The 54421-nt window shown below is 43.6% G+C and carries 47 protein-coding genes and 1 tRNA gene (1 of these 48 only partly in view); 12 read left to right on the top strand and 36 right to left on the bottom strand.

Features of this window, described 5'->3' with window-relative positions; genetic code table 11:
• Positions 1 to 4902, bottom strand: a 4902-nt coding sequence (locus R7E29_RS07500) for a retention module-containing protein (protein ID WP_318082546.1), incomplete at its 3' end; no start/stop codon positions are given.
• A gap of 861 nt (positions 4903 to 5763) precedes the next feature.
• On the opposite strand from R7E29_RS07500, the gene R7E29_RS07495 reads away from it, so the two are divergent.
• On the top strand, positions 5764 to 6015 hold the full coding sequence (locus tag R7E29_RS07495; protein WP_005376619.1) for a YgjV family protein: 252 nt from the start codon (positions 5764 to 5766) through the stop codon (positions 6013 to 6015).
• A gap of 88 nt (positions 6016 to 6103) precedes the next feature.
• On the opposite strand, the gene R7E29_RS07490 is transcribed toward R7E29_RS07495, so the two are convergent.
• Together R7E29_RS07490 and R7E29_RS07485 are read right to left on the bottom strand one after the other, a co-directional pair.
• Positions 6104 to 6385: a DUF2218 domain-containing protein gene (locus R7E29_RS07490; RefSeq protein WP_005376622.1), complete on the bottom strand. Its 282-nt coding sequence runs from the start codon at positions 6383 to 6385 to the stop codon at positions 6104 to 6106.
• Between the two features lie 41 nt (positions 6386 to 6426).
• The gene (locus R7E29_RS07485) at positions 6427 to 8433 is read right to left on the bottom strand and encodes a TonB-dependent siderophore receptor (protein WP_054576049.1); all 2007 of its coding nucleotides are present in this window, start codon (positions 8431 to 8433) and stop codon (positions 6427 to 6429) included.
• A gap of 116 nt (positions 8434 to 8549) precedes the next feature.
• On the opposite strand from R7E29_RS07485, the gene R7E29_RS07480 reads away from it, so the two are divergent.
• Together R7E29_RS07480 and cueR are read left to right on the top strand one after the other, a co-directional pair.
• A complete protein-coding gene (locus R7E29_RS07480; RefSeq protein WP_054576050.1) occupies positions 8550 to 9518 on the top strand; it encodes a helix-turn-helix domain-containing protein in 969 nt (322 codons plus the stop codon).
• An 87-nt stretch (positions 9519 to 9605) separates the two neighbouring features.
• A complete protein-coding gene (cueR, locus tag R7E29_RS07475) occupies positions 9606 to 9992 on the top strand; it encodes a Cu(I)-responsive transcriptional regulator (RefSeq protein WP_005376627.1) in 387 nt (128 codons plus the stop codon).
• A gap of 42 nt (positions 9993 to 10034) precedes the next feature.
• On the opposite strand, the gene vctC is transcribed toward cueR, so the two are convergent.
• The 14 genes from vctC to rbsD all read right to left on the bottom strand — a co-directional run bounded on the left by vctC (position 10035) and on the right by rbsD (position 22742).
• Positions 10035 to 10790 carry an iron chelate ABC transporter ATP-binding protein VctC gene (gene vctC / locus R7E29_RS07470; protein WP_017635379.1) on the bottom strand — a complete coding sequence of 252 codons (756 nt, stop codon included), beginning with the start codon at positions 10788 to 10790 and terminating at the stop codon, positions 10035 to 10037.
• Positions 10791 to 10792: 2 nt separating this feature from the next.
• On the bottom strand, positions 10793 to 11743 hold the full coding sequence (gene vctG / locus R7E29_RS07465; RefSeq protein WP_005376631.1) for an iron chelate uptake ABC transporter permease subunit VctG: 951 nt from the start codon (positions 11741 to 11743) through the stop codon (positions 10793 to 10795).
• Positions 11736 to 12671 carry an iron chelate uptake ABC transporter permease subunit VctD gene (gene vctD, locus R7E29_RS07460; RefSeq protein ID WP_017820306.1) on the bottom strand — a complete coding sequence of 312 codons (936 nt, stop codon included), beginning with the start codon at positions 12669 to 12671 and terminating at the stop codon, positions 11736 to 11738. The genes vctG and vctD overlap by 8 nt, the downstream gene beginning before the upstream one ends.
• 22 nt (positions 12672 to 12693) lie before the next feature.
• Positions 12694 to 13602: a siderophore ABC transporter substrate-binding protein gene (locus R7E29_RS07455; protein WP_005376635.1), complete on the bottom strand. Its 909-nt coding sequence runs from the start codon at positions 13600 to 13602 to the stop codon at positions 12694 to 12696.
• A gap of 163 nt (positions 13603 to 13765) precedes the next feature.
• Positions 13766 to 14446 (bottom strand): Crp/Fnr family transcriptional regulator, encoded by a 681-nt coding sequence (locus tag R7E29_RS07450; RefSeq protein ID WP_054576051.1) that lies wholly within the window; start codon positions 14444 to 14446, stop codon positions 13766 to 13768.
• Positions 14447 to 14580: 134 nt separating this feature from the next.
• Positions 14581 to 15312: a nucleoside phosphorylase gene (locus R7E29_RS07445; RefSeq protein ID WP_017635382.1), complete on the bottom strand. Its 732-nt coding sequence runs from the start codon at positions 15310 to 15312 to the stop codon at positions 14581 to 14583.
• A gap of 10 nt (positions 15313 to 15322) precedes the next feature.
• Positions 15323 to 16054, bottom strand: coding sequence for a nicotinamide riboside transporter PnuC (gene pnuC, locus R7E29_RS07440; RefSeq protein ID WP_318082542.1), 732 nt, complete (start codon positions 16052 to 16054; stop codon positions 15323 to 15325).
• A gap of 160 nt (positions 16055 to 16214) precedes the next feature.
• Complete coding sequence (locus R7E29_RS07435; RefSeq protein WP_005499106.1) at positions 16215 to 16433, bottom strand: hypothetical protein; 219 nt, start codon at positions 16431 to 16433, stop codon at positions 16215 to 16217.
• A gap of 231 nt (positions 16434 to 16664) precedes the next feature.
• Positions 16665 to 17672 carry a substrate-binding domain-containing protein gene (locus R7E29_RS07430; RefSeq protein ID WP_053304493.1) on the bottom strand — a complete coding sequence of 336 codons (1008 nt, stop codon included), beginning with the start codon at positions 17670 to 17672 and terminating at the stop codon, positions 16665 to 16667.
• 35 nt (positions 17673 to 17707) lie between these two features.
• Positions 17708 to 18625 (bottom strand): ribokinase, encoded by a 918-nt coding sequence (rbsK, locus tag R7E29_RS07425; protein ID WP_053304494.1) that lies wholly within the window; start codon positions 18623 to 18625, stop codon positions 17708 to 17710.
• A 222-nt stretch (positions 18626 to 18847) separates the two neighbouring features.
• A complete protein-coding gene (gene rbsB, locus R7E29_RS07420) occupies positions 18848 to 19726 on the bottom strand; it encodes a ribose ABC transporter substrate-binding protein RbsB (protein WP_005373143.1) in 879 nt (292 codons plus the stop codon).
• An 87-nt stretch (positions 19727 to 19813) separates the two neighbouring features.
• Positions 19814 to 20797, bottom strand: a complete 984-nt coding sequence (gene rbsC / locus R7E29_RS07415) for a ribose ABC transporter permease (protein ID WP_005382618.1) — start codon at positions 20795 to 20797, stop codon at positions 19814 to 19816.
• A complete protein-coding gene (gene rbsA / locus R7E29_RS07410) occupies positions 20794 to 22299 on the bottom strand; it encodes a ribose ABC transporter ATP-binding protein RbsA (RefSeq protein WP_053304495.1) in 1506 nt (501 codons plus the stop codon). Before rbsA ends, rbsC begins: the two co-directional genes overlap by 4 nt.
• 23 nt (positions 22300 to 22322) lie before the next feature.
• Positions 22323 to 22742 carry a D-ribose pyranase gene (gene rbsD / locus R7E29_RS07405; protein WP_005382620.1) on the bottom strand — a complete coding sequence of 140 codons (420 nt, stop codon included), beginning with the start codon at positions 22740 to 22742 and terminating at the stop codon, positions 22323 to 22325.
• A gap of 473 nt (positions 22743 to 23215) precedes the next feature.
• Between rbsD and R7E29_RS07400 the strand changes: the two genes are divergently transcribed.
• Complete coding sequence (locus R7E29_RS07400) at positions 23216 to 25576, top strand: EAL domain-containing protein (protein WP_054574642.1); 2361 nt, start codon at positions 23216 to 23218, stop codon at positions 25574 to 25576.
• Between the two features lie 139 nt (positions 25577 to 25715).
• Here R7E29_RS07400 and R7E29_RS07395 read toward each other — a convergent pair whose 3' ends face one another.
• The gene (locus tag R7E29_RS07395) at positions 25716 to 26291 is read right to left on the bottom strand and encodes an imm11 family protein (RefSeq protein ID WP_033906464.1); all 576 of its coding nucleotides are present in this window, start codon (positions 26289 to 26291) and stop codon (positions 25716 to 25718) included.
• A gap of 883 nt (positions 26292 to 27174) precedes the next feature.
• Between R7E29_RS07395 and R7E29_RS07390 the strand changes: the two genes are divergently transcribed.
• The 3 genes from R7E29_RS07390 to R7E29_RS07380 all read left to right on the top strand — a co-directional run bounded on the left by R7E29_RS07390 (position 27175) and on the right by R7E29_RS07380 (position 29011).
• Complete coding sequence (locus R7E29_RS07390; RefSeq protein ID WP_017633652.1) at positions 27175 to 27816, top strand: murein L,D-transpeptidase catalytic domain family protein; 642 nt, start codon at positions 27175 to 27177, stop codon at positions 27814 to 27816.
• 326 nt (positions 27817 to 28142) lie between these two features.
• The gene (locus R7E29_RS07385) at positions 28143 to 28601 is read left to right on the top strand and encodes a hypothetical protein (protein WP_017633653.1); all 459 of its coding nucleotides are present in this window, start codon (positions 28143 to 28145) and stop codon (positions 28599 to 28601) included.
• 86 nt (positions 28602 to 28687) lie between these two features.
• Positions 28688 to 29011: a hypothetical protein gene (locus R7E29_RS07380; RefSeq protein ID WP_042522561.1), complete on the top strand. Its 324-nt coding sequence runs from the start codon at positions 28688 to 28690 to the stop codon at positions 29009 to 29011.
• A 125-nt stretch (positions 29012 to 29136) separates the two neighbouring features.
• Here R7E29_RS07380 and R7E29_RS07375 read toward each other — a convergent pair whose 3' ends face one another.
• The 3 genes from R7E29_RS07375 to R7E29_RS07365 form a co-directional block, all read right to left on the bottom strand.
• Positions 29137 to 29817 (bottom strand): DedA family protein, encoded by a 681-nt coding sequence (locus R7E29_RS07375; protein ID WP_047101379.1) that lies wholly within the window; start codon positions 29815 to 29817, stop codon positions 29137 to 29139.
• Positions 29818 to 29867: 50 nt separating this feature from the next.
• On the bottom strand, positions 29868 to 30305 hold the full coding sequence (locus R7E29_RS07370) for a hypothetical protein (protein WP_230856625.1): 438 nt from the start codon (positions 30303 to 30305) through the stop codon (positions 29868 to 29870).
• Positions 30306 to 30392: 87 nt separating this feature from the next.
• Positions 30393 to 30911, bottom strand: a complete 519-nt coding sequence (locus R7E29_RS07365) for a DUF4136 domain-containing protein (RefSeq protein WP_054576054.1) — start codon at positions 30909 to 30911, stop codon at positions 30393 to 30395.
• A 371-nt stretch (positions 30912 to 31282) separates the two neighbouring features.
• Here R7E29_RS07365 and R7E29_RS07360 point away from each other — a divergent pair.
• A tRNA-Gly gene (locus R7E29_RS07360) sits at positions 31283 to 31357 on the top strand.
• Between the two features lie 16 nt (positions 31358 to 31373).
• Here R7E29_RS07360 and R7E29_RS07355 read toward each other — a convergent pair.
• Positions 31374 to 32231 (bottom strand): sterol desaturase family protein, encoded by an 858-nt coding sequence (locus R7E29_RS07355; protein ID WP_053304739.1) that lies wholly within the window; start codon positions 32229 to 32231, stop codon positions 31374 to 31376.
• Positions 32232 to 32238: 7 nt separating this feature from the next.
• On the bottom strand, positions 32239 to 33249 hold the full coding sequence (locus R7E29_RS07350; protein ID WP_053307607.1) for a DUF2804 domain-containing protein: 1011 nt from the start codon (positions 33247 to 33249) through the stop codon (positions 32239 to 32241).
• A gap of 303 nt (positions 33250 to 33552) precedes the next feature.
• Here R7E29_RS07350 and gdhA point away from each other — a divergent pair, with 303 nt between their 5' ends.
• Entirely contained in the window at positions 33553 to 34905 is a 1353-nt protein-coding gene (gdhA, locus tag R7E29_RS07345; protein ID WP_025767881.1) for an NADP-specific glutamate dehydrogenase, read from the top strand.
• 76 nt (positions 34906 to 34981) lie between these two features.
• On the opposite strand, the gene R7E29_RS07340 is transcribed toward gdhA, so the two are convergent.
• The 3 genes from R7E29_RS07340 to R7E29_RS07330 all read right to left on the bottom strand — a co-directional run bounded on the left by R7E29_RS07340 (position 34982) and on the right by R7E29_RS07330 (position 38867).
• Positions 34982 to 35449 carry an OsmC family protein gene (locus R7E29_RS07340; protein WP_025767882.1) on the bottom strand — a complete coding sequence of 156 codons (468 nt, stop codon included), beginning with the start codon at positions 35447 to 35449 and terminating at the stop codon, positions 34982 to 34984.
• A 99-nt stretch (positions 35450 to 35548) separates the two neighbouring features.
• Complete coding sequence (locus R7E29_RS07335; protein ID WP_054576055.1) at positions 35549 to 37906, bottom strand: ATP-binding protein; 2358 nt, start codon at positions 37904 to 37906, stop codon at positions 35549 to 35551.
• Positions 37899 to 38867: a cytochrome-c peroxidase gene (locus R7E29_RS07330; RefSeq protein ID WP_005373180.1), complete on the bottom strand. Its 969-nt coding sequence runs from the start codon at positions 38865 to 38867 to the stop codon at positions 37899 to 37901. Before R7E29_RS07330 ends, R7E29_RS07335 begins: the two co-directional genes overlap by 8 nt.
• Before the next feature lie 498 nt (positions 38868 to 39365).
• On the opposite strand from R7E29_RS07330, the gene R7E29_RS07325 reads away from it, so the two are divergent.
• Together R7E29_RS07325 and R7E29_RS07320 are read left to right on the top strand one after the other, a co-directional pair.
• Positions 39366 to 40742: an NfeD family protein gene (locus R7E29_RS07325; RefSeq protein WP_054576056.1), complete on the top strand. Its 1377-nt coding sequence runs from the start codon at positions 39366 to 39368 to the stop codon at positions 40740 to 40742.
• A 10-nt stretch (positions 40743 to 40752) separates the two neighbouring features.
• Positions 40753 to 41535, top strand: a complete 783-nt coding sequence (locus R7E29_RS07320; protein ID WP_005373196.1) for a slipin family protein — start codon at positions 40753 to 40755, stop codon at positions 41533 to 41535.
• Positions 41536 to 41576: 41 nt separating this feature from the next.
• Here R7E29_RS07320 and R7E29_RS07315 read toward each other — a convergent pair whose 3' ends face one another.
• Positions 41577 to 42011, bottom strand: a complete 435-nt coding sequence (locus R7E29_RS07315) for a globin (RefSeq protein WP_017633662.1) — start codon at positions 42009 to 42011, stop codon at positions 41577 to 41579.
• A gap of 243 nt (positions 42012 to 42254) precedes the next feature.
• Between R7E29_RS07315 and R7E29_RS07310 the strand changes: the two genes are divergently transcribed.
• A complete protein-coding gene (locus R7E29_RS07310; RefSeq protein ID WP_017633663.1) occupies positions 42255 to 42911 on the top strand; it encodes an NAD(P)H-dependent oxidoreductase in 657 nt (218 codons plus the stop codon).
• Positions 42912 to 43007: 96 nt separating this feature from the next.
• Here the strand turns inward: R7E29_RS07310 and choV are convergent, their stop codons facing one another.
• The 9 genes from choV to mmsB all read right to left on the bottom strand — a co-directional run.
• On the bottom strand, positions 43008 to 44186 hold the full coding sequence (choV, locus tag R7E29_RS07305) for a choline ABC transporter ATP-binding protein (protein WP_017633664.1): 1179 nt from the start codon (positions 44184 to 44186) through the stop codon (positions 43008 to 43010).
• 2 nt (positions 44187 to 44188) lie between these two features.
• The gene (gene choW / locus R7E29_RS07300) at positions 44189 to 45031 is read right to left on the bottom strand and encodes a choline ABC transporter permease subunit (protein ID WP_005392552.1); all 843 of its coding nucleotides are present in this window, start codon (positions 45029 to 45031) and stop codon (positions 44189 to 44191) included.
• Between the two features lie 77 nt (positions 45032 to 45108).
• Positions 45109 to 46047 carry a choline ABC transporter substrate-binding protein gene (locus R7E29_RS07295; RefSeq protein WP_005382646.1) on the bottom strand — a complete coding sequence of 313 codons (939 nt, stop codon included), beginning with the start codon at positions 46045 to 46047 and terminating at the stop codon, positions 45109 to 45111.
• 36 nt (positions 46048 to 46083) lie between these two features.
• Positions 46084 to 47799, bottom strand: coding sequence for a choline dehydrogenase (gene betA / locus R7E29_RS07290; RefSeq protein WP_054576057.1), 1716 nt, complete (start codon positions 47797 to 47799; stop codon positions 46084 to 46086).
• A 180-nt stretch (positions 47800 to 47979) separates the two neighbouring features.
• Entirely contained in the window at positions 47980 to 49440 is a 1461-nt protein-coding gene (gene betB, locus R7E29_RS07285; RefSeq protein WP_053349195.1) for a betaine-aldehyde dehydrogenase, read from the bottom strand.
• An 18-nt stretch (positions 49441 to 49458) separates the two neighbouring features.
• On the bottom strand, positions 49459 to 50058 hold the full coding sequence (gene betI, locus R7E29_RS07280; RefSeq protein WP_017820329.1) for a transcriptional regulator BetI: 600 nt from the start codon (positions 50056 to 50058) through the stop codon (positions 49459 to 49461).
• 605 nt (positions 50059 to 50663) lie between these two features.
• The gene (locus tag R7E29_RS07275) at positions 50664 to 52685 is read right to left on the bottom strand and encodes a tetratricopeptide repeat-containing diguanylate cyclase (RefSeq protein ID WP_081008327.1); all 2022 of its coding nucleotides are present in this window, start codon (positions 52683 to 52685) and stop codon (positions 50664 to 50666) included.
• 462 nt (positions 52686 to 53147) lie between these two features.
• The gene (locus tag R7E29_RS07270; RefSeq protein ID WP_054576059.1) at positions 53148 to 53906 is read right to left on the bottom strand and encodes an SDR family oxidoreductase; all 759 of its coding nucleotides are present in this window, start codon (positions 53904 to 53906) and stop codon (positions 53148 to 53150) included.
• 9 nt (positions 53907 to 53915) lie between these two features.
• Positions 53916 to 54421 carry the 3' portion of a 3-hydroxyisobutyrate dehydrogenase gene (mmsB, locus tag R7E29_RS07265; protein ID WP_054576060.1) on the bottom strand. It continues 391 nt past the right edge of the window, so only the last 506 of its 897 coding nucleotides appear in the window; its start codon lies beyond the right edge, outside the window — the gene reads right to left on this strand; its stop codon occupies positions 53916 to 53918.

Below are 54421 nucleotides of genomic sequence, written 5' to 3'. Positions count from 1 at the left end.
GATGGTGACAGGTAACGTCTTCGATGAGGTGTCGCCATCAAAGTCTGTTGCGATAATCGGGAAGTCGATTTGCAGACCGTCGCTATTCACCGCATGGTCTAGTGGGCCCTGCAGAGTAAAGGTGTAGCTGCCATCTGGCTTCACCACCAATTCAAATACGGCATTGCCATCTGCTGTGGCAGTGTAAGTAAAGCTACCATCACCATTTGTTGTCTCAGCAAGTACGACAGGCTCACCATGAGAGGTCAACCCTGCTACTGGATCTGCAGTTGCATCAAGCTGGTATTTAACAACGCTGTCTGAGCCTTCAGTTGTGCTGAAAGAGCCCGACATAAACGCATCATCGTTTTGGTCTGAGCCAATTGTTGCGAGATCATCTTCGTCTACTGTCAGTGGAACAACGTTATTAATGGTTGGAACGTCATCAGTAATCGTGACTGGAATGGTCGCGGTCGTCGTATCGCCATCAAAGTCTGTTGCAATGATTGGGAAGTTCAGTACTAGCTCATCGCTGTTTAACGCATGATCGATTGGACCTTCTAGACGGAAGCTGTATGTACCGTCTGCATTCACGTTCATGGTGAAAACCGGATTGCCATCCGCGGTAGCCACGTAAGTAAAGCTGCCATCGGCATTCGCAGTCTCTACCAAAGTAACAGGCTCACCTTGAGAAGTTAAACCTGCGACAGGATCAGAAGTTGAATCAAGTTGGTAGCTCACCACACGGTCTGAACCTTGGGTAGTGGTGAACGCGCCTTCAACAAACACAGCGTCAGTTTGGTCTGAGCCAATACCTGATAAATCATCTTCGTCTACAGCCAGAGGCAAAACATTATCGATGATTGGTGCATCATCCGTAATCGTGACTGGAATGGTTGCCGAAGTCGTATCACCATCAAAATCGGTGGCAATAATTGGGAAATCAATCGTCAGGCTGTCACTGTTAGCTGCATGGTCAATCGGGCCTTGCAGCGTAAAATCGTAAGTGCCATCTGTTGCTACGTTTAACGTGAATACCGGATTGCCGTCTGCGGTCGCCACATAAGTAAAGCTGCCATCACCGTTGGCGGTTTCCACCAAGATAATCGCCTCACCTTGAGAGGTCAGCCCCGCAACAGGATCAGCCGTTGAATCCAGTTGATAGCTCACCACTCGGTCAGAGCCTTGAGTGGTCGTAAACGCGCCTTCAACGAACAGATCGCCGCCTGGGTCTGAACCCACACCGCCAAGGTCATCTTCATCGACGCTCAACGCATCCACCGCTGTGATGGTCGGTACATCATCAACAATTGTGACTGGAATGGTTTCCGTAACGGTATCGCCATCAAAGTCGGTTGCGATAATTGGGAAGTTCAGTATCAGCTCATCACTATCAACCGCGTGATCAATTGGCCCCTCTAGTGTGAAGTTGTAAGAGCCATCAGTATTCACAGTCAAAGTAAATACAGGGTTGCCACCCGCAGTCGCTTCATAAGTGAAACTGCCGTCACCGTTTGCCGTTTCAGTCAGCGTTACCGCTACACCTTGCGATGTTAAACCGTCAACTGGTGTTGATGTGCCATCGAGTTGGTAGCTCACCACTCGGTCTGAACCTTGTGTGGTGGTGAAGTTACCATCAATAGAAATTGGATTGCTTTGGTCTGAACCGATTGACGCTAGATCATCTTCATCAACCGTAATGGTGTCGACGTCGGTAATAACAGGCTTATCGTCCACGATCGTCACAGGGATCGTGGCGTTTGTGGTATCGCCATCAAAGTCTGTTGCGATGATTGGGAAGTTCAGTGTCAGCTCGTCGCTATCAACAGCATGATCGATTGGACCTTCAAGCGTGAAGTTATAGCTACCATCAGTATTCACTGTCAGCGTAAAGACCGCTTCAGTCCCCGCTGTCGCCTCGTAAGTAAAGCTGCCATCACCATTTGCGGTTTCCGTCAGTGTGACTGCCACGCCTTGTGATGTGAGTCCAGCCACTGGTGTTGCTGAAGCATCAAGCTGATAGCTCACTACTCGGTCAGAGCCTTGTGTGGTGGTGAAGCTACCATCAATAGAAATCGGGTCAGTCTGGTCCGAACCAATCGTGCCTAAATCATCTTCATCAACAGTAATCGCATCAACATCGGTAATAGTTGGCTTATCATCCACGATGGTAACAGGCAATACGATTTGGCTTGTGTCACCATCGAAGTCTGTAGCAATAACGCTAAAATCAAGGGTTAAGCTGTCGCTATTTGCCGCATGGTCAATTGGACCTTGCAGCTCAAAACTGTACGAGCCGTCGGTATTCAAAATTAATGTGAAAACTGCACTGCCATTTGCCGTTGCGCTGTAGGTGTAACTGCCATCTGCATTTTGCGTTTCGGCAATGGAAACGGTTTGACCTTGAGATTGCAGGCCATTTAAAGAATCAGCGTTTACATCCAACTGATACTGTACGACGCCATCAGAACCTTGAGTTGTCGTAAACTGACCTTCGACCAGCGTTGACTGTGATTGGTCAGAGCCTACCAAACTTAAGTCATCTTCATCGACGGTAAGAGCGACAACGTCATTAATGGTTGGCACATCATCGGCAATGGTTACCGGTAGAACAAGTGAACTGGTGTCACCGTCAAAGTCCGTTGCGACAATAGTGAAGTCTAGAGTTAAGCTATCGCTACCCACAGCATGATCGATTGGACCTTCAAGGGTAAATGAATAAGAACCGTCAGGGTTCACTTGTAAGGTGAAGATAGCGTCCCCTTCTGCCGTTGCAGAATAGGTAAAGCTGCCATCTGAATTGGTTGTTTCCGTCAGAGAGATAGATCGCCCCTGCGATTCCAACCCATTGAGTGGATCAGTGCCGCTCTCTAATTGATAACTTACAACACGGTCTGAGCCCTGAGTCGTCGTGAAGCTACCTTGCGCGAACACAGAGTCGCTTTGATCGGAGCCAATGCTTGATAAATCGTCTTCATCGACGGCTAGCGCATCAACGCCATCAATCGAAGGAACGTCATCTTGAACTTGAATGACAATTTGCGCAGCTTCTGGTGTGTTCGAACCTTCGGTAATAGAGGAGCGGTCACCATCCGCATCTACCGCGTAAACTGGCAGTGAGAAAGTGAGCGAGTCATCGTTAGCACCCGTATGGTCAAGTTGTTCATACAAGTTGAATTGGTATTCGCCCAATGCAGGTGCATCAATCGCCACATCAAATACGGTAATACGCACACCATCCAGCTCGATGAAGCCTTCGTAAGTACGTACGCCGTTACTCTCGGACGCTAGTTCTAGTTGAACAACCTGCCCTTGAGATTGGAGTTCTCCACCAACATTGAACTCTGTAGGTTCCAACTCATAGTGATCAATGATGTCACTTCCGACCGCTGTCGTGATCGACCCAGTACCACTTGTTACTGCCGCGCCTTCCTGTGAACCTTGGTCAACCCCCGCCTCATCTAAAGACAAGCCCGTCACGTTCTCAATCACTGGGTTATCGCCATCGAGGATGGTCATCGTAAAGGTGTTGCTTGCCGTATCTTGGTCATAGTCGACGATTGTGGTTGGTAAAGAGAGCTCAATCGTATCTTCACCGTTTGTTTGTTCTAACGGCTTAAATTGCTCAAATTGGTAGGTACCATCAGTATTCAGACTGATGGTTAAGACGGTTTCATTCGAGCCAGCAATGGACAAGGTGATAGTACTGCCGTCTTCAGAGAGTACCGCTTCTGTCGCCTGATTATCACTCAGTAGGCCATCGAACTGACTAAGTCCTTCTTGATTAAACGTGACCGTTGCCAATTGATCACTACCAATATCAACAAAGGTGCCAGTAATTGGTGTAGAAGAAGATTCAACGTTTTCAAAAGTAACGTTTTGCGGCGCAGGATCATCGCCATCAATAACGGTTGTCGTAAAATCGATAGGCGCTTGAATGCTGTTACCACCAATATCTGCACCTGTAATATCAAAAGCAATATTGATTTGATCACCGACGATCGATACTTGGCCATCAGCAACAGACGCAACATGGTCAACGCCCTGGCTAATCGTGGTAACGACTTCTAACTCTAAATCACGGCCTACAGATGTCGCTTCGATCTCGATACGAAGCACTTCGTTACCTTCTTGAGTACCGATAATGGCATTTTGCGCTTCGTCATAAACGAACGCCACTGGCTGACCACCAGAGGTAATATCACTGTTAAGCTCAGTCAACAAAGACTCTAAAGAAGACGTTTCGGGTACAAATGAAGCAGTATCAAGTGCGAGATCCCCTGCTTCAACCAGCACACTAGACGAAATGGTTTGCGGGTAGCTTGATAGAGAAATTGAGCCTTCTGTTACGCTAGATTGCAGTGACTGCCCACCATCAGCAAAAATCGTGACATTCAAACCGTCATCTTCGTCGCGATCATCTTCTCCGCTGCGAGTCGCAGACGTTTCAAAAAAAGTAGAAGCGAGTACTTCCGGGTTATTATATTCAACCGTCACGTAGCCAGCATTAGCCGAGCCTTCAGCACCTGCGCCAGCAGCTGTTGCTTCTAAGATAGCGGTAGGGTCAGCTCCGTCTAAAATAGCTTGCTGGATAGCGGCAATATCGTTGGCGCCGAAGTCAGCACTTCCAATAGCCGTTGGGTCAAAAGTCACCAAGCCATTAACTGGAGATTGTACCAATACTGGTTCTAACGGTTCAGAAGAAGGCACAGGAAGACAAGCAACACAATTTGCATCGACCAGATAAAGCTCATTATTTATCTGTACGTCGAGAGAAGCATTATTTTCTGTGATAATAATCTCGCCAGGTCTTAACTCATCCCCCGCTTTTATGACCTTAACGTTTCCATCCAGGCCCAAAACCAAAACTTCACCTTTGACAGCATTTACAATCGCGCTCTGCGGTACCGTGTGCGTACTCATCTGACCTCCGCTAATGGCTTACGTTTCCCATTAACCTTTTTAGATAATTTCTTATTAATTTAGTGCGGCATACTGCACACCTTTATACGATTAAACTAAGTATTGAATCATTAAACAATCGATAAATACCCTACTACCAAGCAACATAAGTAAAACTTACTCGTAGTCACAGAAATGTGACACATGTGCTGACGCGTAGATATCGAATAATTATATGAAATTGATACCTTATTCTGATTAAGTGTAGTTGTTTTAAGAAAAGAAGAGAGATGAAATCATTCAGCTAAACGCCAGACTGCCGGTTGCGATCAATAATGGAAGAAAAGCAATGAGAATGTTGTATACACCGGAGCGTGATGACATCTTAATCAATATCGGTGACGAAAAAAACGTAACGATTAAATATTGAACAACATAAATTGCAGGACAAAATGCAACGATAAAAAAGTGGCTTACGATATGAATCCCCGCACACCACGAGTTCGGTTTTGTTCTGATATACAGCAAAAAAAACACGAGCAAGCTAATAATAAAATACATAAACACAGCACTTGAAAATAATTATCATTTTCAATCATATGTAAATATTCCCTTACTTTCAATGGTGTTTGAGCTATTAATGTCATCGTTATTATCAATCAACACAATAAGTAAAATTATCAGTAATTCCAGTCCTAAACGTTTGCGTAATCGCTAACCTTCTCTTAACCTTGATTTGAGGCTTTTATCACGGTTTTTCCATTGATATAGTGCGTCCATACAACAAAAAAAGACCATTCGAGGCATGGAGCTTCCTCATTAATCTCAAGATGAGAAGAATTGGTACCGACAAAATTCGGCAGATTTTAAGAGGGTCAAAAAATGGACATGAATATGGTTGAGATTTTAGGTTATGCAGCTTCAATCATGGTCGCTATTTCGCTAACTATGAAAGATATTGTTAAGCTTCGTATCCTTAACTTTATTGGTTGTGCGCTATTTACTGCTTACGGACTAATGATTGATTCTTGGCCTGTAGTACTAACTAACGGTTTTATTGCTTGCGTTAACATCTACTTCCTAGCAAAAATGCAGCAGGAAAAAAAAAGCCTAGAGCCTGAGAAAGCGCAATAGCATTCAAACAATAAAAGCCCGCAAATCATAAGATTGCGGGCTTTTGCTTTTAACATTCCCTTTCTATCACAGCATCCTTAAACGAGCGCTAACGAACCCAGCTAAGTGCTAGTGTTTCTCGACGAGAAAACATGTCCACATGCGATGAAATGATCGCCTTCACCGTATTCAGTTTCTCTTCTGAATCCGCCTCACAGGTTATAGTTAAGCTAGATGCACAAAGGTTAAACTCAGCTTTTCCCGTCGGAAATGTCACCAAACCGCTATTTTCATTCCAAGTAGCAGGAACTTTTCGTCCAAAATGCCGACAAAGCGTCACTAAGTATTTGTCAGCGTGTTCGCTATCTATTCGGGTGCTTTCTTTAATCATGAACTTACTCGTTACTTTGAAACGTCCTATGAAGAACCTTGTTAGAATTGATAAGCTGCAGAGAGCTTGAAGTTGCGACCCGGCTCGTAGTCATCAAGCGTGAAGCCACGTGCAGTCCCCGAACGAGACGCATGAGAGCTGTACAACTCGTCAAATACATTATCAATACCAAAGGTCACCGACAGCCCATCAATATCAGACGGCACCCATTGAGCGTATAGATTATGCACATCATAACTTGCTTTCTTTGGCTGACCATCAAAGACGTTGTCTTCCTCTAGAACAAACATTGAGTTCCACCCGAAGATCGTTTCTAAAGCGTCTGACTGGTAATCCAAAGTTAGAGCAATGCTATCACCCATATCAATGCTACGCCCATTGCCCCCAGCAACAGGACCACCAGTATTCTTGTTTTTGGTGTCCGACTTAGAGTAAGAAAGTTTGCTGTTAAACTTGTCGTAACCATAAGAAGCACTTGCTTCAAAGCCTTTAATCTCAACATCACCTAAGTTGTAAATCAGGTAAGTTTGAGTCGCGTTTTGGTACTGATCTGCAATGTAATCATCAATTTCCGTTTGGAATACCGTAATATTCGCCCCAAAGAAATGCTTATCAAAGGTTTTATCAAAACGAACACCACCCTGCGTGTTCAATCCCGTTTCTGGCTTTAACCCATCCTCTAAAAATGCAACGTCTTGGTAAGCAATAAAGGTTTCCATTAGCTCTGGACCTTTAAATAGAGAGCGTGCACTCGCAAACAACGTCCAATCTTGCGTCACCGCCCATTCTGCTGCTAGAGCCCAAGTCACATCATCATAATTACTGGTTCCTGTCTCAGCTTTGCGTTTGTAATCATCAAAGCGCATACCTGCAGTAATAAAGAAGGCATCAGAGAAGAAGAACTGATCTTCTACAAACAGTGCGGTTGAAATCGCCGATTCGTCCATAAACTTACGACTACCGTAGTAACTCGAAGACGTTTTATCCATGTAGTCGAAGCCATAAGTGACTCGATTATCAAATTCACCCAACATAACATCTGACTGGAATTTGCCATTCAAACCAAAGTTTTGGTTTTTGGCGGTGTTCTTTGATAAACGGTTCGAGGGCCAACGAGGGGCCATCACCGTTTCGTCACGTTTAATTTCTGTCTCGGTATTATAAAGAGTGACGTTTCCTTGGTGTTGTTCGCCTCGCAACTCGTAACTCAAGGTAACGGTATCGCGGTCATAATCCGTAGGGATAAGTAACTTGCTCGACAGGCTATTATTTGCACTACCCGACATATCAGGACGCGGACTGTAATCTCCACTGTCTCGGTACATGTCATAAGAGAGCTCAAAACGATGGATGTCATTTAGTTCATACCCCAGCTTAGCCAGAATGTTGTAAACATCACCTGCAGCACCATAGGTTTTATTGCCATCACCATCTTCAAAATCAGCACGCGTAACGTAATGGCCATAGACCATCGCATCAATGTTTTCGGACAAAAGTCCGTACAGTGTCAACGAACCTTGTTGGTTGTCGTTGGATGCATAGCCGCCATAAACACGCGCACCAAACTTTTCATCGTAACGAAGTAAGTCACGAGCGTCTTTCGTTTCAAAGTAGACCGAACCGCCTAACCCGTTTTGAGTCACAGAGTTATTACCTACCTGAATGTCCGCAGATTTGAGAATGTCAGGGTTCAACGTCAAGTTACCAATATGATGGAACATGCTCGCATGCTGAGAAGCACCGTCAAGACGAATGTCCAAATCGGTTTCGCTCAAACCACGAATCGTAATACGTTGATTCACAGAGTGTGTGCCACCAACATCCACACCGGGAATATCGCGCAGTAAATCAGACATATGATCCGCTTGCTTCAGTGACATGTCGTCCGCAAACATCGACTCAGTGTTGCTGGAAACTTTCGTTCCCCATACAACGACCTCTTCAAAATGTGACTCAGTATCTTGAGCTAAAACAGGGGTTGATAGCGCCATTCCCACTGCAAGGCAAAGGCTTGAAAGCTTGATAGGTGAACAAGCAGGGCTTTCCATAACTTAACTCCTAAATATTAATGATAATAATTCTCAGGTATAATAAGCATGAGTTTTATAAATACAAAGGCGATTCGGTTATGCGAAATCGCACAAGTGTTATGAGGAAGTGTCAAATGCAGGAAGTCACAACAAAACGAACTAAAATTGCCAAGATAGCTTTAACCCAAAGACTAGAGGCGACAGAGAAACAATGGATTGTCACGCAAGGCCAACCTTGTCAAACTCAACTGGCCGAAGGTAAGTTCCTATCATATCAGTACAATGATCAAATTTTTGTTCATGGCGGGCGTTGTCTAGAACTTATTGATTCGAATATTGTTTCTACTGCACACGCCTCACTGCTGGTCACTATTCTTTTAGAAGGTAGACTCTCGTTTGGCTACGACGATTTGCAATTTGATTTAGACGCGAGCGACGGCCCTAAGGGTGTAGTGGTGAACTTACTCAAACCTGCAAATTTTCGTCGTTCACTGCTCAAAGATAACCTCATTAATAAGATCAACATATTGGTTAAGCCCCAATGGCTAGAGGCCCGCCTTGTGCAAAATTGTAGTCATCGAGCCTTTTTTAACTCTCATCAGGCGTTTCAACAGTTGGAGCCTAACCAGACGCTATGCGAGCTGGCCGAAACGTTAACAAATAGAGAAACACCGCAAGAGTTCCAAGAAAAGCTAGAGGTCGAAAGCTTGATCTATCAAATATTACATCAAGCCACCAAGCAAATTCCTAAGAATTTCAGTGCTAAAAACAGCAGTATTGAACGACACATTGATGGTCGAATTGAGGATATTGTCAGCTATATTGAAACTCACCTTGATCAAGAACTACGCTTGGAAAAGTTGGCGAGCCAATTCTCAATGAGTGTTTCAAACCTGCAGCGTCGATTTAAACAATCACTTAATATGACCATAAACGGCTACATTCGTTTTCGACGTCTTGAGATTGCTAGGCAACATTTGGAACGTGGCCTAGTGACGATAACAGAAGCCGCCTATGAAGCCGGATACCACCACCCTTCTAACTTCACTTATGCCTTTAAAAAGGCATTTGGTGTGCCACCACATGAAGTGATTAAAGAGTAAGGGGACTCTAGGTAACTGACTGTTATTTAGGAGTGTCTTATCCACAACATCGGTATATACTCGCCTTAAACGTTATGGAGGTTAAACATGAATATTGGTGCCGTCGCGAAGCTCACTGGGCTTTCATCTAAGTCGATTCGATTATATGAAGACAAAGGGATCATATCTCCACCAGCGCGTAGCGACTCTGGCTATCGCGAATATTCAGATAATCATATTCAAGAGCTTAACTTGGTATCACGCGCAAAAAGCGCAGGCTTTTCGTTGCAAGAATGCAAAGAGTTCGTACAACTTGCTCATAACCCCAATCGCAAAAGTAGCGAAGTAAAAGCAAGAACCATGGACAAACTGAGAGAGGTTGAAGAAAAAATTGCACACCTCATGGAGATCAAAACGCAACTTGAAGGTTGGGTTTCTTCTTGTCCTGGAGATGCAGAGAGCCGATGCCCAATCATAGACGAGCTCACCAAGTAAGCCCGCCTATCTATTGATCTCGTTAAAAACGAACTAGCTCGCTTAATGATAAGTACACATGCGCTTACCGTTTAACTCTATGATGTTAAATGGCGTTTCATAGATGTCCTCTAGCGTAGATGCTTGAATCACCTCTTCAACCGCACCACTCGCCACAACCTTGCCTTTCTTAAGCGCCAATATGACATCTGAGTAACACGCCGCGAAATTAATATCATGAATCACGACCACCATAGCTTTATTCATGTCATGGGCTAACTGCTGCACAACTTTCATGATCTGAAGAGAGTGTTTGATATCTAAGTTATTAAGAGGTTCATCAAGAAAGACATAATCTGTATCTTGTGCAATCACCATAGCAATAAATGCAAGCTGTCGCTGACCACCACTTAATTCATCCAAGTATTTGTCTTGAATATCTTGCAAATCTAAGTAGTCGATCGCTTGTTCTATGACCTCATGATCTTCTTTAGTCAGATTTCCTTTAGAGTATGGGAAACGACCAAAAGAGACTAACTCTTTTACGGTAAACCGCATTGTAATCGAGTTAGCTTGGCGAAGTACTGCCAGTTTTTTCGCTAGCTCTTTTGTGTCCCATTCCGCGATTTCCTTGCAATCAATGATAACACTACCGCCATCTCGCTCCGTTAAGCGCGAGGCCATAGATAACAGCGTGCTCTTTCCCGCGCCATTTGGACCGATAATCGATGTTACCTTGCCCTTTTCAAACTGAGTATTGGCCTCGTCTACGACTTTGTTTGAACCGAAAGCCTTCGTTAATTTATCTATTACTATCATATTTATACAACTTTGTTTTTCAGCAGCAGGTATAAGAAATACGCACCGCCGATAAAGTTAATTACGACACTCAACGTCGTCTCAAAACTGAACACGTTTTCGATTATCCATTGCCCAGCAAGTAGTGAACTTATGGATAGAAACGAACATCCGACCAATAGCGTTTTATGTTGGTAACTTCGGAACATTTCTCGGCTTAAGTTGGTCACTAGTAAACCAAAGAACATGATTGGCCCTACCAAAGCCGTAGAAATAGCAATCAAAACCGCCGAGATAATAAACACATTTCTCGTCACTTTAGGTACATCAACACCCAAGCTTTTCGCATTGTCTTGGTCGAGCCAAAACACATCTAAAGTGCGATGCATCCTAAACAACAACCAACATGCAAACATCAAAGCCGGAGCACTAAAGTAAACCAAGTTCACTTTGACATTATTGAAACTGGCGTACAGTTTCGACTGAACAATTGCATATGTGTTTGGGTCCATCAGCAAAGAAAAGAATGACGCCGCATTGGAAAATAGCTGACCAAAGATCAAGCCGACCAATAGCAACGTAATCAAGTTCTTGCTGCCTTTTGAAAAGTAAAACCCAAACAGCAGTAGCGAAAACGACACCATTACAATTACTGCAATCGCGAAATTGACGTACAAGTTAAGAACTAAGGTACTCAACCCACCAAAAATCAACACGATCAAAATTTGGGTTAACACATACAGCGCATCAAAACCCATGATACTTGGCGTTAAAATTCGGTTGTGCGTAATGGTTTGAAATACAAGTGAAGACTGAGCAATGGCCACACCCGCTAGCACTATCGCCAATACTTTAGGAACTCTACGAGACAAAAAATATTGGTAGTTGTCAGCCGTTAGCCCAATACCAATAAACAGACACGCGAAAAGAATCGCAATGCCACCTAGCAGCAGGATTTTCGTTGAATCACGCATGTTGCTTACCTCGCAACAACATTGCGATGAATACCACGCCACCCAATATGCTAATCACGATAGAGATTGGCATTTCATGAGGGAAAATAATTAAACGACTCACCAAATCGCAACACAACACTAAAATGGCCCCATACATGGCCGTAAGCGGAATGTTCTTTTTGAGGTTATCGCCATAAAAGTGACTCACGAGATTCGGTACAATCAGCCCTAAGAATGGCAACTGGCCAACAATCATCACGACACTTGCTGACATGATGGACACCAATAGCACGCCAATCGTCACAACCTGCTGATAATTCAAACCCAAGTTAATCGCGAAATCTTTTCCGATACCTACGGCAGAGATCCTTGCGGCAAAAAGATAGCTGAGGATAACCATTGGTACCGCGATGTACAGCAGTTCAAAATCACCACGCAAGATGTTGGCGAAGTTTGCGACTGTCCAAGCATTCAGACTTTGAAGTGCATCATATTTGTAAGCGATAAACGTAGTCATGGATTGGATGACATTGCCGAAAATAATCCCGACAAGTGGCACAAAAACCACGCTCTTAAATTGAATGCGCTGAATAAAGAAAACAAACGCCAGCGTCCCAAATACCGAGATGCCGAACACGAGCCAAAGGTGATTATCATTACCAAAGAAAACCACGCTCAGTACATAGCCCAGCATGGCACATTCGATCGTACCAGTTGTAGAAGGTGCCGCAAATCGGTTCTGGCTGATTTGCTGCATGACAAGACCCGCAATACTCAAGCCAGCACCAGCAAGCAATATGGCAAATAAACGTGGTATACGGCTGGTAAAGAAAAGTTCTAATGCTTTCTCATCACCTGAAAAGAGTTGTTGGGGCGTCATGTTTGCCACCCCAACAAATAACGAAACCGTGCTTAAAACCACAAGGGTTAGCAATAACTTCTTCAAAGTTAACCTCTGCTATCTTGGATTACAGTTCAACGGTTTGCTTTATCTCACTGACCATTTTTTCTGTTGCTGTCACACCAGACATCGACAAGTACCACGCGTCCACATCTAAATAAGTGATTTTATGATTTTTATATGCCGCAGTCGCTTTGACTAAGTCGTTATCCATGGATTTACGAATATCGTTATCCGGCGTACCTGTCAGAGAATTTCGGTCAACCACGAGAATATTTTTCGGGTTAGCTTCACGAATAAACTCATAAGAAATGACATCTCCGTGAGTGCCCGTTTTCACGTGCTCAACCGTTTCCAAGAAGCCAAAGTCGTTATAAATGACGCCAAATCGCGACTGGGCACCAAACGCGCTGATGTTGTCACCCATGCTCAAAATCGTTAATGCATCATTTTTGTTCGATTGGTTGTAGTCACGGATTGCTTTAAATTGAGCATCTAGCGCTTCAATTTTCTGCTCTACTTTTTCTTCGATATTGAAGATCTTACCAATATTGCGCCATTGCGCTTGCGTGCCTTCCCAATAGCCTTGGTTCTCTTTCGCAGCAAAAACAACTGTAGGGGCAATTTCACTCAGCTCTTCATATTTCGCAGACGCTCGCGGACCAACCAAAATCAAATCCGGTTTTTGCATGTAGATGGTTTCAAAATCAGGTTCAAACAAACTACCCGCAGAGGTGTAGTTATCTTTGCTGTATTTTGAAAGGTAACTAGGAAGATTAGAAGAGTTAGATACTGCAACAGGATCGATACCAAAGTTGTCCAACGCATCTAGCGGGCCAAAGCCAATCACAACCACACGCTCTGGGGATTGTTCTAGCTCTGTTTGACCCATGTAGTGGTCAATCACAACTTTAGCAGCGAAAGAAGGAGAAACAGTAAATAACGACAGCATAGCCGCACCAACGAATTTTTTCATTTTGTTAAGCCTTAATGAGATCTATTATCATACGCGTTCGCAATATAACGCTACTCTTTAATGCATTCAACAAAATTTAAGGTACTTTACATTAGTTACGTTTACTCAAGACTTAGATATATCAAAGACTTATAAAACCCATCAGTTCCAATACCTGGGCGTATCATTCATGCGCTTCAATAAACGCTTTGAGTGCCAGCTCATCAATAATCTCCAAACCGTTGTCCGTTTTTGTAATCAATCCCTTTTCAATCAAGTCCTTAACTGCACGTCGATAGACTCGGCCTGAGGTACCAAACCGCTCAGCCTCTTGGTTCACTTTATCAAAACCACCAAGCAACTTATCCGTCTGATTACGGACGAGAAGATCATAGGCAATGTTGTAAGTAATGGGATGCAACAAACGATTAGTGTAGATATCCATGGAGTCTTGATAATCCTCAGCCAATGCTGAAGCGAAGAACACCATCATTTGGGGATGATTTTGCAGTGCTTCGGTTAGTTTTTGGATACAGATAACATCAACCTGCATATGTTCATCTGCTATCACACTCCATTGACAAGGAGTCTGAGTGAAGAACTCCATTTCACCATAAATATGATAGTCGCAGTTAGCTTCCCCTAATTGAAAACGTCGTCCATTTGCGGCCAATATGTTCATCGAGACTCGACCTACTGGCACAACATACAAGTACTGAAGTTGCTCACCTTGGCGGAGAATTGCTTCCCCAGCATCAAAGTAACGCGAATTTATTTGGCATTGATAAATCAAATCGCGAAAGGTGGCACTCTTTTCTTCAAGGTATGTTTTGAAGCGACCAGTCGGATAAGGGCTGATTTTCATTTTCTGCTCTCTCAGAAAAAGTTACGGACAACTATTTAAGGTGGATTGTACCCCGTAACTCCAAATAAAAAAGCGACAGTGACCTGTCGCTTTACATCTATTCTGTTTATGTGACTTACTGAGATAGAGACTGGCTAACGCTGAGCAACCAAGGCTTCTAATGCCGTAATCGCGGCACTCTTCTCACCTTGCATCATTACTTTGGCTTCATCAACGTACTGACCAACACCTTCTTTCACATCTTGTTGATACAGCACCACGTTGTTTAATATCGAAGCCACATGAAGGCCTCGTAGTCGACCGACCGTAAACAGCGCAGAGGTTTCCATATCGGCACCTAAGATGCCTTTCTTGTTCCAATGTTGGCATATTGCATCTTCGTCATCGGTATAGAAACTGTCGTGAGAACGCACCACACCAAAATGATAATGCACTTTTTGCATCGACAAGTAACGCTCAACTTCCTTTAACAGTGAAAAGCTTGCGTAGGCTGGATAAGACGAATCGACATACGCTTTAGAGCCGCCCTCATCTCTTACCGCGCCTTCGGCAATGATCAACTCGCCAAGATGAATGCCTGATTGCATTGCCCCCGCAGATCCAACGCGTACCACATGAGTCACACCGCACTGTTTTAGCTCTTCCACTGCGATGATCATCGATGGCGCACCTATACCTGTACTACATACTGAAACAGGCTTGCCTTTGTAGTTGCCGGTAAACACACGGTACTCGCGGTTTTCCGACACCATTTCTGCATCATCAAATAATGCCGCGATACGATTCGCTCGATCTGGCTCGCCGCATACAATAACGAGGGGAGCGATTTGTGTTTCATCCACTCCGATATGAGGTTGTTTGGCCATTTTTCGTTCCTTACGCAGCAGCGTGCGCTAAGGTTTTATCGCCATTGCGCTTAGCGCTACGAGCCCACTCACGCGTGCCATTGGCAGCGATGAACATAAGAATCGCGTACTGAACAGACATTGCGTAAACACCTTGCGTCGCGTAGATACCCACACTGATAATATTAATCACAACCCATAGAATCCAGTTTTCGACGTATTTACGTGTCATCAGAATTTGTGCAACAACAGAAAGTACTGTCATGGTTGCATCCCAGAACGGAAACGCGTCAGGTTCAAGCACCGGTTCAGCCAAGCTAGCACCAAAGAGATTCAAGCTATCAAAAGCAATGTTTGCTAGCGCAAAGAAAAATGGGTCGATATAGATCGTTAATAATGCGATACATGCAACGCTAATAGAGGCAGTAGTAATAAGTTTCTGTTTATTTAACCAGCGAACCTCCAGCGTTTCACCTTGTGCGTTTGGACGAGTCCACGCATACCAGCCGTAAATGTTCGCACAGAAGAAAAACAATTGAAGAAGCAATAATCCGTATAACTGAATTTGAAAAAAGATAACGGCAAAAAGCGTGACATTCAGCAAACCGAATAAGTAGTTGATGGTTTTTTCTTGGCTGGCAAACCAAATGCAAAGCAGTCCAAAAATTGTACCGAAAGCTTCGATCCAACTCATTGCGTAGCCGTCGCCGATCGGAATGTTAACGAGAGTATTATTAATATCGAGTAAGGCAAAGAGGTCCATAACATGTCCTTTATTATTTTGTTTGGAATACGCTTATATTAGAGCGTGATCCCCAACAAAAAGGAGGACATTTGTCCTCCTCTTGATGCACTCGATCATAAATCAGATTCATTACTTACTTGAAAGTACCTATTTATCTCAATTATTCATTCCAAATGAACTAGGACTCGTGTCCTAGGTAGCGCTTTTTGAACGTCGATGCTGACGCGAACAGTAAAGTCGAAGCAAATGTAAACACCACGCCAGCCAAGTATACATACTCTTCATTCGCAAGTAGTTCATAAACACTCACGACAAACACCGTTAATACTAGTGAAATATTGAAACGGTGAAACCACGGCCTCTTTACTGAATACTGTGCATATCTCTTAACTAACATAAAGATTTTCCATTCATCTCAATAATTTATAAATCTAATTATAGGCTTTATTAATAATAAGCTTTTTAAGCACTATCGACACGAAATCTTTCGAGTTACTCGCAAAAAATCACACTTTTCAAATGTTGAGTTAATAAATTCGAACATCTGTTTTGCATGCTTATTTATTTTTTAGCCCATTTTTTTATAAATTATATGCACTAAATTTGTTAACCATGCGTTTGTTTTTAATTAAGAGAAATTCGTCACACTGTTGCGTACAACCAATGTTGGTTCCAGTTGAACGACTTGAGCGTCGTTAGATTTGTCGTCCAGTCCTCGGACAAGAGTCTCAACGGCAGCCTGCCCCAAACGGTACTTAGGCTGATGAATGGTAGTTAGCGATGGCGACATAAATTTCGCGATATGGATGTCATCGTAACCAATAATGGACAGGTCGTCCGGCACTTTAATACCGAGCTCATTTGCGGCGTTAATCACACCCATCGCCATCATATCGTTAGAGACGAAAATCGAGCTGGGTAATGCGCCACGCTGAGCCATTTTTTTGAACGCTTGATACCCACCCTCACATTCGAAGTCCGATTCAATGATCCAATTGGCATTAAATTCCAAGCCCGCTTCGTTCATTGCTCGCTTATAACCTTCGTATCGCATTTGCGCTTGGTGTTTAATCAAAGGGCCAGTGATGCACCCAATTTCGGTATGGCCGCAATCAATTAAGTATTTCGCCGCTAAGTAACCGCCACGAAGTGAGTTGTCTTGGATTTTATCACTTGTAAATAGCATCGGCCCCCAGTCCATTACCACTACTGGGATATCTGGGTAACGCTCAAATACATCGATACGCTCTCCTTCTAGCGACGAACACATCAAAATCAAACCATCGACACGCTTTTGCAATAGCGTATTAATGGATTGACGCATACGTTCGTTATCACCCTCGGTGTTACATAAAATGAGGCTGTAGCCTTTTTGGTAGCAGCTGCGTTCGACGCCTTTTACGACTTCGCCAAAGAATGGGTTGGTTGAGGTTGTCACGAGCATACCAATGGTTTTGGTACGATTAACTTTGAGGCTACGCGCCAACGCAGAGGGCGCGTAGTAGTTAAGCTCTTTTGCGGCATTGTTAACGCGTTCAGAGATCTCTTCGCTCACAAAACGCGTCTTGTTAATAACATGGCTCACTGTTGAAGTGGAAACCCCTGCCAGTTTTGCGATGTCTTTCATCGTCGCCATGTTACTACTCCTATTTTAATGAGGCATTGTGCGCCTTATTGTTCAGCGAGAAACGCGTCCACCTCTTCGCGGGTTGGAATCGACGTTTGCGCGCCAAAGCGGGTCACAGAAATTGCAGCCGCCGCATGTGCAAACTTAATCGCTGATTCTAAAGGTAAATCTTCTAGGAGACCAGTGACGAATGCCCCATTAAATGTATCGCCCGCTGCGGTAGTATCCGTCGCTTCAACGCGGAAACCCGAGATGATTTCGCCTCGACCGTTTTGGCTTAGCCAAACGCCTTTTGCACCGAGTGTGATCATGACAATTTCTATACCTTTACCATGTAGCTCATTCGCCGCTTCTTGCGCGCTTTCGTTGTCTGTTACAGTAATACCTGTCAGAACTTCAGCTTCCGTTTCATTTGGTGTAATCACGTCAATGCAAGACAGTAATTCATCTGACAGTTCGCGAGCTGGCGCTGGGTTCAGAATGACATTGGTTTTGGCATCTTTCGCTACACGCGCAGCTTTCTCAATGCCGCACATCGGCGTTTCCAATTGCATTAACAAGTAATCTGCTTGGCGAATACGCTCTAAATCTGGCTCAATCGCTTCTGCTGTCAGTTTGGCGTTTGCTTCAGCTGAAATGCAAATGCTGTTCTCACCACTGTCCGACACTTGAATCATCGCGATACCTGTCGGGCAATTTGGCTGCATCTTCACACCAGTGATATCGATGCCGTCCATTTTGAAGTTTTCGCGAATGTTAATGCCGAATGAGTCGTCGCCCACACAAGCGATAAAACCTATGTCTGCATTTAATCGCGCCGCCGCGACGGCTTGGTTGGCACCTTTGCCACCTGGGATAACTTGATAGTTGCGACCATGCAGCGTCTCGCCTGGGCGAGGGAAAGAAGGCACTTGAAGAACATGGTCAGCGTTTACACTACCTAACACCACTAACTTATTCATACGGTTATCCTCGGTTCTGAATGAACCCTTTTTAAAAACTGTTTAGGAAAATACATTAGATGTCTTTAACTTCTCTTCCTGATGAAGGAGTCTCGATAAAAAGCCAAAGGCATCTATACCCCACACTTTGCAGTATTTTGGGTAAGTTTGCCCTCACCTCCTAAACGACAGATATAAACGGAGGAGAGAGCAAAAATTAGGATGATTTATTGAACTTAAAACTTACTTAGTGACTACTTTTAGTGGTACTGGGATGTACTCTTCTACTTCTTCACCTTTCAAAACTTTGTCAGCCGTTTCAACACCTAAAGCACCGATAAGGTCTGGTTGCTGAGCAATAGTTGCCGCTAGTTTGCCACGGTTAACTGCTGCAATGCCGTCTTCCGTACCATCAAAACCAACGATAACGACATCTTTGCCAGAAGCTTGAACTGCGCGAAGTGCACCTAGCGCCATTTCATCATTCTGTGCAAATACCGCTTGTACATCCGGGTTAGCCGCTAGCAGATTTTCCATTACGTTTAGACCTTTCGTGCGGTCAAAGTCAGCCGGTTGGCTAGCAAGAAGATCCATATCGCTGCCCTTCACGGCATTCATAAAGCCTTCACCGCGCTCACGCGCTGCCGATGTGCCCGCAATACCTTCAAGTTGAATGACTTTTGCTTTTTCGCCGACTTTTTCCATGATGTAGTGGCCTGCCATTTCACCACCAATTACGTTGTCCGACGCGATGTGACTCACGACTTCACCACGGCTTGCACCACGGTCTAATGTCAACACAGGGATCTTAGAACGGTTCGCCATACGAATTGCATTAGACACTGCATCAGAATCCGTTGGGTTGATAAGAATTGCTTTTACGCCGCGAATACTTAAATCCTCGATGTTCGACAGTTCTTTACTCGGGTCATTTTGCGAGTCCAGTACAATTAAGTCGTACCCCAATTCTTTCGCTTTTGCTTCCGCACCGTCTTTCATCGTTACGAAGAACGGGTTGTTTAGCGTCGAAACCACAATCGCCATGGTATCTTGAGCTTGCGCCGCTACCGATACGGTTGAAGAAAGAAGTGCAGCAGAGATAAGAGTTGCAAGTTTTTTCATCGTTCTAGTCCTTTGTGTAGGGTGAGCCAGTACACGTCCCCTGACTCGGTTTGTATTCACTGTTTTATATATACAGATTGTTATGAATTACTTGTTTTTGTTGTCTACCAATACCGCCAGCAAGATAACCACTGCTTTTGCAATCATTTGGTAGTAGGAAGAAACATCAAGTAGGTTAAGTGCATTGTTCAAGAAACCGATGATCAGCGCACCAATCAAGGTACCCATGATACGACCTTTACCGCCCATCAAGCTGGTACCGCCAAGAACAACCGCTGCGATAGCGTCTAGCTCGTAGCCCATACCCGCTGTTGGCTGCGCCGAAGAAAGACGAGACGTTACGATAATACCTGCAAGCGCTGCTAGCATACCGCAGATGGCGTAGACACCAATCTTCACTCGGTCTACATTGATACCTGATAGGCGAGTCGCAGACTCGTTGCCGCCTAGTGCGTAAACATAGCGACCAAAGCGCGTGTGGTTAAGTAAATACCAAGCCGCTGCGAACACAACCACCATTAACCAAACAGGAACCGGAATGCCTAGCGCGTAGCCAGTACCAAACCATGCAAACGCATCTGCGGTGTCAGTAAAGCCTGTCGAGATTGGTCGACCTTCGGTGTACACCATGGTCACACCACGTAGTAACGTCATGGTAACCAGCGTAGCGATAAATGCCTGCACCTTACCCTTCGCAATAATGATACCGCTGATCGCACCTAACGCTGCACCTGCGACTAAAGCAGTTGGAACCGCCACTAGCACCGGAACCTCAAGCGCAATCATGCTTGCCGCAAAGGCACCACACAATGCCAATACCGAACCAACACTTAAGTCGATGCCTGCTGTTAAAATAACTAATGTCATACCCACTGCGATAATGGCATTCACGGAGGTTTGACGAAGAATGTTGAGAATGTTGTCGACCGTAAAAAAGTTCGGGTTCAAAAATGACACAACAACGATCAGAAAGATCAAAGCTATCAGTGATTTTTGCTCAATCAGCCACTCTTTTGTGAACAACTTCTTGTTGCCAGTTTCGGTTGGTTTGCTCATGGTATTCGTACTCATGCTGCTTCCTCATTGATCTCTTTGCCTACGGCACAGGCGAGTAATTTTTCTTGATCGGCGTCTTTCGCATCAAATTCGCCAGTGATACGACCTTCATGCATCACTAAAATACGGTCGCTCATGCCGAGCACTTCAGGCATCTCGGAAGAAACCAAGATGATGCTCATGCCTTCGGCCTTAAACTTGTTGATGAGCTGATAAATCTCTTTTTTTGCTCCGACATCAACACCACGTGTCGGCTCATCCAGAATCAGAACTTTAGGTTTCGTCATTAACCCTTTCGCTATCGCAACTTTTTGCTGGTTACCACCAGATAAGTTGCCGATGATTTGATCTCGCGTTGGGGTTTTAATGTTGAATAACTTAATAAAATCTTCCACAGCAATCACTTCGTCGCTGTGTTGAATCTGGAAGCCTTTGGTCAGCTGGTTTAGCGAACAAAGTGACATGTTCTCCTTAACTGAAAGACCTAAAACCAAACCATCGCCTTTGCGATCTTCAGAGATGTAAGCGATACCATTTGCCAAGCCATCTTGCGGGCTAACCGGGTTAATAGTTTTGTTGTCAAGATTGATAACACCATGCTCACTAGGTAATGCGCCGTAAATGACTTTCATGAGTTCAGTGCGGCCTGCGCCCATCAAGCCAGAAATTCCGAGAATCTCACCGCGCTTGAGAGTAAAGCTCACATCCTGAACGCCAGACCCAGTCAAACCAATGACTGCAAGACAGGTTTCGCCATGTTGGACATCAATACGTGGATATTGCTCTTCTAATTTTCGGCCAACCATCATTTCAATTAGGCCATCTTCATCAGTGTCGGACACCTTGCACTCACCGATAAACTTACCATCACGAAGCACGGTAATATCATCACAGATTTCAAAGATTTCTTTAAGACGATGCGAAATGTATACGATGCCGCATCCTTGCTCGCGGAGCTCATTAATCACTTTAAACAGTGATTCCGTTTCGGTATCGGTCAGTGCGTCCGTTGGTTCATCCATAATGATGACTTTCGACTCAAACGAAAGTGCCTTTGCAATTTCCACCATTTGTTGTTCACCAAGGCTTAAATCGCCAAGCAATGTTTTTGATGAGTGCTTTACATTGAGACGTTTTAAAAGCTTGTCAGCTTCGTCATACATTTTGCCCCACTGGATACGCCCTAAGGAGCCAGTGAACTCTCGTCCCAAGTAAATATTTTCGGCAATCGTCAGTTCAGGAATCAGGTTCAGCTCTTGGTGAATAATGCTAATACCAGCTTCCTGTGAATCGCGTGGCCCTTTAAAGGCCGCCGGCTGACCTTGATATTGAATGCTCCCCGCATCCATGTGGTAAATGCCTGTCAACACCTTCATTAACGTTGACTTGCCTGCTCCATTTTCACCCATCAGCGCCATAACACGGCCTGGATAAACATTCAGGCTTGCTTTGTCGAGTGCTTTTACGCCCGGAAACGCCTTCTCAATTTCGCTTAGTTGTAGAATGGCTTGAGTCATAATCTGTCCTCAATATCTCTGGCTTAAAAAACCACGCCCGCTTGGAAAATAACGTTCGCATATGGCGAGCATTCGCCGGTTCTTACGATAGCGCGACTTTGCGCCGTACGTGCTTTAAACGCTTCATGTGACACGTAGCTCACTTCAATAGATTTGCCCGTTTCTTCACTCTCTTTGCTCAGTTCGTTGAGCAACGCTTCATGCAAAACTGGGCTTGCATCAGAGAACTCTTCCGCAATGATGACCCCTTCGATTTGGGACTCAGATAGAATTACGCGAACAGTATCAAGAAAACTTGGTACCCCATGCGTTAGCGCCAAATCGATTCGCTGAACATGCTCTGGGATTGGTAGACCAGCATCACATATCGTGATCTCGTCAGTGTGGCCTAGCGTCGCCACCAAGTAAGAAATATCTGAGTTAATTAGGGTACTTTTTTTCATCTCATCGACCTTTCGGTTACACGTTCATACAACCATGAGCGCCTGTTTTAAAGTGTTTTCGTTATTAACAGAAAACTCATCGAAACGTTTCGATGAAATAATAATTCGTCATCGCAATTTGACCAGTGTGAGATCGATAAGGTGTGAGAATGATCTGTAATTCAATTGTCATTGAATAGGAAAAGTGCACTTGAGTCACACTTTACCATCGAAACGTTTCGATGATGGTATTTCCCTGTCATTACGGTTAGGTTTTATACAGGGAGGAAGGAAAAGAGACGTCCAACTACTGAGAAAACCTCTAGTTAATAAGCTCGAAACCTTTCACGTCATCACAATTCTTAGATAGCTGCCTGATTTTGGAGAACGCTCACCTTACAATCTGGTTACAATTTGCCAAAACACATCATCCGTTCAGTACCTTACCTGGTACGCGACGTTTGTAGGGACACAAACGGAAACTAAGAACCATAATGAAGTTAAGCAATAGAGTCATTTTGCTTGTCGCGCCAGTGATCTTATTAAGCGCGTTAGTATCTAGCTATATTATTTATAGCATTCAAAAAGTGACGCTCATCAAGCGGGAAGACAGCTATATTCAGTTGCAGATGGAAAAGCTCGCCGGGCAGTTTCGACAAGCGAATATTTTTCTTAATAGCTATGCCTATACGCTCAGTAAAAGTGATGTATTACAAGACTATTTGGTTAATCATAACAACCCCTATCGTGAGCGAGTCTTGTTTAATCGATTAGACGAGACCGCTGAAGTATTAAGCCATGGTTACAAAGGCGATGCGAGCATGGCGATCCTCGACGGCAAACAAAACCTTCTCTACTACACAGAAAACAAATATTACGAATCATCGGGCGTGGTCGACCCAAAGGTATTAGAGTACATATCACGAAGTTTCAATGAGAGAGAGGCTTTCAGTCACACTGGCTTTATTTATAACTCCAGTGGACAAAGCATTCTTCTTCAATATGAGGTCGTCGACAAAAGAACGGGGACTCACCCTTTGAGCTTTGACTCGAAAAATGTGTTTTTTGTGGTAGTTTCCGTATCACTTGAAGCCTTTAACGAGATTAAGCATGACATCGAGTTTGACACGCACAGCGTGATTACTTTCGCCGACAAACCCATTTATCTTGATATTCCTCTCGCTCAAACCATTGAGCTGCTGCCGCACTTTTATGCCGTGCTTTCTCCTGCCGAATATTTAATGTGGAATAAAGTCGATAAAGTGTGGCTAGAACTTGCTTTCTCCTTTGGCGTAGCGGCGTTTTTCACTATCACATTAATCATTTTGGTGTTGTACCGCTATGTGTTGCGCCCTGTTTCTCGCCTTGATAAGCAGCTGAACGAACTTGAATCTAATCAACGTGACAATATTGAAAAGCTAGAAACAAACGATGAAATAGGACGCCTCTCTGCACGCTTTTTTGATATGTATGAGGAACTTAATGTCATCTATAAAAAGACAAAACGCCTAGCTGAAACGGATCACCTGACGCAACTTGCCAATCGCCATCGTTTTCATGAGCTTGCCACTCGTGAACTTATCTCCCCTTCGCAGTTTCTGTGGGTTGTTTACGTCGATCTTGATAACTTTAAATACGTGAATGATAAATACGGGCATGAATTGGGAGATAACTTATTAAAAGTGTTCTCATCACACATCAAGAATGCTTGTCAAAAGTTCTCGCACGATTACAACAGCCCCTGCTTTGCCGCCAGGTTATCTGGTGACGAATTTGCAATTTTGCTGAGCTCAAATCAAGAGGTAAAACGCTTGCCTGATTTGCTTGCATCAGAGTTACTAAAACCGATTAGTAATCTCAGTTCATCTTGGAGTAATTCATTTCCCGTTACGGCAAGCGTAGGTATTGCACAATATCCTCAAGACGGTACTGACATCGCGAAGTTACTCTCCAGTGCCGATGCGGCTATGTATCAAGCAAAACGGGCAGGGAAAAATCAATACGCCTATTATTCAGCCGCTCTCAATATTGAGTCTCAAAGACGAAGTCAGCTTGAACGTGCGCTCCGAAAAAGCAATGTAGAGGAAGAATTTCACCTTGTTTTTCAACCCTATATGAACAATCGAAGCAACGAAATTGAGGGGTTAGAAGTCTTGTTGCGCTGGGAAGCCGAAGGTATCGGCCCTATCCCTCCAAAGGAGTTTATTCCAATTGCAGAGCAAGCCGGATTATTTGATAAAATTGACCGCTGGGTTTTCGCCAATGCAACGGCGGAATACCATCAATTAAGGAATATTTTCGGCAAGGATATTGTTCTTTCGGTCAATCTTTCATCAGCAGAGCTAAACTCGATAGAAATGGCAAACTACATCCATGAACAAGCGACACTGCACAGTGTTAAACCAGAATGTATTGAGATAGAAATAACCGAAACCTTTGCCGCAGAACAACAAGGCACGGCCCTACTTGATGAGCTATCAAAACGTGGCTACCGTCTTGCAATTGATGACTTTGGTTCTGGTTACACATCGTTAACTCAGCTCGTTCAGTATCCGGTTCAAAAAATCAAATTTGATCGAGAGTTCCTCGTTACATTGATGAACACCAACAACGGCCATGTGATCAAACCTATTATTGAGCTATGCCATGCCCAAAATAAAACGGTTACAGCAGAAGGTATTGAACACAATATGATGCATGAATGGCTATCGGCATACCGCTGCGACTATATGCAAGGCTATTTATTTGGCAAACCAATGACTAAAGAACAATTGAGCTTGTGGTGGCAATCGGCAAATGACGACAGTCGATTTGATGCGTCCATGGTCAGCTCAATTAGGGTTTCAAGAACATAAGTTAAGGGGAGACGTACAGCAGTCACAACTGTGGCGGCTGTATTTAGCTGTATATGAGCTTCATTGATAGATGCTCAGCTTTTGTTCCCCCATACCTATATCTATGACTTTAGTTGAGTAAATCACTATTTATTCGTTTTTAAACCAGCACTTCCTTGAAATCCAAACCGGTCAAATTCAGCGCTTTGACGCTATCGTACAAGCCACCTTTTTTGTCCGTGCAAAACGTTCTGAGCCCAGCACCTTTTACTCTGAACAAGTTAGATTCATTAACGGCTTCTCTATTCAAAACGAGTTTCTTAAACGGTCTAGCACGACTTAGCTTACCATGACGAAGATTATACTCGGTAGCAGAGGCATCAATGGCATCAATTTGAGTGACAATGTTTAATGCTCGCCAAGGCTTTCCTTGTAGATTTAATGGTAAAAATTCGACATTCTCGCTCAAAACATCGAGCTTATCCGCAATAGAAGCGGATACAGCAAGAGTAAAAGATCCCCATGCTGCAATATCAGGCCTGGGTAATGGCTTTTCACCCTTAACGTCTAACCATTCAATATCAATACTTTTCCAACTGGCTTTAACAGACTCTCCATAGAGTTGGATAGGTTTGCTTGCCGTTACTTGAAGAGACATTTCCAATGGCGACTCTTGCAACATTGCAAAATCATTAACATTGGGAGTGACAATAAACACTTTATTAAATGCTGTCATAACCGTCCTTAAATAAATTTGAGCGCTTTTCTTAATGAGACGAGCGCTTTCACACCAAACCAAACCAAACCAAACCAAACCAAACCAAACCAAACCAAGCATAATAGATAGAGTTTAATTTCATGTTCAAAAATTTAATGAATTAAGATCTGGCGTTCTTATCTTTTAATTTCGAAGTTTTATTATTTATATATTTTAATCCACACGATAGAATTATTTTTTCAATTTTTACTATGTACCCTTCCTTATGTAATCGAATAAATTAGAAAATAAACAGTAGCACGCGTCACTTCACTTTTGTTGAGCTCATCACCCTCACTTAAATGATACATTCACAAGTTCAATTTTTGAACGACTTAGACTTAGCTTTGTCAATCGTGAATTAAAAACAACCGATTCACCGCTGTTTTACTGCCTTTTCTTACCACCCTGTTGTTTATTCATACATTATAAATGCACTTATACACATAACGATTCGGCGTTACGATTTGTTACGAGTTAAGTCACAAACTTTTGAGGTATTGGATAAAGTGTAGAAAAAGAAAACACATTGAAATAAAAAGAGTTTCTAAAGTACGAAAAATAAAACGCCGTTTTTATAAATTAGCAACTTCACAAATATCCTTAAACACAGTTTTATTAATTACATATATCAGATATTATTTACGCCGAAGTTTATAGAAACCATCGTTAAACTTCATATTTTATATAAGTTTCAATCAGTTAGTTTTTAACTCGAAAACTTATCGTCAACCCAATATCAAGCACCTAAGCGTGCAATAAGAAACATTGGGAATAGAATTATATTGATGTGCATGTTGTTTTAACGAATGCATGAAGCAATCGGTAAATTTGTAACACCATAGAGTTTTATTTAGCCAAGATGAAAAAATTAATTATATTATTTACATGTGCGCTGTTGTCTGTATCACCTTTTGCTTTTGCAAAACAATCAGATAACGAACCCAGGGATCATTTACGACCAAAGCAAGTTGAACATGTGTTTAAACAAGCCAAGCTAGATGGCATAGTAGACTTTAAGTTGTTCAGTGACGCTTACATCGCTTATCAGAAGACACCCGATAGAAAGAAGTCGGTACTAACGATCATCGACTATAGTAAACCATCAACTGAAAAGCGTTTTTATGTGGTGGATTTAGATAAAAAGAAGCTAATCTACAATACGTATGTTTCTCACGGCGTGAACAGCGGAAAGAAAACAGCGACACAGTTTTCAAATGTCGTGAACTCGCGAAAAACATCATTGGGCACTTTTTTGACTGATACCACTTACTACGGCTCAAATGGCTATTCACTTCGATTAGATGGGCTAAGCTCTGGATTAAACGACAAAGCTCGCGAGCGTTACATTGTCGTGCACGGTGCCGATTACGCAAACCCTTCCTTCATCAAGAAGAATGGATACCTCGGACGCAGTTGGGGTTGCCCTGCTTTGCCAGAGAAGTTGTCTCGCGAGATCATTGACACCATAAAAGGCGGCAGCGTTATTTACGCAAGCGCATAATATCGATGCGACACATATGGGGAAGAAAAAGAAGATTCTATTTCTTCCCTAGTAATAATCCTGTTAGCTTAATCGTCCTGTGCAACGACTCTCTTTCCATTTTCGCTTACTCGAAAGCGAAAATTATTGTGTTATTCGCTGATATACCTAAGTGCGATCAGAAAACTCTGTTCATCCCCCTTCCATCTCGTTAGTATACGCTGAGTTGATCAGACACTGGCTTTCATCGTTATCATAGTTCCACTAAGATTCCTTAATCATGGTGGGTAACTGTGGCTTTATATGTTTAGGGTTACTTCTTGCGTTATCTACACCGTATATTATTGATGCTTTCTTTGTCCCTGCTCTCAGGGCTCATCACAGCTTCATATGCGCATGAGTGGCACCACACCAAACATTACACTTCCGAGCGCCTACTTAAACTCTCTCAACAGGACGATTTTGAGCTAGCACACACTGATTTTCATGCCTCAGCTTCTCTGAGCTCTTGGGGTTCAGAAAGTTACTACCTACATATAAAGCGCGAGTTGTTCGGGCTTGTCTCCTGTCGCCGAACATCAGCTACTGATGGCGTTTTATCATCAGATTTTACTCCTGATTATTTTTTACTTATTGCTTTCTCTTCTCCACCACTACTGGAGTTGGCAAAACAAGCATCTCGCTTACCTCTAGACAGTTATGGCGGACTCATGAGTCAACGCTCTCTTTATCGCCTCTCAGGAAGAAAGGAAGCGAACTTAATGTACGTCTTTACTCATGGTCGCAACGCCTTCTCTGTTGTTTAACTTTTTATGACATACAGAGAACACGAAAATGTAACGATAAGAGCCAATATGCTCATTGTTACTAGAACCAATTTGAGGTCCATATAATGACAAGAATCGCTACAACCATCGCACTAGCATTACTATTTTCAGCGGGCTCAACCTTTGCAAACACAGAAACTAAGCCAGAAGAAATGAGTAACGACACTCTGTTAGAGTGTGCCAACGTTTCTAACGCACGTATTGCAGTTCCGGAACACAGAGCGATGTTCAGACACTACTTAATGTCTGAGAGAGACTACAGCTTTGACCAGCTATCGTCTGCCGAACTTGAATTTAAAGCAGCAGATAAGAATGAGTCTGAAGTAGAGAACATCTACAAGTCTCAGTGCAAAGAAGTTGGCGAATACCTATATAGCATTGGCTATTAAATTCGAAACCCTAACGACACTCAAAAAGAAAGGCGCAATGTATGCGCCTTTCTTTTTACTGACAAAAACCTGTCGATTAGATGTTTAATCTGCATACAAGCTTAAAAGTGCAAATCAAAGTAAACTTACTGGGAAAACTCAGACACATCCTTGGGTTTACAGAACGCTCGACGTGCTTTAACAAACAAGAAACTAAGCACTCCAATCACAAGAGTAATTATTGGTGCCGCCATTAATAGCATTGTGATCGCTTTGCTCATATTTTCTGGTAACAAAGGAAGTAATGAACCAAAACCGCATAATACCAGCGTCCATAAAATCGCACTCAACCACGCAAAGTAATGGAATTTACTAATACGTTTCACTCGCAACCCCATCATTAATGGCAATAGGGAGCGAACAACCGGAATAAACCGCGCACAAAAAAGCGCAATCAATCCATGTTTACTGAGTAATACGTCGACTTGTTCCAGGCGCTTTTGAGGAACCGCACTCACCCAGCCTTGGACCTTAGGTAAGCGATTTAGCCACTTGCCTTGTAAATAAGCCGCCCAACTTCCCAATCCCGCACTAACAGCTATCACCAACATGATCATAATTGGGTCAAGGACGCCAACCGCCGCCAGCGTACCGGATAATACGACGACACTGTCGCATGGGAAAGGTGCAGCAGGAATAAAACCACTTTCCAAAAAAATAATCACAGCAACAACAAAATAAACTAAACCTGCACTGCCTGGCGCCATTAACGCCGTGAAATCTTGATGCCAAAAGGCACTCAAGACCTGAATTATCGAATCAAACATAAACCGTTCCTAAGCATAATTAACCAAAAGTTGCAAAAACATGGAATGTGTTAGCGAGCATGTATAAAGCGGTATATGAAATTCGATTCTTTTCTCACGCCGATTCTGTATTTAAAGTGAGTAAAAATACTTTCAATACAACAACCTAAAGCCTCATTGCCGATGCGTTTTAGCCGCCTCATCGAGTAAATTGCCGAACGATGCGCCCACCATGCTACATCAAGCATTTCAAACCATTCGGGCTCTACATCGTCGTTCGAGCTCATTTCCTTAGCATGGCTAACCCTCAATACATTCCGGCTGTTTAAACTCGGATAGTCTTGTTGTATTGAAGAGATAGGATGTTCTGAAAAGTGCTTCGACTTAGCGTCAACAGCAATATTCTGGTTATGAAAGGAAAGAAAATTTGGGTGTGAGTGCGCCAGGCTCATGCTCGGAGCCAACAAGCAGAAAAGTAGTCCGAGTAAAGCAATCAGGGTCGTACGCACAAAGGTAACCAAAACCAAAATAATAAGTTCTTTTAACCCTGTGCGTAACTATTGGCAATTAGTATTCTTAATCGTTAAGAATACTAATTATTTTTCACCGTAAGGGTAGCTTTCAAACATCTTCGCGATTTCTTCTTGGATGAGAGATTCTCTTTTCTCAGAGCTCATTGACTCAGACAGTTTACGACTTGAAACGCCTTTCCAAACGACTTGATTAGCCTTTGCATCAACCAGTTCAACCACCAACTTCCCATACTTACGTTCTTTATATCTTTCTGGGCTTGAAGTGATCACACCAAAGCTATTCCAGCCATAGCCAAAGCTCACCGACGATCCTGAAGAAATAAGCTCGGATTCTTCTACGATATCATGATGTACGTAAAGGTCACCGCCACTATTTACCTTAATTAAACCCTTACCCTCAAGCTGTTCAGCAAGCCCTTGCTCAATACGTCGACCATCAATACTGGTAGGAGCTTCCGCCTGAGCACCGAAGTCAAACGTTCTGTAAGCTGAAAAGTCGGCTTGTTTATCTACATCGGTTGTAACGGTAGTACAAGCAGATACCAGCATCACCACCAGCCCTAATATCAAACCTCTCATCATGTTAAATCTCCTTTGGTTAAGCTGACTGTTTCAGCAGAATTACCCTGTGTTATACATACGCATCAACAGTAAAAAGTAATCATTTCAATATCTAGTCTTGACCATGAAACGTGACTGTTCAATAAACGAGATTAACCTTTACACAGAAAATCTTGAATATCATCAACATCTAAACACCTAAGAATTCGGTGTTTACGACCTAATTGGAAGCCTCTAGGCTTAGTAACGAAATCGCGAGTGCCACAAAAAACCAGAGACAATGAACACTTTAACATCAGTCCGCTACTTTTTTAGGCAACTGACAAACATTTGATGAGAAAAGACTTTTCTTTTTCGTCCAGTGTGGCATATTAAACGAGTCCTATCGATGCGCGGGCATCGTATAATGGCTATTACCTCAGCCTTCCAAGCTGATGATGCGGGTTCGATTCCCGCTGCCCGCTCCAATCTCTTTATCTCAGTTTACTCATAAAAATCCGATGGCGGAGCGAACAAACGGCGGCAGCGTTGTTTCCATGATAAGTTTGGTCGAGTTACGTCATAAAACATGTCTTTCCATTCTGCAAACGTCACGCGGATGGGATTAAAGCTGTTTACAGGTTTAGAAACCCCATACCGAACCGTTTCCACCTCTGGTTCAAACGTTCCGAACATTCGATCCCAAATAATTAATACACCCGCATAATTTTTGTCGATGTACTGACGGTTCACACCATGATGAACGCGATGATGAGACGGCGTGTTAAATACCCACTCTAGTGGCCCGAGCGAACGAATTGATTGGGTGTGAACAAAAAACTGTAAGCCCAGATTAAACAACACAACGAAGACAACCCATTTTGGCTCAAAACCAATAATCACCAAGGGCAACCAAAAAATCCACATCCCCGCTAGCGGATACATTAAACTTTGACGAAAGGCGGTACTGAAGTTCATTCTTTCCGAACTGTGATGAACAACGTGCGCGGCCCACATCCAACGAATACGATGGCTAGCCCGATGAAACCAGTAATAGAAAAAATCTTGCAGGACAACAAGTAAAAGAAAAGCTGAGACGCTCATTTCGATATCAAACAAACGCCAATCGAACCACCACAAATACAACTGAGCAATCAGTAAACCCGTGAGTATGTCTGTCGCTTGGTGTAAGCCCGCAAGAACAAAATTACACGCTACTTCAGGGAAGTAATACGTCGCGCTTTCAGGCAAGCATCCCCTTCTTTGTCCGAACCAATATTCGGCAAGCATGCAGAAAAAGAAAACTGGAGCCAGAATCATCAGAAGTAATTCTGGGCGGTCCATCAACTGCGTCCAATCCATTGTGTTTCTACCATTTTGCATAGTGATCTTCAGTAAGACCCATAACTTCTTCTAACTGATGTTTGATGCCATTTCCATCGATAAGATAGCCAGAGAAATAACCGATATACTGACGAAAGTTACTTTTGAGAAGCCAAAAATTTTTCTTCTCTGAGCGTCGATTCAAAGGCGTGAACTGTAAGTTAACTCGTTTATCTTCAGACGTAATATGCCACTTTTGCCCTTCATCACTTCGTGAAAACTGAAACTGCACAGGTTGCAAAAAGTGACGCTGACCATTAATCCACAATACATTTTCGCAATAGCCAGTTTCATTAACGCCAGCTGCCAAGTTCAACCCCAGACGCCTGTCATCCTCAAAGCAATTGATACTCGCCCAGCGCCAACTTGTTTCTCGCCGCATGTACCCAGCGGAAAAATCGTAACCAGCAGCCACCTCTGAAAGATCTTGCTCTTTTCCTAATATGAACAAGTTACCGTCTACTGCTAACGCATTGTGCTTCTGAGTATATGTCCAACCCGCATAACCTGTTGGCGTACACAACATTAATGGCAAACTCATGTTTTCTGGACGTAAATAGAGATCCGCATTGACTGACTCTGTCACAAAGTGGACGTGCCAAATACCATCCTTAATAGAAAACTGAACTCTTTTGTTAGCAAGATGGGCAAGACTGCACCAACTGGAAGGCTGAGTTTGATAACCTATATTAAAAGGTTTCAACCATTGTTGCTCAATCAACTTATTCTTTTTAATATCAAACAGGTAGCAAAAGCCGGATGCTAAATACCGTATATCAGCAATCGCTACTCCAATGACGTAATCAGGTGTGACCAAATTGACGAACTGAAACTGCTTATAATCGCGGTAACGGCGCCACTTAGACACTGGCTTATCCATCTCATCGAGGTAAGTAAATTTATCTAGCTGTAACGATGTTGGAATTCCATCAAGGTGGCCAAACGCTGGTAGACCATTCTGCTGAATAAACGAGTTCAGAACCTTAAGCTCATCCATATAGTTGTCTTTTCACAAGTTATCACACACAAACTTTAACATGACGTTAACATAAACAATTTGCGTAACTGCACAACAACATCGACTAAAGTGATTTCTGCTTGTTATATGTGAAACTGATCACTCAACCACCCGCTTACTTAGCTCGCCCTACCTATCTCAACCAACACTGCCTGGGTTAGAAGCTGCACATTCTCATCCGCAGGAAAGACCACTACAACCATTGAATCTTGGTCAAAATCACTATTTAATGGAAATACATTCATATAAACTGATTGCTTATTCACATCAAGGAAGAAATCTATGTCATACATACACGATACTATTGTTGCGTTGCAACACAGTAGCCCTGCGCAAAAAGAATTTTACCAAGCGGTAGAAGAAGTATTAACTTCTCTCGCGCCGGTAATAGAAGGCAATAATAAATATAAGGAACAAGCGATTATCCAGAGGATCGTCGAGCCAGAACGTCAAATCATGTTTCGAGTTCCTTGGGTTGATGATGCTGGAAATGTACAAGTAAACAAAGGTTATCGAGTTGAATTCAACTCTGCTTTGGGGCCGTACAAAGGAGGATTGAGATTCCATCACTCAGTCAATGCGAGCATCATAAAATTTCTCGGCTTTGAGCAAATCTTTAAAAACGCACTGACTGGCCTTCCTATCGGTGGCGGCAAAGGCGGTTCAAACTTCGATCCTAAAGGAAAATCCGACGGCGAGATCATGCGATTTTGCCAATCATTTATGAACGAGTTGTACCGTCATATCGGTCCTGCCACCGATGTTCCCGCAGGCGATATCGGCGTCGGGGCGCGCGAAATTGGCTATATGTTTGGTCAATACAAACGATTGACGGGGCGCTACGAAGGTGTGCTTACAGGCAAGAGTCTGCTTTGGGGGGGCTCACTCGCCAGAAAAGAAGCGACAGGATATGGCGCCGTCTATTTTGCAGAATGCATGCTCAACGACCGCAACGATTCATTGAAAGGGAAAACTTGTCTCGTTTCTGGTGCTGGCAACGTGGCTATCTACGCCATTGAAAAACTGTACCATATGGGAGCAACGCCAGTTACATGCAGCGACTCTCGAGGTACGATCTATCATGAGCACGGTATTGATCTTAAGCTCCTAAAACAACTGAAAGAAGTGAAAAGAGCAAGCTTAGAAGAATATTTAGAAACTTACCCTGAAGCAGAATACACACCAGAGGGCGACTATCCTAATGAAGGACATGCTGTTTGGCGATATCAGGCTGATGCTGCCTTCCCTTGTGCGACTCAAAATGAATTAACGTCAGACGACGCACTGGCTCTTATCGAAAACGGATGTATTTTGATTAGTGAAGGGGCGAACATGCCAACCACCCGTGATGCTGCCAATATTATCGTGGACTCAGACATAGCTTATGGGCCTGCCAAAGCAGCCAATGCAGGCGGTGTTGCAACCAGTCAACTTGAAATGGCGCAAAACGCCAGCATGCAAAACTGGACGTTTGAACAAGTGGATAGTCAGTTGCAAACCATCATGAAAAATATTTTCATCAATGCAAACGAAACCAGTAAAGAGTTTGGCCAACCTGGAAATTTAGTTTTAGGCGCCAACATTTCAGGCTTTAGAAAAGTCGCTGATGCAATGATTGAGCAAGGTGTCGTCTAGATGAACGAGCCAGCAGGATGACTGCTGGCTTAATATAACTCCGCAATAGGCCGCGCTTTTTGATAAAGAGCTCCACTTAATTCGCAATAAGCGTTGTCACTTCTGTTTTAACGGAGTTGGCGATAAAGCAATTCTCATGGGCCATGTGGTGCAGTTTTTCTAATTGAGATGGTGTCGGTTGTTTTTCACCTGAAAATGTTATCTTAGGGTTTAACGTTACCTTTGATACCCACTCTTTTCCGTTTTCGCCTTTTTCAAGCTCCCCTACCGCTTCATCGAAGTAACTGTCCACAACGTAACGCCGCTTTGCTGCAATAGACAGGAAAACGAGCATATGACAACTAGAAAGTGCCGCGACAAACGCTTCTTCTGGATCAACGTTTTCTTCTACGGATAGTGGTAATGGTACTACGTGGGGAGATGGAGATGCTGGGACTTGCAACCCTCCATCAAATTGCCAAATGTGTGCCCTACTATACTTATTATCCTTAAACTCTTCGCCAGCTTTACGATGCCATTTGATTAAAGCGGAATGCTTACTCATTCTAACTCCCTGATTTTCCGACGACGAATCAACACTATCCGTCCTTGCCACAGTAAACCACAACAAAATGAGTTAAGGAAAGCATCGCACTCACAGGGACTATAAAATCTGTTGAGGATCGGCATTGTTCTTCTGGATATCATCCAAAAGTCTATGAGACTGATGGATGTTGACCTGTAACCGATTGATCAGCATCTGCAACTGCTCAATCTCGGGACTTTGGTTGGCTTTAAGTTGAGTTTCCAGGGCCTCCGTTTGGCTCGCCAAAATAGGTAAACTTAGGTTCAGTGCCATCCCTTTCGTTTTGTGCAACGTCAGCTCTAATGAAGCAAAGTCTTCAGCCATAAAGTATTCAATAAGTTCATCAACAGAAGTCTCAAAATCGGCAATAATGCTTTTTAGCAACTCGTCGAGCGCTTCTGGCTCATCTCGTAAAGAAGTAAACATGCCTGAACGGGAGAGTTCTTCCTCTGTTAACCTTAAGTTCTCGATTGGCTTACGTTGCAATTGAAGCACATTGCTGTCACTCGTTAGTGGCGGATTCTGTTTCGGTTCGAGTCTGGCGGCAAACTGTTTGAGAGCGTCTGAAAAGCTCTCATGCTGTAGCGGTTTCGTAAGCACATGGTCTGCTCCTGCTTCAATAAAGCTATCGTGAGCTTCACGAAATACGTCTGCCGTGTACGCAAAGAGTAATGTCTTGATACCTAACTCTTGTCGGATAACGCGTGTCGCCTCAACGCCATTCATCTCGGGCATATGGTTGTCCATCAAGATCAGGTCGTACTCGTTCTCTTTCGCCTTTTTAACCGCGATTAATCCATTTTCTGCAACATCCACTTCATGCCCAAGCTTTTCGCAAAACCCTTTTGCCACAATGGCATTCACACGGTTATCATCAGCAAGTAGTATCTTTAAATGGTGTGATTTTGCGCGAGGTTTCGGTGCTTCTTGCTGCTTTTTCGGAGCAGATTCTACCCAAGGAATCGGCAACTCAACGATAAATTGACTTCCAACGCCTTCTATACTCTTCAGAGTAATATGGCCACCCATCAAATCGGTTAGTTTTTTGACGATGGCTAACCCAAGCCCTGTTCCGCCGAACCTTCGAGTCGTTGATGAGTCTGCTTGCTCAAACGAGTTAAAAATATGCTCGTGCTTGTCTGGCGCAATACCAATACCGGTGTCGCTCACGCGCATGACCAACAACTGATTCGATTCATCTAACTCGGTTCTAACCAGCACATGCCCTTCATTGGTAAACTTCACCGCGTTACCGGCGAGATTAAACAAGATCTGTCGTAAACGCGCACAATCACCAGTAAATTCAGTATATTCAGAAACCTCGTTTTCCAAGATTAACTCGATATTTTTTTCATCAACAAGTGGTTTTATTGCGCTACACACCGGAGAAAGCACTTGATCGAGCTTAAACTTAGCTTGCTCAAATTCCAGTTTGTTTTCTTCAACTTTAGAAAAATCCAAAATATCGTTGAGGATAGTCATCAGATGCTGGCCAGAATCAAGAATAACCCTAATATGCTCTTTCGTCGTCGGCTCTTTGGTCTCTTCTGCAATCATTTGAGAAAGCCCTAGTACACCATTCATCGGCGTCCTTAGTTCGTGACTCATTGCAGCGAGAAAATTTGATTTCGCTTTTGCCGCTCGCTCGGCTTTGTTTCTCGCCTCTTCAATTTCAAGATTCAACTGTTTTAAGTTATGCATTCGGTGATGTGACTGATAAACAAACGCGCTAACTAGAAACATCACCGCGATAAATACAAACAACCACGTAAAACGCGCCTCACTTTGAGCAATATTGAGTAACCGATGCTCTGAGCTTTCGACAAACTCAATATAAGTGTGATCAAGCAGTTCATTCGTCAGCAATTCAATTCTTTTATCACTCGTTTGAAGCCGTTTAAGGAAGTTCGCTTCCTTTTCACTCTCAACTTCAGTTTGTGTTAGAAGCAACTGGTTGAGAAATTCAAAATAACGACTGCCACCCAAAGATTGACCGCTCTCGGTAGAAACATCTTGCTGATATAAATTGAACAACATGAGTAATGCATACCGATTTTCTACCTGAACACCAATTAACATATCAAGCTTCAACGTTGTTTGAAGCACTCGCTCCTTAAACTGTTCAAGCGTATCCCTAACTTTTATACGATTGGGTGTCACGGGAAACCAAACTGATTCCTTTGATGATTCCAACAGTGCCTGTGCTGCGATTTCTATCTCTACTAAAGATGTTGTTAACTCATAGTTTTTCCTATCTTCAACGGCATATCGGTTCACGATAACATCACGCTCTTCAATCAATTCATGTCCGATATTCATTAGCTCTGCATGAAATTCTTGAGCGTTTTTTGAATTCATATACGACATATACGCCAGTGTGCAGCACGTCAGTATCCCAATAAAAAAGCAAAAGTTGATCAGTTTGAATTTATTCATTTTCCAACACCTCTAAAATTATGGGTCTAGGTGCTGTCAACGACTGCAAGAATGCTTCAATGTCCGCGACATTCTCATCGTTCATCGTTATACCGAGCTGGGTTTTAGCCATGATTTGTATCGCGTCGGATAACTTATCGACTTGCCCATTATGAAAATAAGGACTCGTTAGCGCGACATTGCGTAAACTGGCTACTCTAAAATAGAATCGCTCTTCATCTTCTATCGTAACGAGTTGCCTGCCCGAGTCCTCTACTACTGGCTTATCCTTGAAATAGGCGAACCTTTGGATCATCGCTCCGCCGATATTTTTACCCTGATGACACTGCACACAACCTGAAGTCTGAAATGTTTTCCAACCTCTGATTTGCTGTTCACTCAGTACATGCGTGTAACCCAATAAGTAAGCATCGAATGGTGCGCCAGGCGTCTGCAGCCCTTCAACAAACTCCACAATAGCGGACTTGATATTATGAACGTTAATCGGCAATTCATCGTCACGACTAAATAGCGCTTGATAATGTTCACTCTCTTTTACATATTGCTCTATCGTTTGCCAGTTTGAGTCCATTTCCATTGGATTATGGATTGGACCATCAATCTGAGCCATCAAGGTGTTTTCCGTACCATCCCATAAAAAACGATAATTTAACGCTGCATTAAACACTGTTATAGAATTTCTAATTCCATCACCTTTCACCCCCGTAGAGACTGGTGTGTTTTCAGCGCCATTGGTTTGCAGATTGTGGCATGTCGCGCAGCTGACATTACCATTTGACGATAATTGAGGATCGCGGAAGAGATGCCAGCCAATTCTCGCTAGCTTAATATCCACATTAGGATCGCCCTGTATGGGCTGAACTAGGGAGATATCACCTAACATCTTCGCGTTTCTTGCGGTTGTTGTTTGGCTCAAAATGAGTGTTACAACAGCTAGTGCGATTGCGCTGAATTGCCTCATCAACTACATACCTTAAACTTGTCATTGATATGAACTTAGTTGCACTTTGGCGTTTTTTCCACCGACAGGAAGTTGAAAAAACGAGTTAAGTATTGCTTTGTTTAAGGCTTTGGTTGAAGAGGGAGTAATAAGGCGAATAGGAAGAAACCTATCGCCTTATGAGTAGCTAACGTATTGAAATCTGAGTTTAGTGTAGAAAAGCCAAAAACCGTTGAAACCAAGTCACCTCTCCATACGAGATCAGATCGAAAATAGTAAAGAATACGGCACAGATAACGGCCAACTTAATCAAACGCTGAACAATAAACATAAACGTCACAATTACCAATAATTTGCTTTAGTTTACTATCTCACACAGCGTTTATATATAAAAAAGTAGTCTCCTAATTAGCCTCGGCAACTTATTCATTAGAACCTATACTCAAGCATCTCTAAGTTATTTGGATATACTTGAATTAGGATTTCAAAAAGTCCCTGTGACCACACAAGGAGGACTGCATGAAACGACTATGGATATGGTTCTTACCTTTACTCTTGATGGCCAGTCAAGCACTGGCGAATACCGTTTGGATTGTTCCTGTCAAAGGCCCTATAGGGCCTGCTACTAGCGACTATTTATCTCGTGAAATAGAAGAAGCTCAACTAAACGGTGTCAGTTTAGTGATCTTAGAGATGGACACACCAGGCGGCTTAGATAGCGCAATGCGAGATATTATTCACGCGATTACCACCTCCTCGACTCCCATTGCGACTTGGGTCGGCCCATCTGGTTCTAGAGCCGCCAGTGCCGGAACATACATCTTGCTCGCTAGTCACGTAGCCGCCATGGCTGAAGCGACAAACCTCGGAGCTGCAACGCCCGTCGCGTTAGGTGGTGCGCCTCAACCTCCTTCATCGGATGATGGCAAAGAGCAAAACGCGGAAGAAACGCCAGAAGGAACCAACGAAAGCTCAGAGAAAGTTCCCGCTAAAACCGCAATGGAGAAAAAGGTAATTAACGACGCCAAAGCCTACATTAAGGGCTTAGCAAAACTTCATGGACGAAATGCAGAATGGGCAGAGAAAGCAGTAAGCGAGGCGGCGAGCTTGGATGCAACAGAAGCATTAGAATTAAACGTGATCGATTACATCGCCAATTCGCCAGAGGACTTAGTCAAAGCCATAGATGGGCAAACTGTTAAAGTAAACAATCGCACTGTGACATTGTCACTTGAAAATCCAACATGGGTTGAAAGAACGCCAGATTGGCGAGCAGAAATGTTAGCCGTTATCACCAATCCAAACGTTGCCTACATTCTAATGCTCATCGGCATCTACGGTTTACTTCTTGAATTTTACAACCCAGGAATTGGCTTACCCGGTGTGCTAGGTGGGATTTGTCTGCTTCTTGCCATGTACGCATTACAAATGATGCCCGTCAACTACGCAGGTCTTGGTCTGCTGTTACTCGGTATTGCACTAATGATAGCGGAAGCATTCAGTCCGAGCTTTGGTATTTTGGGTTTAGGCGGCGTTGTCGCCTTTGTACTCGGTTCGATATTTCTCATGGACAGTGAGTTACCAGGGTTCCAGATCGCCCTTCCTTTGATTTTTGGTATTGCCATATTTTCCGTAGCTCTAATCGTGCTGACCGTCGGCCTGCTGCTCAAAATTCGCCGCCGGCGTGTAACGACGGGTTTAGAGACATACCCTGGGAAGGTCGCCGTGGTAAGCGATGACTTTATCGATGGCGAAGGACGCGTTCAACTCAACGGTGCGTTATGGCGAGCTAAAGCCAAAGACCATCAACAATTCAAACAAGGTGATCACGTCACCATTGTTAATGTTAAAGGGCTGACCTTAACTGTGATGCCTGATGACCGCCAAAATAAATAGGAGGCGCTTTATGATGCTCTATACCGTTGCGGTGATCGTGGTGCTGCTGTTCGCACTAGCGACCCAAATGTTCAAGGTTTTGAGAGAATACGAACGTGGGGTTGTGTTCTTTCTTGGTCGATTTCAAGAAGTCAAAGGACCTGGTTTGATCATCCTTATCCCATTTATTCAGCAAATGGTGAGGGTTGATTTACGTACTGTCGTTTTGGATGTGCCGACACAAGATTTAATTACCAAAGATAACGTTTCTGTGCGCGTCAACGCGGTCGTTTATTTTCGCGTAGTCGATCCTCAAATGGCGATTAACAATATTGAAAGCTACAGCGATGCTACCAGCCAGCTAGCACAAACCACGCTGCGCTCGGTATTGGGTCAGCATGAACTCGATGAATTGCTATCAGAGCGAGAACGCCTCAATAAGGATTTACAATCCATTCTCGATCAACAGACTGATGACTGGGGAATCAAGATTGCTACGGTTGAAGTCAAACATGTTGATTTAAATGACAGCATGGTCAGAGCCCTAGCCCGTCAGGCAGAAGCAGAACGTAACCGTAGGGCGAAGATCATTCACGCTACTGGTGAGTTAGAGGCTTCAAATAAATTAAAAGAAGCAGCGCAAATGCTCAACGAAGCACCGAATGCACTGCAATTACGTTACATGCAGACACTCACTGAAATCACTACAGACAAAACATCCACTATTATTTTTCCAATGCCGATCAATCTTGTCGAAGCTGTCAGTGATATCGCCGAAGCGGTGAAAAAGAATAAAGAGACACAAGATAAGTAAGATTCTGCCCCTAGGAAGTAACGACCACTCACGTTACTTCCTTATTTGGTACTCGCTTTAAGGATGTGCCCATCTTCTTTATCACATTCTTGTTTCATTACTTCTAAGCCCGTTTTAAAGCATGTTCGCCAAGCGGTTTCAACATCGGCATCGTACCCAGAATCACACTGCCGAACCGTTTCTAACAAACTCTCAAGCCAAACATCAAAATCCTGCGGCTCTATACCAATATCTGCACTTGCATGCTTTTTCCCATACTTTTCCACCATTTTGTGCGCTTCGGTCGAGGTATCTGCCATCATAAAAAACACGATAGACCCTCTAAGCATTCTCACTTGTTGGTGCATGTCTATACCGTCAAACTTCTGTCTAAAGTTGGCGCTTTTCGACCATAAATTTTTGTAGAACAAGTCGAAAAACTCCTGATCTGAAGTACAACGTTCATAGCTATCATTAAAAACTTCAATCACGTTCATGTTGCTTTCCCCTACGCCTCAATATGAGTTTAATTTAATATCAAATAAAAGCTTCCAAATAAGGACTTTTAAGTTTCAAATCGATCAACTCACATCGATTTTCAACAAAAAGTAAAAAGTGATTTAAATAAACACCCTCTTATCAATGAAAAAATATCCATTATCATGAACCCATATTCGAGGTACGCATGGTTTTCGATGCTAGTGCATCCTCATCTGTCATCACATAAAGAGGATATAAACGTGTCCCATCAAATCATTACCGATCTAAATAACCGTTACACTGCAAAAAAATATGATGAAACCAAGCGCGTTTCTCAAGAAGACATGGCGATAATCAAAGAAGCACTGCGTTTGTCGGCGTCTTCTATCAACTCACAACCATGGAAATTCATCGTTATTGAAAGTGATGAAGCGAAGCAACGTTTCCACAATACGTTTGCAAATATGCACCAGTTTAACCAACCACACGCGAAAGCCGCATCACATACGATTCTGTTTGCTTACGATCCTAAATTTACTAAAGAGAAATTTGCGAAACGTGTGGATGCAGAAGTAACATCTGGCCACTTGCCAGCGGAGATGTACAACAACTTTATGGGTGCTTACGCTTTTGCCGATGCAAATACGGACGAAAATGGCTTCAACGGAAACTGGACAAAAGCACAAGTCTATTTGGCACTAGGCAACCTACTACACACATTGGCACGACTAGGCATTGATTCAACACCGATGGAAGGTGTCGATCCGGCTCTGATTGGAGAAGAGTTTAAAGAAGAGCTCGAGGGCCATATTTGTGAAGTTGCGCTGGCGATTGGCTACCATAAAGATGGGGAAGATTACAATCATGGTCTTCCAAAAGCACGCCTTGCAATGGATGAGGTAATTACGACTCTATAGTCGACCATTGTCTTAGCTTAGCGACTTAACTCATTGTTTAAACTAAAAAGAGCCGCATTAATGTGCGGCTCTTTTTTACTTGGTTCTGCGTCAACGTTACGCAACTTGCTCTGACTTAAAATTACCAAGCAATGCATCGTAAAGCTCATTGTCGCTTAACACACCAACCAGCTTATTATCTTCAACCATAAGCAGAGGCTGATTGCTGCGCTGTTTAAGTTCAATCGCTTCTCGCATACTGATTTCTGGGCTAACCTGAACCAGAGAGTTTTCATTAACTTCATCAAGGTTCGAAGAATCGCTCTTCCATTGAATCAACGATTTACCTTTATCCGCTAAACTTAACCCCTTGCTCTCTTGTATCACCCAAATATCTTTATCAGGGCAAATCAGAACACGCGTATCTTCGCGAACCAAATCGTCACGCATTAAGGAACGTCCCTTCAGCACATTTAATGGATTAGTGTGAGCAACAAAGTCCGCCACATAATCGTTTTCTGGAGCAAGAATGATCTGTTCTGGCTTGCCATGTTGAATCAGCTTTCCTGATTCCATAATGGCGATGTTGTTGCCGATTTTAAGCGCCTCATCCAAGTCGTGACTCACAAAAAGAATGGTTTTGTTTAGCTTTTCTTGCAGCAGAATCAATTCATCTTGAAGCTGAGCACGAATCAATGGGTCAAGCGCTGAAAACGGCTCATCCATTAACAAGATATCTGTGTCCATCGCGAACGCTCGCGCTAGGCCAACACGCTGCTGCATACCACCAGAGAGCTCGTGCGGGAATTTCGTTTCCCACTCAGACAAACCGACCATTTCGAGCTGTTCACGCGCTTTTTTACGGCGCTCAGCTTTACCAATGCCTTGCATCTCTAGACCAAACGCTACATTGTCTAACACCGTTAACCATGGCATCAATGCAAACTTCTGAAACACCATGGACACGCGGTGCGTACGAAGGTGGCGCAGCTTCTGTTCGTCACAGTTAGAGAGCTCAACCATATCGTCGCCATCTTTGATTTTCAGAGAGCCACGAGAAATATCGTTCAATCCGTTAACCGTTCGCAGCAAACTTGATTTACCCGAGCCCGAAAGCCCCATCAAGACACAGATCTCACCCTGTTTCACGTTCAGCGAAACATTATCAACCCCAACCACTTGGCCAGTTTCATCAATGATTTCTTGTCGAGACTTCCCTTGATCTAGTAGTGCTAGCGCCTGTGCTTGTTGCTGACCAAAAACGACATCAAGATTTTTAATAGTAATAGCGTCCATGATTATGCCTCCTTCTGGTTTGGTGCTTTACACAAGCGATCAAGAATGATGGCAACGAGTACAATCGCTAAACCCGCTTCAAAACCTTGTGAAATGTTTACCGTATTCAGTGCACGTACGACTGGCTTACCAAGCCCATCAGCACCAACAAGCGCCGCAATGACAACCATAGACAAAGACAACATAATACATTGCGTAACACCGGCCATAATACTTGGTAATGCCGCAGGCAACTCCACCTTAAACAGCAACTTCATGCGGCTGGCACCAAATGCTTTACCCGCTTCAAGTAGCTCCTCAGGAACTTTAATAATGCCGAGGTACGTCAATCGAATTGGCGCAGCGATAGCGAAAATGATGGTCGAGATTAGACCAGGGACAATACCTAAGCCAAACAGAACCAAGGTTGGAATTAGGTAAACGAATGTCGGTACGGTCTGCATCAAATCGAGTATTGGCCGCAACAAGGTGTATAACCAAGGACGGTGCGCCGCCATAATGCCCAACGGCACGCCAATTAATACGGAAATCGTTGTCGCTGCAAACACAAGGACAAAGGTTTCCAGCATTTCTTGCCAGTAACCAAGGTTGAGAATTGCGAGTAAGGCCAACACGATAAATACGACAAGAGGAATGCTGCGATGTAAGAACCAAGCAATTGCCGCCGTCATAATGATTGGCGCTGCAGGTGGCATCCATTTAAAAATGTCCACCACGAAAAGAATGATCGTTTCAAGTGTAATAGAGATTGCATCGAAAAAACCCGATGCATTGATGGTTAACCAATCGACGCCAGTTTCCATCCATTGGCCCAACGGTAGTTTGTTGTCCGTAATAAAATTCAAAATAAAACCTTTGTGTTAATGAAGCGGGCAAAACTCTGCCCACTTTCTTTTAAAAAAACGAGCTCAAATACTGCTTATTAAGCGTTTGTTTTTAAGTAGTTTGTAATAGCTGTTAGCGCATCTTGGCCATCTACCGTTTTCACGCCCTCTAGCCACGCTTCAATTTGCTCTTGGTTTGCATTCAACCATGCTTGCGCTGCTTTTGATGGCTTCTGTTTCTGGTTAAGAATCGCTTCCATCAGTTCATTTTCCATTTCTAGGTTAAACTCTAGATTTTTCACTAGCTGACCTACATTTGGACACTCAGCGAGGTAATTTTTACGTACGTTTGTGTAGACGTTCGCGCCGCCGTAGTTAGGACCGAAGAAGTCATCACCACCCGCTAGATATTCCATTTCAACGTTACTATTCATTGGGTGCGGCGCCCAACCTAGGTATACAATCCATTGATTGCGGCGTGCGGCACGTGATACTTGAGACACCATGCCAGCTTCACTGGACTCAACTAGGCTGAAATCTTTTAGGCCGAATGCGTTACTATCAATCATTGACTGAATTAAGCGGTTGCCATCGTTTCCTGGTTCAATGCCGTAAATGCGGTCTTTAAATTTGTCGGCATGTTTTACTAGGTCAGCGAAGTTGGTTACGCCTGCGTCATAAACGTATTTTGGAACCGCTAGCGTGTACTTTGCGCCAACGAGATTCGCGCGTACGGTTTCAACAGTACCTGCATCACGGTATTTCGCGATATCACCTTCCATCGTTGGCATCCAGTTACCTAAGAAAATGTCGATATCGCCATTAGCCATAGAGGAGTAAGTTACAGGCACAGACAGAAGATCGGTCTTCGTTTTGTACCCCAACCCTTTAAGTAACTCTGATGTAACGGCAGTGGTCGCTGTGATGTCAGTCCAACCTACATCTGCGAAACGAACCGTTTCACATTGGTTGGCGTAAGCGCCTGTTGCTAAAGTACTTAGTGCAATTGTTGAGAAGATTTTTGTCATCTTAGACATGTTGAATTCCTTGTAATGATTACTGACTTTTTCATTTTATGAGATCGAATCGAGATCTCTTTTTGGCGGATGCATTCGTTGCATCTCTTGCCAGTCCGGTGCAATCCAAACTGGTACGTTGTTCGACGTTTCTAGGGCGTTATCCAAAATCATATCCGCGGCGCGTTCTGCCACCATAATCGTTGGCGCATTTAAATTACCGTTCGGAATGGTTGGGAAAATAGAAGAGTCCACCACACGCAAGCCTTGAATACCGCGTACTTGGCATCGCTCATTTAAGACGGCTAATGGGTCGTTATCTGCGCCCATTTTGCAGGTACAAGATGGATGGTAAGCACTCTCGACGTTTTGCTTCACCCATTCATCAATCTGTTCATCCGTTGTGATGTTCAGACCGGGTTGGATCTCATCCCCACGAAACTCATCCATGGCTGGCTGATTGAGGATCTCGCGAGTAAGGCGAATACAATCACGCCAATCCTGCTTATCTTGTTCAGTGGAAATGTAGTTAAACTCAATCTTCGGCTTATCATTCGGATTCGCAGAGACAACTTCGACCGACCCGCGACTTTCTGGCTTGTTAGGTCCAACGTGCACTTGGAAACCATGACCATCAAAAGCAGCTTGCCCGTCATAACGCATTGCCGCTGGCAAGAAGTGATATTGAATATTTGGCCACTTTAGCCCTTCTCGAGAGCGGATAAATGCACACGATTCAAAGTGGTTAGTAGCACCAAGGCCTTTGCGAGTTAATATCCACTCAGTGCCAATCAAGCCCTTGCTCACCAAACCTAATTTGCTGTTGAGCGTGATAGGTTGCTTACAGTGATATTGGAAGTACACTTCTAAGTGATCTTGCAGGTTTTTACCTACCCCCTCCAACGAGTGTTTCACCTCAATGCCCGCTTTTTCCAATACTGCCTTAGGGCCAATGCCTGAAAGCTGCAACAGCTGAACGGAGCCAACCGAACCCGCACTCGAAATCACTTCATTATTCGCAAAACATTGCTGAATTGAACCTGACGTTTCAAACTCAACGCCTACCGCTTTCTTGCCTTCTGCACCAGTTTCTTCTAATAAAACTCGATGAACCGTCACCCTCTTCATTAGGGTGAAGTTTTTGCGTTTTTTAGCGCGGCTTAAGTATGCATTAGAGGTCGAAGCGCGTACGCCTTTGTCGACGGTCATATGCATTGGGCCAAAGCCCTCTTGCTGATAACCGTTGTAATCTTTTGTTTCTGGGTAGCCCGCTTCTTTGCCTGCATCAATAAAAGCTTGGTACAGTGGATTGAGCTTCATATCGTTGCCGTTACATGTGCCGACTGGACCGTGATCGCCCCGATATTCATCAGCACCACCAATCCAAGACTCTGCTTTACGGAAATAAGGCAAACACGACTGATAGTTCCAGCCTTTCGCGCCTTCCTCTTCCCACTGGTCAAAGTCACAAGCGTGTCCGCGAACGTAAACCATGCCGTTGATAGATGAGCTACCGCCCAGAACTTTTCCGCGAGGACAATGAAGTTGGCGACCATCCAACCCTTGCTCTTCAACCGTCTCAAACTGCCACGCGTATTTTTCAGTGTTCATCGGGTAAGAAAGCGCTGTTGGCATTTGGATAAAAATACTTTTATCCGACCCACCCGCTTCGAGTAATAGGACCGAATTTTGACCACTTTCACTTAAGCGATCCGCTAACACACAGCCGGCCGAACCCGCACCGACGATGATGTAATCGTAGTGTTGTTGCATTTTTATTCTCCTAGGAGTTAATACTCATCACCGTAGATAAGTGAGCGAAATTAGCGTAGGAAAAATGCTTGAGAACAAGGCGGAAATTTTGATAAGTAGTTAACCTACAATCAAAATTGACAACGTAGTTATCGAGCATTTTAACAAGCTAAAGTGGTCAGTTATCTACTATGAGTAGTATCATTTGTAAGGGCTTTCGAAGTCGCTTAGCTGAACCAGAACACTCTTCGTTTGTGTGTAATGTTTAAGGGTTTCGACTCCGTTTTCACGGCCAACACCTGATTGCTTGTAGCCGCCAACTGGCATTTCCGCAGGTGAGTCACCCCATGTGTTCACCCAACAAATACCCGCTTGAATTTGATGGATCACACGGTGCGCACGAGATAGGTTTTGAGTAAAGACACCTGCCGCTAAGCCATAATCGGTGCCATTTGCGCGCGCAATCACTTCCGACTCATCGCGGAATTTCAGAACTGACATTACCGGGCCAAAGATTTCTTGTTGAACGTGGCTCATGTCATCATCGCAATCAACAAATACGGTTGGAGCAACAAAGTTACCATTAGCTAGGCCATTGTCTGTTACTTTGTAGCCGCCAGTCAGTAACGTCGCGCCACTCGCTTTCGCGGCTTCAATCGCTCCTAAAACTTTCGATTCATGATCTTTAGAGATTAGCGCGCCAATCTGCGTGTTCTCATCAAGCGGATCGCCGACGACTAACAGCTCGGTTCGGGCTTTAAGTTGTGTGATAAAGTCGTCATAAATACCTTCATGGACAAATACGCGTGTACCGTGCGTACAAACTTCACCTTGGGTGTAGAAGTTCGCCACCATGGCCGCAGAAACGGCATCGTTTAACTTCGCATCATCAAAAATAATCAGTGGAGACTTACCACCAAGCTCCATCGTTACTTGTTTTAGTGTCTTAGCGCTGTCACTCATTACGACTTTACCGGTGCCTGACTCACCCGTGAATGACACTTTTGCGATATCAGGATGCGCCGTTAGCATCTGTCCTACTCGGTAATCCCCTTGCACGACATTAAATACGCCATCTGGCATGCCCGCTTCTGAATAAATTTCGGCGAGCTTAAGCGCCGTTAATGGTGTTTCTTCTGATGGCTTGAAGATCATTGCGTTGCCCGCAGCCAGTGCTGGCGCCGATTTCCACATCGCAATTTGAATTGGATAATTCCAAGCGCCAATACCCGCGCAAATGCCCAATGGCTCACGACGTGTATAGAAAAACTGATCGTCGCTGAGTGGCTGCTGTTCACCTTGTAGACTTGGAGCAAGGCCAGCGTAGTACTCAAGAACATCGGCACCTGTTGTGACATCAACCGCGATAGCTTCTTGAATGGGCTTACCAGTATCTGCCACTTCCAATGCAGCCAGCTCGTCATTACGCTCACGTAAAATGGCAACGGCTTTGTGTAAAATACGGCTGCGCTCAATCGCAGTCATCGCCGACCATGCAGCAAAACCTTTTTTTGCCGATTCAATCGCTGCTTGAAGATCGTCTTGGTTCGCTTGTTTAATGTTGGCCAATGGCTCACCATTCGCCGGATTGTAAGTGGTGAAGTGTTCATCTGAACACCCGTCGTACATCGCACCATTGATATAGTGTGCTTTCATTTCCATTTTGAAGACCTGTAACTTTTATATTTTTTCAGAATAAAACGTAAGTTGTTTTTCGAGATAATCGTTGATGATGATTCTCGCTCTTTCTGCATCAATGCCTTGCGGGTTGAGCGTTCCGCGCAGCCAAATTCCATCAATAAGTGATGCAATACCATGAGCAACCAATTCAGCCTGCTCTGCATTTAATAATGCTTTGAGTTCTTTTCTTAGGTGGGACAATAGACGTCGTTCGTTGACACGCTGTAAACGCTTGAGCTGCTCGTCATGCATTGAGTACGACCAAAACGCCAGCCAAGTCTTAGCAACTTGGTTTTCTGCCTGATAGCCGACAAAGTTACCGTCAATGATTGCATTAATTCTTTGGTGATGAGCATCACTTGGCAGCTCACGTAACTTCTGTGTGATAGTGGACGAAAGCTGACGCAAGATTTCTCGCATCGTTTCCTCCAGCAATCCGTGCTTACCACCGAAATAGTGGTTGATAATCCCCGTTGATACACCGGCTTCTTTGCTGATTAACGAAATACTCGCCGCGTGTAAACCGACTCTATCAATCACTGACATTGTCGCTTTCACAAGCTGCGGTTTTCTGATTTCAGGCATCCCCACCTTTGGCATTTTGCGTCCCTGTTATTTTTAATTGAACGGTTAGTTAAATATAAAATGCCTGAAAATTAATTCGAACTCAAATTATTTTTAAAGAAAAATGTTAGTAAAAAAGGATGAAAAGTTGAGGGTGTACGAAAAATCGCTCGGTAAGAACTTGTCGGGATAACTAGATTTTAGTTTAAGAACAAACAAACAAGAAAAACAAAATCAAATACTTAACTCTTACTCTATTTTTAAAACGATTATGAACGAGTTGATTTTTGAACAACAAAAATCTGTGCCACAAAAAATTTATATCGACCACTAATCATTTCACCTGTACACGGTTTATTTGTACAAAGAATAGACACACTAGTTTGTTATAGTTTTGTAGACACAAGTGGCATTCGCACTTTGAAGGTGAAGAAGGCAAAGAGAGAGGTTATATTGAACTCCATGAATATGCGATTCGATATCCTTAAGCCATTTTTAAGTAATATCGCCAAGTGACTTTAAGATGTTAGATTCAGCGTTTTATATTCGAAGCAAGGATCTCAAAGTCACTTGGCTATCAAAGTAAATGGGAGGGATAAGTTCAGAATCATCGTGCGATGAGCCTGAACTCTTGATTTCTGTTACGCTAGCGAGCGACCTTTCACGCAGTTGCGTCCGTTCGCTTTCGCTTGATAAAGCAATTTATCGGCCTGATCGCAAAGTGATTTAAAACTCATCTCATTATCTTCAGTGGTAACGACTCCAAAACTACAGGTCACTCTCACTTCTTCTTTCTGTTCCGTAACAAAGCCATGTAGGGATAAAGCGCTACGTAAACGTTCTGCAGTAATAAGGGCGTTTTTATGGTCTGTATTGGGCATAACAACAACAAACTCTTCCCCACCAAAGCGAGCAACAATGTCGTTCTCACGTACAGTTTCCTCCAACACTTTGGCAACGCCCGTTAGTACGGTATCTCCAAACACATGCCCATAGGTATCATTTACCTGCTTGAAATAATCCACATCGATTAACGCTAAAGTTACTGGCCCCGATTGTGGTTTATTTGGCACCATTTTCTGTTTATCGAGTTTGCTATCTACCCATTTATTTAAAGCTAGATAACCGTACTTAACTTGCTCGACTTGCTCAAAAACAAAGTGTTGTATCTTTTCTTGCTTAGATTGAGGTACCGGTTTCTCTTTTCGCTCACGCCTCACTTCTACTGGCTTAGTGAACCAGTCCTCTAAAAAACGGCGATTGAACAACCCTGTCAATGTGTCTGTCTTTGCGAGGCGACGCATTCTCAAACGCGAGCGATTGACGACGAGAAATACTACCGCCATCAAAAATAGAACACCGATGAGCGCAAGTAGCGCTTCACCCAATAAGTAAAAAGTACGACGGTTATTTTCTAGCTCCATACGCTGCAACACATTGTTCCAGTTGAGATCTTCGTTCTCATATTCAAGTCGTTCCAATTCAAATAACGTCTGCTGGCGCTCAAGATTTTCAACTTCTCTTTGATTACTAAATTGGATAAATTTATCGTGATAGTTACCGTAAGTTTCGAATGCTAGTTTAAAGTCATTGCTCCCCGCATAGGCCATAGCGGCGACTTTTAGTAGCTCCATTTGCTGTTGCTTGACGTATCGACTCTCTATAATCTCCGGCAGCATTGGCGCGATCATCGCTAAAAGTATTTCAAATTGCTGCTGCTCTAACATATATTCGGCTTGTAACAACTTAAATGTTGCCAAATACGCGCTAGACGTTTCTCTGTACTGTAAATTCTCCGCCAGCTTCAAGTGGTTAACCATCTTCTTTTCTTGATTCGTCTCGCGATATAAAGCTGCAAGTTCAAGGTTAACTCGAAATCTAAAGCGTCCATCACCGATAATTTGAGCCAGCTTTAACGCTCGCTGATATGACGCTATCGCCTCTTCGTATTGGAACTGTGCTTTATGAAGTTTCGCTATCGTCAAAACGCTCAACAACTCATTGAACGACATACGCCTATCCCTAAAATAGCGATATGCTTGTTCCAAAAGCGCCTCAGATCGGTCGTAACCCTGAATTTTGACAAGTACGTCACCTAGCTCTAGTGCTGCACGTTCGACCAGCCCGTGAACACCTGAAGATTCAGCCGCATCCATGGACGACATAAGTGCAGCATAAGATTTTTTAAACTCACCTTGCTCATCGTAATAGCGTCCTTTTAGCAACAGGATTTCCGATTCAAGTTGCTTATCACCATTCTCACGCGATGTTTCCAACAAGCTATCCAACGCAGAAAGCGCGGTATCGATATCGCTCTTTCCAACCATAGTTCGCATCTGAATCAACTTAAACAGGAGATACTCATGGCTCTGTGGACGCACAAGCTCCAATCCTTTTTGAACGACACTCTGACTCTCTTCTACGCGCCCTAGCAGCTCTAAAACCGTGGCCTTGGCAAGCCAGTAACGCACCAACAGCGCTGTTGGTTGGTTTTGTAGTAAAGACTCTTCTTCTAACGCTTCAATCAAAGCTAAAGAACTCTGAGGTAATGCGTAAATTTGATTTTCGATACCTTCTAACGACTGTAAAAACTTACCTTCCTGTTCCACCTTTTCTGTGGAGGCCTGAACAGAAAAACACAGACACCCTAATAATAGCGGCATCGTCCTAAGCGAATGAAATAGTGACATTATTGCTCTTCCCTAATGGGTAGTTACTTCAGTGTAATTGAGAATTCTGATTATTTATTATTAAGACAACTGAAGGTTATTCAGTCAGCCTCATATTCCCATGTATTTTGCGCTGAATAATAAATCACCATCTTTAGATGCCGAAATAGTTTTCGGTCACAATATAACCAATGAGGGTATTTTTTACACACCAAGAATAATGATCTCGTTAGTGAGACAAAAGATCGTCTTAGTTGTGAGTTAATACATTTACATGACAAGCAATATAGAACTAGCCATTCACATTAGAAATAGAATAAATTTTTATACCGTTCGATGAGATAGCAGTCGACCATGCATCCAATACATTTTTCAGATAGAAGCAATAGAAGAAAGGAGAAAGTGGAAGGAAGCGGATAATCAAACTCGCTCCCCTTTTTTATGTTGCAGAGGGGGTTACATTCGCATTCCGCCATCGACTTCGAACACTCGTCCGGTCACGAATTCGTTGGTTAACACGTATTTTATGGTCGATGAAATTTCATCCGCCAAACCTAAACGTCCAACCGGAATCATTCCGATTAAACGTTCCATCGCTTCAGGTTTTATTTGGTCTGTCATGGCAGTTTTGATGACACCCGGAGCAATCGCCACTGAGCGAATTCCGAAACGCCCTAACTCTTTCGCCCACACCGTTGCCATGGTGGCTACCGCCGCTTTAGATGCTGAATAGTTGGTTTGACCAATATTCCCGGCACGCGCAACGCTGGATATGTTGATCAGAACCCCTTTGCTATCGGTGTTCAGCATTACCTTGCTCGCTTCACGGCCACACAGGAAAGTGCCTGTTACATTCACATCTAGAACAGACTGAAATTGTTCCAGCGACATCGTGTTAACCTGACCATCTTTGACTTTAATGAACATGCCATCACGCATAATACCTGCGTTATTGATAACGCCATTGAGCTGCTTGAAATCTGCCTCAATTTGCTCAAAAGCACTGCACACCTGCTGTTCGTCAGTCACGTTCGTCACATAAAAACGAGCGGTAACGCCGAGAGATTCACATTCCGCTTTCGTTTCAGCCAGTTGCTCTGAATTGAGGTCGATAAGCGCAAGATGAACGCCATTTTCCGCCAGTGACAGTGCCATTTGTTTACCCAGCCCCTGCCCTGCCCCCGTGATCGCAATGACCTTATTTGCTAACTCCATAAGCGCTCCTTAGGCCTGATTTTGCTTTTGGTAGAACTCAAACAAGCTTGAAAAATCTTTTTGCCCGTTGCCCTGACCGTTGTGAAAATTAAACAGATTACGAGCCAAGCTGCCCATTGGCGTTGATGTTTGACTGGCAACCGCCGCTTCCATCGCAAGACCCAGATCTTTAGCCATTAACTGGCTCATAAAGCCGCCTTGATAACCATTGCTTGCAGGCGTACTTTCCATCACACCTGGACAAGGGTTATAAAGCTCTAGCGCCCAGTTACGTCCTGAACTTTGCAACATGATGTCGGAAAGCACTTTGGGATCGAGTCCGTTTTCCATCCCTAAATTGAGTGCTTCACAGGTGCCGCTCATCAAAATGCCCAACATCATGTTATTGCAGATCTTCGCCACCTGACCAGCTCCAGCATCGCCTGCATGGAAGATGTTTTTGCCCATGTGGCTAAGCACCGCTTTGGCTTGAACAAAGTTCTCTTGTGAGCCGCCAACAATGAAAGTTAACGTAC

Origin of the sequence: Vibrio sp. Vb1729, from assembly GCF_033338655.1 — a bacterium.
Classification (GTDB): domain Bacteria; phylum Pseudomonadota; class Gammaproteobacteria; order Enterobacterales; family Vibrionaceae; genus Vibrio; species Vibrio alginolyticus.
The sequence above is the reverse complement of the archived record's forward strand: the minus strand, read 5'-3'. Positions and strand labels throughout refer to the sequence as shown.

What these genes read in the sequence shown, in the direction of transcription:
- R7E29_RS07495 (WP_005376619.1), top strand. Translation starts at nt 5,764, where the DNA reads ATGGACATGAATATGGTTGAGATTTTAGGTTATGCAGCTTCAATCATG.
- R7E29_RS07490 (WP_005376622.1), bottom strand. Translation starts at nt 6,385, where the DNA reads ATGATTAAAGAAAGCACCCGAATAGATAGCGAACACGCTGACAAATAC.
- R7E29_RS07485 (WP_054576049.1), bottom strand. Translation starts at nt 8,433, where the DNA reads ATGGAAAGCCCTGCTTGTTCACCTATCAAGCTTTCAAGCCTTTGCCTT.
- R7E29_RS07480 (WP_054576050.1), top strand. Translation starts at nt 8,550, where the DNA reads ATGCAGGAAGTCACAACAAAACGAACTAAAATTGCCAAGATAGCTTTA.
- cueR (WP_005376627.1), top strand. Translation starts at nt 9,606, where the DNA reads ATGAATATTGGTGCCGTCGCGAAGCTCACTGGGCTTTCATCTAAGTCG.
- vctC (WP_017635379.1), bottom strand. Translation starts at nt 10,790, where the DNA reads ATGATAGTAATAGATAAATTAACGAAGGCTTTCGGTTCAAACAAAGTC.
- vctG (WP_005376631.1), bottom strand. Translation starts at nt 11,743, where the DNA reads ATGCGTGATTCAACGAAAATCCTGCTGCTAGGTGGCATTGCGATTCTT.
- R7E29_RS07455 (WP_005376635.1), bottom strand. Translation starts at nt 13,602, where the DNA reads ATGAAAAAATTCGTTGGTGCGGCTATGCTGTCGTTATTTACTGTTTCT.
- R7E29_RS07450 (WP_054576051.1), bottom strand. Translation starts at nt 14,446, where the DNA reads ATGAAAATCAGCCCTTATCCGACTGGTCGCTTCAAAACATACCTTGAA.
- R7E29_RS07445 (WP_017635382.1), bottom strand. Translation starts at nt 15,312, where the DNA reads ATGGCCAAACAACCTCATATCGGAGTGGATGAAACACAAATCGCTCCC.
- pnuC (WP_318082542.1), bottom strand. Translation starts at nt 16,054, where the DNA reads ATGGACCTCTTTGCCTTACTCGATATTAATAATACTCTCGTTAACATT.
- R7E29_RS07435 (WP_005499106.1), bottom strand. Translation starts at nt 16,433, where the DNA reads ATGTTAGTTAAGAGATATGCACAGTATTCAGTAAAGAGGCCGTGGTTT.
- R7E29_RS07430 (WP_053304493.1), bottom strand. Translation starts at nt 17,672, where the DNA reads ATGGCGACGATGAAAGACATCGCAAAACTGGCAGGGGTTTCCACTTCA.
- rbsK (WP_053304494.1), bottom strand. Translation starts at nt 18,625, where the DNA reads ATGAATAAGTTAGTGGTGTTAGGTAGTGTAAACGCTGACCATGTTCTT.
- rbsB (WP_005373143.1), bottom strand. Translation starts at nt 19,726, where the DNA reads ATGAAAAAACTTGCAACTCTTATCTCTGCTGCACTTCTTTCTTCAACC.
- rbsC (WP_005382618.1), bottom strand. Translation starts at nt 20,797, where the DNA reads ATGAGTACGAATACCATGAGCAAACCAACCGAAACTGGCAACAAGAAG.
- rbsA (WP_053304495.1), bottom strand. Translation starts at nt 22,299, where the DNA reads ATGACTCAAGCCATTCTACAACTAAGCGAAATTGAGAAGGCGTTTCCG.
- rbsD (WP_005382620.1), bottom strand. Translation starts at nt 22,742, where the DNA reads ATGAAAAAAAGTACCCTAATTAACTCAGATATTTCTTACTTGGTGGCG.
- R7E29_RS07400 (WP_054574642.1), top strand. Translation starts at nt 23,216, where the DNA reads ATGAAGTTAAGCAATAGAGTCATTTTGCTTGTCGCGCCAGTGATCTTA.
- R7E29_RS07395 (WP_033906464.1), bottom strand. Translation starts at nt 26,291, where the DNA reads ATGACAGCATTTAATAAAGTGTTTATTGTCACTCCCAATGTTAATGAT.
- R7E29_RS07390 (WP_017633652.1), top strand. Translation starts at nt 27,175, where the DNA reads ATGAAAAAATTAATTATATTATTTACATGTGCGCTGTTGTCTGTATCA.
- R7E29_RS07385 (WP_017633653.1), top strand. Translation starts at nt 28,143, where the DNA reads ATGCTTTCTTTGTCCCTGCTCTCAGGGCTCATCACAGCTTCATATGCG.
- R7E29_RS07380 (WP_042522561.1), top strand. Translation starts at nt 28,688, where the DNA reads ATGACAAGAATCGCTACAACCATCGCACTAGCATTACTATTTTCAGCG.
- R7E29_RS07375 (WP_047101379.1), bottom strand. Translation starts at nt 29,817, where the DNA reads ATGTTTGATTCGATAATTCAGGTCTTGAGTGCCTTTTGGCATCAAGAT.
- R7E29_RS07365 (WP_054576054.1), bottom strand. Translation starts at nt 30,911, where the DNA reads ATGATGAGAGGTTTGATATTAGGGCTGGTGGTGATGCTGGTATCTGCT.
- R7E29_RS07355 (WP_053304739.1), bottom strand. Translation starts at nt 32,231, where the DNA reads ATGGATTGGACGCAGTTGATGGACCGCCCAGAATTACTTCTGATGATT.
- R7E29_RS07350 (WP_053307607.1), bottom strand. Translation starts at nt 33,249, where the DNA reads ATGGATGAGCTTAAGGTTCTGAACTCGTTTATTCAGCAGAATGGTCTA.
- gdhA (WP_025767881.1), top strand. Translation starts at nt 33,553, where the DNA reads ATGTCATACATACACGATACTATTGTTGCGTTGCAACACAGTAGCCCT.
- R7E29_RS07340 (WP_025767882.1), bottom strand. Translation starts at nt 35,449, where the DNA reads ATGAGTAAGCATTCCGCTTTAATCAAATGGCATCGTAAAGCTGGCGAA.
- R7E29_RS07335 (WP_054576055.1), bottom strand. Translation starts at nt 37,906, where the DNA reads ATGAATAAATTCAAACTGATCAACTTTTGCTTTTTTATTGGGATACTG.
- R7E29_RS07330 (WP_005373180.1), bottom strand. Translation starts at nt 38,867, where the DNA reads ATGAGGCAATTCAGCGCAATCGCACTAGCTGTTGTAACACTCATTTTG.
- R7E29_RS07325 (WP_054576056.1), top strand. Translation starts at nt 39,366, where the DNA reads ATGAAACGACTATGGATATGGTTCTTACCTTTACTCTTGATGGCCAGT.
- R7E29_RS07320 (WP_005373196.1), top strand. Translation starts at nt 40,753, where the DNA reads ATGATGCTCTATACCGTTGCGGTGATCGTGGTGCTGCTGTTCGCACTA.
- R7E29_RS07315 (WP_017633662.1), bottom strand. Translation starts at nt 42,011, where the DNA reads ATGAACGTGATTGAAGTTTTTAATGATAGCTATGAACGTTGTACTTCA.
- choV (WP_017633664.1), bottom strand. Translation starts at nt 44,186, where the DNA reads ATGGACGCTATTACTATTAAAAATCTTGATGTCGTTTTTGGTCAGCAA.
- R7E29_RS07295 (WP_005382646.1), bottom strand. Translation starts at nt 46,047, where the DNA reads ATGTCTAAGATGACAAAAATCTTCTCAACAATTGCACTAAGTACTTTA.
- betA (WP_054576057.1), bottom strand. Translation starts at nt 47,799, where the DNA reads ATGCAACAACACTACGATTACATCATCGTCGGTGCGGGTTCGGCCGGC.
- betB (WP_053349195.1), bottom strand. Translation starts at nt 49,440, where the DNA reads ATGGAAATGAAAGCACACTATATCAATGGTGCGATGTACGACGGGTGT.
- betI (WP_017820329.1), bottom strand. Translation starts at nt 50,058, where the DNA reads ATGCCAAAGGTGGGGATGCCTGAAATCAGAAAACCGCAGCTTGTGAAA.
- R7E29_RS07275 (WP_081008327.1), bottom strand. Translation starts at nt 52,685, where the DNA reads ATGCCGCTATTATTAGGGTGTCTGTGTTTTTCTGTTCAGGCCTCCACA.
- R7E29_RS07270 (WP_054576059.1), bottom strand. Translation starts at nt 53,906, where the DNA reads ATGGAGTTAGCAAATAAGGTCATTGCGATCACGGGGGCAGGGCAGGGG.